The following is a 57,671-nucleotide window of genomic DNA, read 5'->3' on the forward strand; positions in this document are numbered from 1 at the left end:
CTTTACCCATCGGTTTACTTGACTATGTTCAACTCCATATTTTCTTTGAACGGCATTAGGAGCCATTCCCTGAGTAACTAGACCAATGTAAAACAACTTCTCTTTAATCGTATAGCGAGAACCTTTTTTGCCCATAGAAAAACTCCTCCTTAGGTAGGCAAGCTTTGATTATTTGCTTGTCTACCCAAAGAGGAGTATATCCCGCTATTTAAAGCGAACCGTGTTTTTTAACCCACTATTTAGCAATGTACGCGTACTTGTAGTTCCACTGAGTACCAGCAGTGTTGTGAATGATCCCCTTGACCTTCGGATTTTGCAAGTAGGAGTAAACCGTTTGGTAAAGCGGCGTAATCCCCTGATCCTGCATAATGGTCCGTTCAGCTTGCAACATGTCTTGCCAGCGGGCGTTAACGTTGTTGGCATCCTTATTTTGAGCCTTGTCAACTAACCCGTTATAAGTACTACTACTGTATTTTCCGTAGTTATAACCACTGTTACTGGTCATGATCTGCAAGTGTGAAATCGGATCGTTAAAGTCCGCGCCCCAACCACTAAGGTAAAGGTCGAAGTTACCAGCTTGAGCCCGACTCTGCGCAACCTTAGACGGAATGTTCGATAAATCCACCGTTAGCCCGCTAAGGTTCTTTTCGAGCGCTGATTTCAAATATTGTGAAATTGGCTTGTTTGGCTCATCGTTGGACGTTAGCAAATGCAGTGTCAACTTCTTTAATCCGGTTTCCTTTAAACCTTGTTGCCAGAGCTTTTTAGCTAACGCGGTATCATACGACGTGGAGTTTTTCACCGTTGATTCGTCCGCAAAGTCCTTACCCGTTTTCGGGTCGTTAGCCAAGTCTTGCGGAACAAACGTTTTAGACGTTGTCGACGCATCACCAATCACGTTTTTAACCAACGTTTTCCGGTTGATTGATAAGGAAATCGCCTGCCGAATCTTTTGGTTGTTCAACGCCTTTTTTACGGTCGCATTACTGTCCTTAAAGTTGTAGACCAAAAATGCGGTAATGGAGTACGGGTACGTCGTGTAATCGCTGTTGGACTTCATGTTTTTTACCTGTTCACTCGCTAACTGAGTCAGGTCCAGCTTCTTTTCCTGGAATAGGTTTAACGTCGTCGTGGTGCTTTCGTTAACCGTATAATTGATCTTTTGTAAATGCACGGCCTGCTTATCCCAGTACTGGTTGTTTTTAACAAACTGCCAACTGTTGTTGGTCCCAGTCCAACCCGTTAACTTAAACGGCCCGCTGTAAAGCATGTACTGGGCCTTAGTTGCGTACTTGCTCCCCCACTTTTTAACGGCCTTTTCACTAATCGGTCCGAAGAGTGGGTACGTCATTAATTTTTTGAAGTAACTGATGGGTTTATCCAGCGTCACAATAAAGGTGTGCTGACCAACCGCTTTAACCCCCAACGTACTTGGCGACTTTTTACCAGCAACGATGGCATCCGCGTTTTTAACGCCGGAAAATAGGTAGGCATACTGCGACTTAGTGGCTGGCGTCACCGTTCGTTTCCAAGAATAAACAAAGTCCTGGGCCGTGATTTTAGACCCGTCACTCCACTTGGCATCCCGAATCGTAAAGGTATAAGTTTTACCATCCTTGGAAACCTTAGTTGCCTTAGCTAATCCGGGTGTAATACTCCCGTTTTTACCCAACCGGTACAAACTTTCGAAGACGTTCCCGGTACTGCCGTAACCGGACATGTTGGAAATGTCAATGGAATCTAACGTGCTTGGGTAAGATAAATTCAAGACCTGATTGCTAGCGTACTTGCCGTTACCGGAATTTTGACTAGTTTGTTTTCCACAAGCCGCCAACACCGTTACTAACATTAAACTAAAAATAACCGTTAATACTGATCGCTTTTTCAATCTTCTTCGCCCCTTTTTTAACCTTTAAAATCATTACTTACCCCCACCGGAAACAAAAAACGCCTGCTTAGAATCTCGTCAGATTCCAAGCAGGCGTTTCAAAAATAACGTTTTGAGCTCAATGCCGTTAGATTTGATGCACTAGAGACGCTTGTAATTCAACGCAAATAACCATGTTGTTAGTTTCACAACATGGGCAGCACATCATCATTTGTTGGTTAGCTGACTTTTGCATGATTACGTCTCTCCGATTTCATAAGATGTGTTCAGTATAGATTTAGCTGCTTACTTTTGTCAAGTAAATTTACTACCTAAAATTTATTTAGTGCGTTTTGGCTAAAAAAATTGGTCACCCCATTTGGATGACCAACTTGTTAAGCGTCTTTTTGCAATTGTTCCGCAAACTGGTTAATTTTACGTAACCGGTGGTTGATACCGGACTTGGAAATGGGGCCACCCGGAACCAGGGTTCCCAGTTCCTTCAAGCTCACTTCACGGTGTTCTAAACGGGTGACCGCGACCTCCTGTAACTTCGGCGGCAGCTGCTTTAACCCCACCGTTGCGTCGATCAGCAAAATGTTTTCAATTTGTTTACTGGACGCGTTGGCGACTTTGTCCATGTTGGCATTTTCACAGTTCACCAGCCGGTTGACCGAATTACGCATATCGCGCATGATCCGAACGTCTTCAAACTTTAACATTCCGTTCGTCGCACCAATTAACGACAAGAAATCCGCAATTTTTTCGGCTTCCTTGATGTAGGTAATAAAGCCTCCGCGCCGGTCGGTTGTTCGGGAATTCAACCCGTACTTGTTCATCATTTCCGAAATCATCCGGTTATGCTCTTCGTACAGCGAATAAATTTCCAAATGGTACCGGGACGTCTCCGGGTTATTGACGGAACCACCGGCTAGAAAGGCCCCCCGTAAATACGAGCGAACCGCCGCGTCGTCCGTCAACACTTCGGTGGGTGCGACCTCCACAATCTGGTAATCCTTTAAAATCCCTAAATCGGCTAATACCATGTCCGTCCCGGTTTTTAACCGAACGATGTACAGGTTATTTTTATTCAACTTCATTTTTCGCCGGACGATCAGTTCACTCGCCACGTCGTAAAACTGTTTGAGTAACCGGTAGATACGCCGCGCGATGGCCGGGTTTTCGGTTTGAATATTCAAAATAAAATGGTGATTAGCCAGGCTAATCGTCCCATTCATTCGAATTAGTGCCATTAGTTCGGCCTTGGCATTCTCGCGATGGACAGTAAGGTTGGTCAGTTCTTTTTTAACTTCACTGGCGTATGACATTCGCGGTCCTCCTATCTTAAAATGTCGGAATGACCCACTAAATTCATCAGTTCCGCGACAACTTGATCACCATCGTGAAAGGCACCGTTATCCCGTAACTTTAAAAAGTTTGAGGAGATCACCTTACACTGCTGGTCCCGTAAGCCCCGAAAATCGTGGCTTACTTGGCGGGAAACTTCGTTAAATTTATGGAAATCCATGTAGTCTTCAGGGACCTTTTCAGTATTTACTAACACGGTGTTAATAAAGTTTTCCCCGAGGTGCCGGTTTAAGACCCGCACGTGGTCGGCGTCCGAAAAGTTATCCGTTTCGCCCTTTTGCGTCATGATATTGCAAATGTAAACGACCTCGGCGTCCGTTTGGCAGACCGCCTGGCCAATATTGTTGATCATCAGGTTCGGTAAAATACTGGTAAACAGACTCCCAGGGCCCAAAACGATTTGGTCCGCGTCCATAATGGCATCGATCACCGGTTGCACGGCGGTCGGTTCCTTACCATCGCGGTCGGTGACCCACACCTTGTCCAAGGATTTATGGGCTGCCGTAATTTCGGCTTCACCCACGAGTTCGGCTCCGTCCTTGAACTTGCCGTGTAACGTCAAGGCTTCGTTAGCCGCCGGGTAAACGTGACCATCGACTTGCATCATCTTCGACAGTTCTTGGACCGCGTCAAACACCCCGGACTTCATTTCCGTGAGGGCCGCAATGATCAGGTTACCAATCGCGTGACCGGCAAAGAACTGGTCATCCCCCTGAAAACGGTACTGGAAGATGTCCTTGTAAAGGTCTGGTAAATTCGACAACGCCACCATGACGTTCCGAATATCACCAGGCGGGACCACGTTGACGTAGTTGCGAATGATGCCGGACGAACCGCCATCGTCAGCGACCGTCACGATGGCGGTGATGTCAACGGCCTGCTTGCGCAACCCGTTCAGGACAACTGGTAAACCAGTTCCCCCGCCAATCACCACGATCTTTGGCCGCTGAGTTTTAAAGGTGTATTTTCTCATGAGCGATTAACCGTTTCCTTTCGTTTATCAATGTCGCGGTGGCTAATGTGGACCTTGTAATTCTTAGCCAGGGCTTTGCCAATGCGCTCCGCCAGTGCGACCGAACGGTGTTGACCGCCAGTACAACCAATGGCAATCGTCAGGCTCGTCTTACCCTCAGCTTCGTACCCGGGCATAATGCTCTCCAACATGCCTAAGAACTGCTGGTAAAATTGCTCGGTTGCGGGTTGCTGCATCACGTAATCAGCGACCGGTTTTTCCAAGCCGGTGTGCTTCTTCAACTCCGGCACGTAGTACGGGTTCGGTAAGAACCGGACGTCCATTACGATGTCGGCATCAATTGGTAAACCGTATTTAAACCCGAACGACAACACTTCAATGTGGAAGGTCTCGTCGGGGCTCGTTTCAAACTTATCAAAAATGGATTCGCGAAGTTCCCGCGGGGTCAACGTTGACGTGTTGATTACGAACGAAGCCCGGTCCTTTAAAGGTGCGAGTAGTTCGCGTTCTTTACGGACACCGTCCATGATCCGACCTTCCATCGCTAACGGATGGGAACGCCGGGTCTCCTTATAACGGGACACGAGTTCTTCGTTGGAAGCGTCTAGGAATAAGATCTTCGTCGAAACGAAGTCGGTATTATCCAAGTTAGCCAGCATATCCATAATTTCATCGTAAAAGGCCCGTGACCGTAAGTCGATCACCAGGGCGACCTTTTTGATTTTTCCGGATTCTTCAACCAATTCCGAAAATTTAGGCAATAAAGCCGGCGGCATGTTATCAATGCAAAAATAGCCGAGATCTTCAAAGCTCTGGACAGCAACGGTCTTTCCGGCCCCGCTCATCCCCGAGATAATCACTAATTGTAATGAATCTGCCATGTTTTTGCTCCCTCTAATCCATATTGTTGGTAGTATAGCATACCGGGCGTGTCATTTCTACTTTTCACCGCCGGTACGCCGAAAACAATGGGCCTAACCCGTACCTTTACGTACCGGCCGACCCACGTTTAAAAACATTAATTCAGTTAAGTAACGTTTTAGTTACGACGGGCAAAGGCAATCAAAATCGCGTTGATCCCGAACACGGCGAAGTAGAAGCTAACTAAGACGTTAAAGGTAAAGGCGGCGACAACGGGACTGAAAAGTAACATGAGACCCAGCACTAAACTGATAATGTCAAAAATCAGTGATAGCACGAAATAGCCGGTTCCAAAGACCCGCAAGTGGGAAACGACCGTCAAACGCTCGATCGAATCAATCAAGAACCAGAAGGCAAAGACGTAACCCAGGACTAAAATTCCGGTCGGTGCGTGGAATAGGAACAACAGCCCTACTAAAATATCGATAATGGCAAAAACGAGGGCAAAGTTCGCACGTAAACCGGTCTCCCGTCGCAGTTTGGTATACCCCGCAATCGTCGTCACCCCACTAATAATGGCCGCAATGGCAAAGAGAAAGACTAAGCTCAGTAACGCGGCCTTCGGTTGTTTCATCACAAAGTAGGCGGCAATCAGGAACACGATCCCAGTCATAAATTCGGTCCAATCAAATCCCCAACGATGATCGTCAAACATTAAGCAACATCTTCAATATACTATTTGACTCCATCATACCAGTTGATGAAAGAGTTTCCAATTTTTACCACATATTTAACCAGGCTTTAAAGATTCATCTTAATTTTTTCAGAAAAGAAAGGAGTGTCCCAACCGGAACACTCCTTGTATGCCTATCAATGGTCAAATTGATAACTTAATTTAGTCGTTCGTTACCGTTTGGTAAGTCGCAAGTTGTTGCTGGGCCCGCTTGAGCTCCAGCTTGATCTGGTCAAAACCAGTACCGCCCAGCGAGTGCCGCCGTTCTACGGCCACCTTAGCGTCCAAGTCATGGTACACGTCTTCTTGGATCAACGGCGAAATTTCTTGGTATTCACTTAACGGAATATCTTGTAACGGCCGGTTTTTCTTTAATCCGTCTAGGACCAGCTTGCCCACGATCGCATGGGCCTGACGGAACGGAATCCCCTTGTTGGCTAAGTAATCGGCTAACTCGGTGGCGTTTGAGAAATCGTTGGTGGTGGCGTGCGCCATTCGGTCTTCATTAACGGTCAGGGTCGCCAGCATGCCGGTAAACACGTGCAAACTCGTTAACACGGTCGTAACGGTATCAAAGGCGCCCTCCTTATCTTCTTGCAAGTCTTTATTGTAGGCTAGCGGGATGGCCTTCATCACGGTCAGTAGTCCCATGAGGTTCCCGTAGACCCGACCAGACTTTCCCCGAATCAACTCAGCCATGTCCGGATTCTTCTTCTGGGGCATGATTGAACTTCCAGTTGAGAACTGGTCGCTTAAACTAATGTACTTAAATTCATAACTACTCCAACTAACAATTTCCTCACAAAAACGCGATAGGTGCATCATTAAAATCGAAGCGTTACTCAAAAATTCTAATACGAAGTCCCGGTCCGACACGGCGTCCAGGCTATTGTGATAAACCTGGCTAAAACCCAGCAGCTTAGCACTGTACTCCCGGTCAATTGGGAAAGTCGTTCCGGCCAAGGCCGCGGCTCCCAACGGCGAGATGTCGGTGTGCTGCATGTTGAATTCAAACCGTTCCATGTCCCGCTTGAACATCTGGTAATAGGCCAGCAAATAGTGCGCGTAAGAAATCGGTTGGGCGTGTTGTAAGTGCGTGTAACCCGGCATCACCGTTTCCACGTTTTCACTGGCCTTGTCAACTAGCACCTCTTCGAGAGCGTGCAGCCGGTCTAAAATTTTTGGTAACTGGTGCTTCATGTACAAATGAAAATCCGTTGCGACTTGGTCGTTCCGTGAACGGGCGGTGTGCAATTTACCAGCCACCGGCCCAATTTCTTCCGTTAACAACGATTCAATGTTCATGTGAATATCTTCATTGACGGTTGAAAATTCGAGTTCGCCCTTCTTTAGCCGCGCGTCCAACGTTTCCAAACCGGCCACGATCTTATCCACGTCTTCGGCGGGTAAAATACCGGTCTTTTTTAACATCTTAACGTGCGCTAACGAACCGGCAATGTCTTCGGCGGCCAGCAACTGGTCAAAGCCGATTGACGCCCCAAAATCATCCACGTACTTGGCGCCGGTTTCCGTGAACCGGCCACCCCATAACTTTTTCGTACTCATTAGGCGTGTTCCTTATTGGCCTTCGCTTCGGCCTGAACCTTCGCTTGCACCTGCGCGTTAACCTGGGTTGGTAAGCCCCATAGTTTGATAAAACCAACGGCGGCCTGTTGATCAAACGAATCGGCAGCCGTGTACGTTGCTAAGTCCTTATCGTACAAGGAGTTTGGTGATTTCCGACCTTCAGTGATAACGTTTCCTTTGAAGAGTTGTACCCGCACTACGCCGTTCACGACTTGCTGGGTCTGCTTCAAAAAGGCAACCATGGCTTCCATTAACGGTGAGAACCAAAGGCCGTTATAAATCGTATCGGATAACTTTTGTTCAATGATTGGCTTAAAGTGCGCTAATTCACGCTCAAAAGTCAAATCTTCAAGGTCCTTGTGCGCCTTCAGCAAAACGGTAGCCGCCGGTGCTTCGTAAACTTCCCGGGATTTGATCCCGACTAACCGGTTTTCGATGTGGTCGATCCGGCCAATACCGTGTTGACCCGCAATTTTATCCAACTTAATAATTAGGTCGGCCAAGTTCATGGTTTCACCGTCCAAAGCTACCGGTACCCCGGCTTCGAAGGTGATTTCTAAAGTCGTTGGGGTGTCGGGCGTATCGGCTAAGGCGTTTGTCCGGTCAAACGCGTCGGCTGGTGCACCTTCCCAAGGGTCTTCCAAAATTCCACATTCGTTGGCCCGGCCCCACAGGTTTTCATCAATTGAATACGGGCTGTCCAAGTTAATGGGAACCGGAATGTTATGGTCCTTAGCGTAGTCGATTTCCTCTTCCCGTGACCAGTGCCAGTCACGAACGGGCGCTTCAATCTTGATGTCCGGTGCCAACGCGTGAATGGCAACTTCAAACCGAACTTGGTCGTTCCCCTTACCGGTACAACCGTGCGCGATTGCTACGGCGTGTTCCTTTTTAGCGAGGGTAACCAGCTTTTTAGCAATCAATGGTCGCGACAACGCGGAAACTAACGGGTATTCCCCTTCGTATAATGTGTGGCCTTGTAACGCAATTAAGGCGTATTCTTCGGCAAATTCCTGCTTGGCATCGATCATGTATGACGCCACGGCACCGAGTTTAAGGGCCTTAGCTTTAATGGCATCCATGTCTTTACCTTCGCCAACGTCGATTCCGCAAGCTACAACGTCGTAGCCCTTATCTTTTAACCAGCTAATGGCAACGGACGTGTCCAAACCACCAGAATAGGCGAGAATAATTTTATCATTTTGTTTGACCATTGATAGGACCTCCATAAAATTTTGCTTTCGTATTTCTCAATGACAGTATCGTACCACCGGTTTTAATATTATGCAACGAATTATCAAAAATATTCGATATTTACGGAATATTCACGTTTAACACGAATTTTTATGCATTTATTCAGTAAATTATGTATTTTGTGCCTATTTTCATTTTCAATAATGCAAAAAACCGTTCACCCCGTCTTACTACGGATGAACGGTTTGCGTTAAACGTGACGATTGTGATCCTTAATCACCAATCGCAACCAGTAAATAAATAACCCCAGGGTCAATGCAATTGAAATTAGGGCGTACCCTCCCAACGGTGCGTGGAGTACCTTTTGCCAGATGAAAAATAAGCTAACGGCAAACATTATTAGCGTTAAATCTAACACAATCAACCGCCGTGCCGGCACGTTTCTCACCGCCCTTTCATCACCTATCTAACCCAATGATAACCGGCACCACGCAAAAAGCCAACCACCTTCAAACGGGTAGTTGGCTTAATTTAAAGTTTATGAACGGATTATTCAACGACCTTACGGACAAACGGATCGGATGAAATACCTTGTGAAAGGATCAATTTTGCCCATTCCTTAGCGGAAAACAGGGAGTGATCCTTGTAGTTCCCACAACTGTCGATCGTTGTTCCTTGAACGTCTTCCCACTTAGCGGGACCCGCGATAAATTCTAACGAGGACTTCAAAGCCTTAGCAACTTCGACGGTGTCGTGTTCACCCCAAGTAATCAAATGAAAACCAGTCCGGCAACCAAACGGTGAACAGTCGATTACGCCGTCCATCCGGTCACGCAATAAACCGGCCAACATGTGTTCAATCGTATGCAAACCCGCCGTATCGATGGCGGACTTGTTAGGTTGAACTAACCGTAAATCAAAATTCGTGATGGCATCGCCCTTAGGACCATGTTCCACCGTAATTTTACGAACGTAAGGTGCTAAAACTTTGGTATGATCTAACGTAAAACTTTCTACTTTAGCCATTAAAAAACACTCCTCTAGTTAAAATTACATTACATGCTAAGTGTAGCACACTCCGTCAATTATTTGGCAGTTGCCTTGGCTTCCCGGGCCCGGTCCCGTTCCAAGACTGGTTTCAAATACTGGCCCGTATAACTAGCCGCCACGTTAGCGACTTCCTCCGGCGTACCGGTCGCAACGATGGTCCCACCACCGTCCCCGCCTTCGGGTCCGAGGTCGATCAAATAGTCGGCGGACTTCACAACGTCGAGGTTGTGTTCAATAATCAACACGGTGTTACCTGCGTCTACTAACCGGTTTAAGACACCGATCAAGCGCCGGATATCCTCACTATGCAACCCGGTTGTCGGTTCGTCCAGAATGTAAAAGTTCTTACCCGACTGCTGCTTATGCAGTTCGGACGCTAACTTCATCCGCTGCGCTTCCCCACCAGATAAGGTCGTTGCGGACTGACCAAGTTTTACGTAGCCGAGGCCCACGTCAACCAGCGTTTGCAACTTGCGCCGAATCTTAGGAATCGGTTCAAAGAACGCTAGCGCTTCGGAGGCCGTCATTTGTAAAACGTCGGCAATGTTCTTACCCTTGTATTCAACTTCCAAGGTTTCAGAATTATACTGCTTGCCGTGACAAACTTCGCAGGGCACGAATACGTCCGGCAAAAAGTTCATTTCAATCTTCAAAATCCCGTCACCGTGGCAGGCCTCACAACGGCCACCCTTGATGTTGAAACTAAAGCGGCCCTTTTGGTAACCCCGTAGTTTGGCCTCGTTCGTTTGGGCGAAGAGGTCACGAATGTTATCGAAGACCCCCGTGTAGGTCGCCGGGTTACTTCGCGGTGTCCGGCCAATCGGACTTTGATCAATGTTCACCAGTCGTTCAATGTTTTTAACCCCACTGATGCTCTTGTACTTACCAGGTTTTTCGGAATTGTGATTCAACTTTTGTGCTAACGCCCGTTTCAATACGTCGTTAACGAGTGTGGACTTCCCGGAACCGGAAACCCCGGTCACCACGACAAACTTGCCAAGCGGAAAATCAACGTCAATGTTCTTTAAATTATTTTCAGCGGCACCGGTCACCCGGATTTTTTTACCGTTACCCGTGCGCCGTTTATCGGGCACCGGAATAAACCGTTTACCAGATAAATACTGGCCGGTCAGCGATTTACGGGAACGGGCGACCTGTTTAGGTGTTCCGGCGGCCATTACTTCCCCACCGTTTTCACCGGCACCCGGGCCGATGTCAATAATGTAGTCGGCGGCTCGCATGGTATCTTCGTCGTGTTCAACCACGATGAGGGTGTTCCCCAGGTCACGCATCTTTTTCAAAGAACTGATCAAACGGTCGTTATCCCGTTGATGTAACCCAATCGACGGTTCGTCCAGAATGTAGAGCACACCGGATAAATTCGAACCAATTTGAGTTGCCAACCGAATTCGCTGGGCTTCCCCACCGGATAACGTCCGGGCCGACCGACTAAGCGTCAGGTAAGCTAAGCCCACGTTACGCAGGAAGGACAGCCGGTCCTTGATCTCCTTTAAAATCGGTTGGGCAATAACGAGGTCCTTTTCCGATAATTGCAGATCCTTGAAAAAGTCGATTTCCTTACCGATTGCCAAGTCCGAAACGGTCCCGATGTGTTCACCACCGACCTTTACTGAGAGGGCCTTGCGGTTCAAACGGAAGCCGTGACAGGTTTGGCAAGTCAGTTCGGTCATGTACTTGCGCATCACGTCGCGGGTAAAATCACTACTCGTTTCGTGGTAACGCCGGTCCACGTTGTTAATGACCCCTTCAAAAACGGCATCCACGTCCCGAACTCCGCCAAAATCGTTCTGGTAGTGGAAGTGGAACGTTTTGCCATTAGAACCGTATAAAACAGTCTGTTGGTCGGCCTTCGACAAGTTTTCGTACGGTACGTCTAGGGGAATGTCGAGTTGTTCACAAGCCTGCTTCAACATCTCCGGGTAGTACTGGGAACTGATGGGGTTCCAAGGTGCCAGCGCCCCTTCCGCCAACGTCAACGTTTTATCGGGAACGACCAAATCTTCGTCAACTTCCAGCTTAACACCCAAACCTTCACAGTCCGGGCAGGCCCCTTGGGGTGCGTTGAATGAGAACAACCGCGGTTCCAGTTCTCCCACCGTAAAGCCACAAATTGGGCAGGCGTAATGTTCAGAAAACAAAATGGGGTCCCCGCCAATCACGTCGGCAATCGCGTAACCACCACTTAACCGTAAAGCGGCTTCAAACGAATCAAATAAGCGGGACCGGTCCCCCGGTTTGACCACGATGCGGTCGATAACGATTTCAATCGTATGCTGTTTATTTTTATTTAGTTCAAATTCTTCACTAATATCGTGAATTTCACCGTCGACCCGGACCCGCACAAAGCCTTCCCGTTTGATCTTCTCGAAGACTTTTTTGTGTTCGCCCTTCTTCTGACGGACGATTGGCGACAAAATTTGAAGTTTGGTCCGTTCTGGTAGCTTCTGAACCCGGTCCACCATTTGTTCAACGGTTTGACTCGCAATTGGGGTGCCGTCGTTGGGACAGATGGGTTGCCCGACTCGCGCCCACAGTAGTCGTAAGTAGTCGTTGATTTCCGTCACGGTTCCAACCGTTGACCGCGGGTTCTTGGAAGTCGTCTTTTGGTCAATGGAAATCGCCGGGCTCAACCCGTCGATCGAGTCCACGTCGGGCTTTTGCATCTGCCCTAAAAATTGCCGGGCGTACGCCGACAGACTTTCCACGTACCGCCGCTGGCCTTCAGCGTACAACGTATCAAACGCTAACGAACTCTTACCAGACCCGGATAACCCGGTGATCACGACTAATTTATTACGGGGAATCGTGACGTCAATGTTCTTTAAGTTATGGGCACGGGCACCGTGAATGACAATCTTATCATTTGCCAAAAAAAGACCTCCTAGCTGATCTGTGCTTTCAATTCCATGACCGTATCACGCAGGGTTGCGGCTTGTTCAAAGTCGAGTTTCTTAGCGGCGGTCTTCATCTGTTCTTCAAGTTTGCTGATCATATCAAGTTGTTGTTCGTGGGTCATATCGTCAAAGTCGGTTTCCAAGAAATCGTCCTTCTTGCCAGTGTCTTCCGCTTGTTTCGTGGAAGCAATCAGTTCTGGGATGGCCTTCTTAATGGTCTTTGGCGTGATATGATGATCCTCATTATACTGCATTTGAATCTTCCGCCGGCGCGCGGTTTCGTCAATCGCCGCCTGCATTGAATCGGTCGTGGTATCCGCGTACATGATCACCGCCCCGTGTTCGTTACGGGCCGCCCGACCAATGGTTTGGATTAACGACCGTTCGTTACGGAGGAAGCCTTCCTTGTCGGCATCCAAAATGGCTACCAGTGAAACTTCGGGAACGTCAATTCCTTCCCGTAGGAGGTTGATGCCGACCAACACGTCGAATTTACCTAGCCGTAAATCCCGAATGATCTTGGTCCGTTCCAAAGTTTTAATATCACTATGCAAGTACCGAACTTTAATTCCCAAATCCTTCATGTAATCGGTCAAATCTTCCGCCATCTTCTTGGTCAGCGTCGTGACAAAGACCCGTTCGTTACGCTCAATCCGTTTATTAATTTCCCCCACAAGGTCATCAATTTGTCCCATGATTGGCCGGACCTCAATGGTTGGATCCAATAACCCGGTCGGTCGGATAATTTGTTGCACAACGTGCTTCGTCCGGTCCATTTCGTAAGGCCCAGGCGTTGCCGACATGTAAACGACCTGATTAATGTGCTGTTCAACCTCTTCCAGTTTCAGTGGCCGGTTATCCAGGGCACTCGGCAACCGGAACCCGTAATCGACTAACATTTGTTTCCGCGCCCGGTCACCGTTATACATCCCGCGGACCTGGGGCATCGTGACGTGGGATTCATCAACGACCATCAGGAAATCTTTCGGGAAGAAGTCGAGTAAGGTGTACGGCGGTTCCCCCGGTTTACGACCATCCATGAACCGTGAGTAGTTTTCAATTCCGCTGGTGTACCCCATTTCCTTTAACATTTCAATGTCGTAAGTCGTCCGCTGCTTTAACCGTTGAGCTTCCAACAACTTACCGTCCGCCGTTAATTCTTTCAACCGGTCGTCCAACTCATTTTGAATACCGTTAATGGCGTGTTCCATAATGTCATCGTTGGTCATAAAGTGGGTCGCCGGGAAAATCGCCACGTGATCGCGGTCACCAACGACTTCTCCGGTCAACGCATCAATCTCACGAATCCGGTCAATTTCGTCTCCAAAAAATTCGACCCGGAGCGCGTGGTCGTCCCGTGACGCTGGGAAAATTTCCACGACGTCCCCGTGTACCCGGAAACGGCCCCGTTGAAAGTCAATGTCGTTGCGATCGAACTGAATATCCACCAACTTACGTAATAAGTCGTTACGGTCGATCTGCATCCCGACCCGCAGCGAAACCACGTGGTCCTTGTACTCGTGCGGATCCCCTAAACCAAAGATACTCGAAACGGACGCCACCACGATAACGTCGTTGCGTTCAAGTAACGAACTGGTAGCGGAGTGCCGCAACTTATCAATTTCATCATTGATAGCAGAATCCTTCTCAATGTACGTGTCACTCGACGGGACGTAGGCTTCCGGCTGATAATAATCATAATAACTGACAAAGTATTCCACCGCGTTATTCGGGAAAAACTTCTTAAATTCACCGTATAACTGCCCCGCCAACGTCTTGTTGTGGGAAAGGATCAACGTGGGCTTATTCACTTGGGCAATGACGTTAGAAATGGTAAACGTCTTCCCAGTCCCGGTCGCCCCCATCAAAATCTGTTCCTTTTCCCCCGCTTCGATACCAGCCGTCAATTTTTGAATGGCCTGGGGTTGATCACCAGTTGGTTGATAGTCAGAAACTAGGTCAAACTTATTGTTATCTACGCGATCAATCAAACGTGACTCCTCCTTTGAATTGTTGCTTATTTTTTATTTACCGACTCGTTTAACGGCCACCACCCATTTTGATGGTGCCCGTTAATCCTTCAAGAACGGGGTACTAACGCTGCTGATAGCCCCCGTCTAAACTTGACAACTCTAAAAAAGATAGGTCGCTCGAAGCTCCCTATCTCTTCAAAACCGCTATTAATTCTAGCACATCGAACATACTTTCGCCATTAATCGGATTGCTGAGTTGGCCGCAAAATTTGCTTCGTCAGCGCCTGTAAATGATCCTGATTAGTGAACGGCTCCGCCAACATTTCCGGTAAAACGGCCTTCAAAAAGTATTGCACACTGGCCATCCTTTTAAAGGACACGATCGTCTTTAAGCTTTCCCGGTAAATGTCGGTAAAAACCACTTCCGGATTGCCCTTTTGAATTTCGCCAAACGACTCGTACAACAAGTCAATTTTATCCGCGACCGATAAAATTTGGCCTTCCAACGTATCGTCCTTTCCTTCGGATAACCGGCGCGAATAGGCCGCTTGAAACTCCGCGGGAATCTCGTTATGAACAAAGTTCTGCGATAACTCGTGTTCCACGTCCGCCAGCATGGTTCGCAACGTCGGGGTGGCGTACTTGACCGGGGTCTTGATGTCCCCGATAAAGCGCTCGTTATAGTCGTGGTTAAGGGCCTTCTCGTACAGGGCCCGCCAATTGACCGTTTGACCGGCATTTTCTTCCACGTCACCTAGGAATTGGGCGGTCTCCGCCACTTTAAACGAGTGGGCCGCCACGGAATGGTTCTGATATTTAAAGAACCCCGGTGCCCGCTGAATCGTCTCCAAGTTGCTTAAACTTTGTAAATACTGATGCATTCCCATCGTCAGCCACCATCCTTTAACCGTTAGTTTGGCCTAAGTGTAACAAAGCCGATTTACCGAAGCAAATAAAAAACGGGCCGTTTCAACAACGCACCCGCAATAACTTTTTAAACTGATTTAATTTTAGTTTTCCGACCCGGCAAACGCAGCGCAAACGCCATGACGTAGGACACGATCAAAAAGACGGCCACCACTAGGTACGGGTAATGGTAATTCATATCTAATAACATCCCCGACATAATCGGCCCCACGATGTTGCCCACACTCGTGAGCGACATGTTTAACCCGTTGATCAGCCCCTGGTTCGACTCGCTGGCCTTAGTCAGTAACGTGGTAATTGCCGGACGCAACAAGTCAAAGGCGGAAAAGATAACTAGCGTCGCGACCATCACTTCTAATTTGGAGTGGGCCTGCGTGATCCAGATGGTACATAACGCTGCGGCCGCAAAGCAGACCCGAATGACCCGCTGTTCGCCAAAGCGTTGCACGAAGGTGTCAAACAACGCCACTTGTAAAAACAGGGAGATCAGACCGTTTAACGTCAACACCAGCGCAATGTTGTTTAAACTAAAATGGAAAACTTCGTTGACGTAAATACTATAAATACTTTCAAACCCCTGTAGTCCAAACGAGGAAACCAGGATCATGGTAAACAGGATAATAATCGGTAGGGTCCAAAATGCCCGTGACATTGGGTGGTGCTGGGTTGCCGTAGACTCAGCACTCGTCCCCCGGTCGGGATCAATTTCTTTATCCGCCGGTAACAGGATAACCAGCACAATTGCGCTCAGCAAGCCCAAACTCCCGGCCACCCAGAACGGGGTCTTGTAGCTAATACCGGCGAGAATGCCCCCAATACCGGGGCCTAAAATCAGGCCCCCACTAAAGGCGGCTGATAACCACCCGATTACCCGGGCCCGCTGGCGCTTAGTCGTAATATCCGACGCCAACGCCATGGCGGTGGGAACCACCATGGCGGCCGATAAGCCCCCAACGATCCGCGAAACGTTAAAGACCCACAGCTGATTAGTCAGTGCAAACAAGAATTCCGAGACCATGTATAAAATTAAGCCCACCGTTAAAACCGGCTTGCGACCGATGCGGTCCGAGACTCGTCCGATAATTGGTGAAGCCACGAACTGGGCCAGCGCGAACAGTGCGTTCATCACACCCATGTCGGTTGCCGTTAAGTGGAGCTCATTTTTAATAAACGGCATGACGGGAATCACCAAACTAATTCCCAAACAGACTAAAAATTCACTGAAGACTAAGATAAAAATGGCACGTTTCGTTTGCCGATTCATGGCTTCACCTCGTTATAATTTTATTTATGCAACGCTCTCCATCATATCAAGGGCGGTTGCCAAAAGCTAGTTTAATGTTTGGCGCTGATAGCGGATTCGTTTTGTCAGCAAACTAACACTAAATTGGTTACAATGAAGGCACTACAGCGCTAGGGAGGCCGCACAATGCAAACTGAATTAATGGGTTTTACCAACGTTCAAAAACTCGATCCGACAATTATCGTGGATTTACGCTACGCAACGACTAATAACTTCACCCACCAAGTAGTTTACGATTTTACAACTGCCATCGTTCGGACTGGTACTGCTCAAAAACTCGCCCGCGCGAGTGAACTCGTTCGTTCACACGGCTACCGGTTAAAAATTTGGGACGCTTACCGACCAGTCAGTGCCCAAAAACGGTTGTTCGAGGTATACCCCGACCCCGAATTCGTGGCCAAACCCGACCCTAACTTTAGTCATCAAAAAGGGGTGACCCTTGACCTGACGCTAACCGACATGGCGGGTAAGGAATGTCCCATGCCAACCGCCTTTGATGATTTTAGCGCGGCAGCGCACCGTGACGCACCCCGCAAGTCGTTAGCAGACCACTACTATCAAATCTTGGATGACGCCATGACGGCAGCCGGCTTTGTCGGCTACGAAAACGAATGGTGGGATTACCGTGACGCGGCGATGGACCAGTACGGGCCGCTGGCGGCTGATCCCAACGATTATGCTTAAAATGACAAAAGTGGTGCTGCCGAGATGATTATCCCGGCAGCACCACTTTTTAGTTGGGAGTTCAATGACCCCTATTCTTTAATGAAGGCTTGGATGGCCGCTTCAAACTTCGCTAATTTATCGTTAGCTTCATCCAAGGTTTGACCGAGCGTCCCAATGTAGAACTTGATCTTAGGTTCGGTCCCGGATGGTCGAATCGCAATCCAGGTACCATCGGTCAGCTTGTACTTCAACACGTTGGCTTCTGGCAACGCGATTGGGGCGGTGTGACCGTCCGCAAAGGTTTCCGTTTGACTCTGGAAGTCTTCGGTTGACGCAACGGCGTAACCAGCAAAGTCACTCGGCGCTTCTTCACGGAACTTCGTCATCAAGTCCGCAATCTTTTCACTACCACCGACACCGTCAAATTCTTCGGAAGTCGTCTTTTCACGGAAATAACCGTATTCAGCGAAGAGTTCTTGTAACCCGTCGTAGAGGTTCTTTCCTTTTTGTTTGTAGTAAGCCGCAACTTCGGCTAACAGTACCGTGGTTTGAATGGCATCCTTATCATGCACGAACGGCTTGATCAGGTAACCGTAACTTTCTTCAAAACCAAACATGTAGGTGTGTTCACCGGTAGCTTCGAAGTGTTCGATTTGTTCCGCAATGTACTTGAACCCGGTCAAGACGTTGACCATCGTCACTCCGTAAGATTCCGCAATCTTCGTTGCAAACTCGGACGAAACGATTGATTTAACCGCCGCCGCGTTTGCTGGTAAGGTCCCGGCGTCCTTATTGGCTTGTAAAATGTAGTGTAATAAGACGGCCGCAATTTGGTTCCCCGTTAACAGAACGTATTCACCATTCGGTTGGCGGACCGCCGTTCCTAACCGGTCGGCGTCGGGATCAACCGCGATCAAGACGTCGGCGTCTTCCTTTTTCCCTAAGTCGATCGCCATTTTAAAAGCTTCAGGGAATTCAGGGTTCGGGAACTTCACCGTTGAAAATTCAGGATCGGCAACGGCCTGTTCTTTAACTACGCTGAAGTTCTTAAAACCGGCGTTCTTTAAGGCCTTTTCGCCTAACATCCGACCGGTCCCGTGTAACGGCGTGAAGACCAGTTTCATGTCCTTACCAACTTCATCGACTAATTTTTGATTGATCGTTACTTCTTTGACCTTAGCTAAGTAGGCTTGATCCACGTCATCACCAATAATGGTTTCGGTGTGATCCGCCAATAACTGGTCTTCATCCGCAACGCCAATGGCAAACAAGTCGGCCGCTTTACGGATGTACGACGTGATTAAATCTGATTCCTTTGGTGGCATTTGACCGCCATCTTCACCGTAGATCTTATAACCGTTATACTGCTTCGGGTTATGACTAGCGGTAATCATGATACCGGCGTAGGTGTGCAAGTGGCGCACCGTAAAGGATAATTCTGGGGTTGGCCGGAGACTTTCAAAAACGAACGACTTGATACCGTGCAACCCTAAGACCCGGGCCGATTCGTGGGCAAAATCCTTCGAATGGTGCCGGGAATCAAAACTAATCGCCACGCCGCGTTCCTTGGCATCGGCGGGCAGGGTATCCATAAACCGTGCCAACCCTTCCGTTGCTTGCCGAACCGTGTAAATATTCATCCGGTTAATACCGGGGCCCAGAACCCCGCGCATCCCGGCCGTACCGAATTCCATTGGTTGATAAAAAGCATCTTCCAAGGTCGCGTCATCGCCGGCCATGGCCGTCAATTCTTGTTTTAAACTTGATTCGAGTGTCGCTTGGTTTTTCCAGGTGTTATAAGTATCTTGCCAACTCAAAGAGACCATCCCCAATTCTAATAATTGTTAGTGCTTACAAACACCAGTATACAACATTGCACCCCCTAACAAAGTAAAATTTACTAAGAATATTGCCTAGACGGGCTTTTCTTAATAAAAATCTGCTGAAGATAACGTTACTATCCCCACTTTTATAAGGTTCAATTCGTTCGGTCACCATCTTAACTTGGTATAATTATGTTTATAAGGAGGCTACTATGACTTTTTACTCATACGGGTATTTAACCCACCAAAATAGCAATCATATCCTAATTCAGTTGGCAGTAATCAGTATCATTATTGTCATCATTGCGTTCTTAAGCTGGCTCTGGTACCGCCACAAAACCGATTTAAAGTACCGCGATTTGTTTATCATCATGGTACTCGTACTTTTATTATTAATTGGTGTTCAGTTTAACGAGTGGCAGACCCTGCAATCCAGTTTCACCCAAAAATCACAGGTGACCCAAATCATGCAACGGGTCGCTAAGGAAAAGGGGGTCGCTAAAACGGCCGTCTGGTCCAATACTAGTACCGTCAGCAGCGGGATGTTGATCAAGGTCCAGCGGCAAATTTATAACGTGACCGTCAACACCGACGGCAACAGTTACACGTTAACGCCAGCTACCCCAATTCAACAACCCCTTAATTACGTGAAAGAAGGCCAATAATGTTTTCTTACTGGGACGTTACCATTAAACTTGCTTTAGGTTTATTAACCATTATTTTACAAATTAACTTATCCGGTAAAAGTAACCTTGCACCGATCAGCGCCCTCGACCAGGTTCAAAACTACGTGCTTGGGGCGATCGTTGGTGGCATGATTTACAGTACGAGCGTCACCGTTTTGCAATACATTTTAGTTCTCCTGATCTGGACGATCCTCGTACTCGTGTTACGGTTCTTGACCCACCATAACCGTTACGTTAAAAGCTTGATTGACGGTAAACCACAGCTATTGATCAAGAATGGTGAATTGATGGTCACCACCGCCCTGCGCAACGGCATGAGTGCTAACGACCTCGCATTTCGGTTACGGACGGAAGGCATTACCGATATTCGCTACGTTAAGCGGGCTTTTCTGGAACAAAACGGCCAACTAACGATCACCCAGGTGGGCGATGACACCATTAAGTACCCACTCATCGTCGACGGCCAAGTCAACTTAGACGCCCTCGAAACGAGCGAACACGACCGCCAGTGGTTGGACGACCAGTTAGCTGCCCAACACTACCAGGTCAGCGATATTTACTTGGCGACCTACACGAACCGCCAGTTGATGTTATTCCCATACCAGCGTTAGTTCGTAAAAAAGCGTTCAGAATGTGAAAATTCTGAACGCTTTTTTATAGTTTAATTTAGTTTTTAACTTGATCGCCTAACGCGGTGATGTAGTTGTAGACGCCCTGACCAGCCGTCCCACCTTCACCAACGGCGGTTGCCACTTGACGCAAGTCCTTCTTACGAACGTCACCCACCGCGAAGATCCCGGGAACCTTGGTTTCCATGTGATCGTTCGTGATGATCCAGCCGTTTTCGTCAGTAATGCCGAGGTTACCAAACGGTTTGGTGATTGGGTTGATTCCCACGTAAATGAAGACCCCGTCAACGGCAATTTCACTGTCTTCGCCGGTCTTATTATTGTTTACCTTAACCGCAGTGACCTTCTTGTCGTCACCAACAATTTCAGTGACGTTGCTGTTCCAAACAAATTCCATTTTCGGGTTAGCAAACGCCCGGTCTTGTAAAATCTGTTGGGCCCGTAGTTGGTCCCGCCGGTGAATCACCGTTACTTTTGAAGCAAGCTGTGTTAAATAACTTCCCTCTTCAATGGCAGAGTCACCACCACCGATCACGACCACGTGCTTGTTCTTAAAGAACGCCCCGTCGCAGACCGCGCAGTACGAAACTCCGCGACCACCGTACGTGTCTTCGCCGGGCACCCCGAGTTTACGGTATTCAGAACCGGTCCCAATGACAATTGCCTTAGTTTCAAAAGTATCGCTATCAGTCTTAACGACCTTGACAGCGCCCTGGTCTTCAACCGATTCAACACTCCCATACGCGTACTCGGCCCCAAACTGGGTCGCCGAGTCGTACATGTCCTTAGCAAGGTCCGGCCCCAAAACTGATTTGAAGCCCGGATAATTTTCAATTGCGGCGGTATTATTCATTTGGCCGCCATAGATCCCACGATCTAACAGCAGTACGGATAAATTGGCCCGTGAAGCGTAGAGGGCGGCGGTCATCCCGGCCGGCCCCGCACCAATAATAATCACGTCGTAACTTTTTGCCATTTTTAAAGACCCCTTCCACTTAAAATACTATGTGGCTTAATATACCCCCAAAAATTACATTTGTCGACTATGTTGTTTGTACACACCCGAAAAGTTAGTTTAGCGGGCTACGTCGTATTCCGTTTCCTTGATGCCCTTATTCATAAAATCATAAGGACTCTTCATTTTATCAGGATCCCAGCCAGCAATCCCGACCACTAACAAAATTTCTAAAGAATTCAAACTGACAGACTGTTTTAAGTTTTTATCAAAACTCGTTTTAATGCGGTCGGCGGCAATTTGCGCACCCGGGGTATCGGAAAACAATAGGATCGCCCAGGTCGGATTTTCCTGATTGAGCGAATACGTAATGTCATTATCCCGGGTCGCCGCGGTAATGGTATCCGACGTTAACCGCAGTAAATCCCGGTACTGTTGCTCGCTCATCATCCGCCGAATTTCATTATAGTAACGGATTCGAATAATGACGGTCGTCACCGGTAATTGGAAACGCCGGTTAGTTTCAATAAACACCCGGGCGTCCTGAATGTAAGCCACGGTCGTCCGTAAACTGGTTTGTTCGTCGAAGGCGCCCCGTTTCATAATATCTGCACGCAACTTGGCGTTTGACGACTGTAACGCGGTTTGGCGGCGGGTCATTCCGTAAAACGTGGCCGAAAGGAGTAGTGGCATGATGAGCCAAAACACCATGATCATTGGGATGTTTGCGTGGTGGGTGGTATTGATGTAGATCATCACAACCGCTTGAATAAACGTAAAGGCCAAGTTAGCCGTTAAGCCCGCCACCGCGCCAAAAAAATACGTCATCAAAATTAAAATAATGGTTACACCTAAATAGATCGTGTTTAACGTTAAGTTAGGTGTCAACGCCATTAAGACGGCGGTCACACTAAATAATCCCAGAAAAAGAAGTAAATAAACGTCCGCAAAAATCGAGGTGCGCTGATCATCATTCACGATGCTTCTTCCCCCCTTGTTCCGTTAAACCACTCTTTCGTAAAATCAAAAAGCCGGCTAGTGCAATAATAATGATAACTAAAACGGCGATGCCTAAATAGATGACTAACTTAGAATTACGTTGAACGGCCGTTTTAACACTGACCCCGTCATCCACCGTCTTATGTTTTTTAAACCGGTAATCGTAATGATTGTTATCATGGTCCACAACGATGGCGTCGCCCTTATACTGCGCAATATTGCGCTGAAAATTAATTTGGGTGGACGCCCGGTACACGTCACTACTTTTAGCAGCCGTCACGACCAGTAACCCTGAACGTTCATTATAGGGTGACCGCAGTAACTGTGCCGTACCAATATTTTGGCCGTACTGCTTTTCAATGCTCAGCTTTTCGTTTGAAACAAATCCCCGAAACGCTTGATCGTATTTAAAATACAACTTGGGGTTAAGCTGGCGAATAAAGGCGTTCTGCGCGGGCGTCCCGAAGACGATCACGTTACTATTTTTAAGAACGTTTGCGCCCGGCTTTTGTGTATAAAATTTAATCTGGCCCGTATTGCTCTGAGCATAACTCCCCACCAGGTTAAAAATATTCGTTAACGTCTTAAAATCATCGTTAGTCAACGTGCGTGGCCGGACCACCGCAATTTGGTTAAACGTCGCGTTCTTTAAAAACAAATTGGGATAATTCGTAAATAGCAGGTCCGCCACCGGCTTAGACTTGATGTAAGCTTTTGAAGTTGATTCAACGACCGCCCACGGGGTCTGCGCGTTGTCCGAACTACTCTGATCAAACGTTTCCAGGTCAAAGGCGACCCGAATCGTGAAACTGTGCCCGAGTGCCTTGCCCTTCGGTAAACTAACGGTCAGACTATCACCGTCCGCATTTGCTGCTTGGAGGCGCTTGCTGCCTAAGGGGGTCCCGTTGACGGCGACCGTTACCAGCGACCGCTTAAAATTCAAATTTTTAGCGTACCGAAAATGGATCCGAATTTGGGAACCGTCCGCATTAGTCCGGTCTACCGGTAAGCTAACAAAATACGTGCTAGATTGATGTTTGGCACCGGTTAAATAATCATCCTTAGTCGTTAACTGGGTACTGCCGTCGTACTGTAACTCCGACGTGAACGTCCGGGTTTGAGCCGTGACGTACTTCGTAGCCGCCGTCGTTTCCTGCATTAATTCTTGGTTTGCAAGAAAGCGACTCGCTTTTTGCAGTAACTTTCCTGACAACGCGGTCACGATCAAGTAGTGTTTTTGGCCCTTACGGTACGTTTTGAGCACCGCCCGGTTATGTAATTTCGACCGGTTTACCTGCCGCTTAAACTGGGCGGGCAAGTGCGCGTAACGTCCCAGTACGACTTGGTACGCGGCTGATTTAGTCACCGCTTGGTTAAACGTCGTTACCGGGATTTGGGAACTTTCCGTCGTAATCGTCCGGGACTCACCCGCTAACGCGTACATGCCCGCTGTTAGCTCATCGTTAGCCGCGGCTTGCGGTAACGTGATGATTGAATTCTGGTAAGCAATCGTGTCCGTTCCCGAAAAGTGCGCGTAAAACGATTTAATGGCCGTTGTCGGTGGTTGTAACTGGTACTCAAAGTTGGCATTAGCGCCACTGTAAATGGTCAGCCAATTGGCGGGCGTTTGGGCCAACTGATAACTCGTTTTATTTTTACGGTTTAAGATTTGCCCACTAACGGTTAACTGGTTTTCCCCCTGCAACAACCGTAAGGGAACTTTAACGGCCTTCGTTTGTAGCCCGGTTTTAGATTCAGGCCGAAACGAATAGAACTTCGTCCCGTTCAGCGATAACGTGATGTCCGAGGTCGCCCGGTTGGCTAATTGTGAAATTTGAAAGTTAAAATTAATGGTGACCTTTTTGACCCGCCAATAGTCCATCTTGATAAAGTACATGTTAGCTTCGACCGAATTTCCCGACAAAGTTGTGGTCGTGTTCTGAAACGGTTGCGTGTACGTTTTTAAGTTTTGGACGGCCCGCTTAGACTTTTGCTTTGTCGTCCGCGTTGTTTTTACTTTTTTGGCCTGAACAACGGTTGGCTGATTAACGAAGCCAGCGCCCAACATTAATAAACTCCCCAGTGTTAGGCCGAGTAGCCACTTACTGATACCGTTTCGTTTTGTACCATTTTGCTTGTTGATGAAAAACCTGCTCACGAATATACCCCACCATTCCATGCGTCGCCACTGCAAGCCACATTTGACTATAAACTAAATACATAAAGATAATGATCATTAGATTTGCAAATGTCATCTCGCCCTTCTCCGTTGTAATGGTCACAAACGTGCTGATCACGAAGGCCAGGATGGCCATCACCCATAAAGTATTACTAAATCCAACTAGGTCGGAGTGGGCAATTCCCGCAACCGACAAAACAAACATGGTGTCGGATAAGATCAACGACGTCATTAACAAAAAATAAATGGACAGAAAATACAATAAATCAAAACGAATCGGCCGGCCTGATTTAGTAAACAACAGGCGGGCGTTTTTTAGGATGACGTAAATATTGCCTTTAACCCAGCGGGTCCGCTGGTGGAACCATACGTCCAGCGTTTGGGGTTCCTGTTCCCAAGTCACCGCTAGCGGTTGAAAGCGAATCCGGTACCCCATGCGGTAGACCCGAAAACTAATCTCCGTATCCTCCGCCAACGCCTTAACGTCCCAGCCGCCGATCTGTTCCAAAATGTCTCTGCGAATGACGTAATTAGTCCCCGGAATCGTACACAATTTAAACAACTTTTCCCGACCAGCCTGCGCCATCCACTGAAAAGACAACGTTTCGATGTTAATAAAGCGCGTCAGCAGGGTCGCGTTTTTATTCCGGGTACGAAACTTACCAATCACCGCCGCCAGCTGCTTATCACTCAGTAGTTCGGCAACCAGGTAACGCAGGGCACTCCGCTGGGGGGTGTTATCCGCGTCGTAAATTGAGATCAATGAACCCCGCGCCCGCTTTAAACCAATGTTTAACGCGTTAGATTTTCCCTTGCCACCCGTCACCTTATCGGTATTGATAACTTCCAGGTTCCGGTGTGGGTAAAGTTGTTGAACCTCCGCTAATAATTCCGCGGAATTATCATCCGAATTATCGTTGATTACAATAATTTCATAACGATCGTGCGGATAATCAAAATTTAATAACGACTGTAACGTTTTAACGATCACCACGCCCTCGTTATGCGCGGGCACCATGATTGAAACAAACGGGACTTTGGCCGGTAATTGTGGTTTGGGACGCTTCACTTTTTGTAAATAGTTGACGTAGCCCGCAATCGTTAGCACGATGTTTACGACCAAAATGCCCCAAATTGAAAGGACCGCCAAAAACAAAAAATAATCTAACACTGTCATAATCGGGTTTCCCCCTCATCCCTTACGTTTAAACATATTCAAATAAACTTTACGACCTACAAAAATAAATAATCCAAACACGGCAAACGTCCCCAAGAAAAAGATCAGTAGGACGTTCCCCTGAACTTTAAAGAAGCGGTTCATCCAACTCTCCTCAGGTTTAACCGCCGCCAAGGTCTTTTCTTGTACCGGCTGATCCGGAACCTGCGTCCGCGCACCGTTCAAAAAATACGTTCCGTACTGGTAGCCAATCGTTGCCGTTCCACTAACAATGTTGGTTGACTTCATTTGAGTGGCGGGATTTAACCACTGATAATGCATGCGGTTCACCCGGTGCTCAAAGTCTTTTAAGCTCGTTTCACTATTGGGCATCGTGAACGTTAGGGCGGTTGGAATAGCGAACCGGCGGCCCATTTTCGAAAGGTCAGTTCCCGAACTAACGGTGCCAAACGAGCTCGCCGCAACGCCGTAAATACTATTTTTAAAAACGGTCGCTTCGTTATCCTGCTTGGCGTAAGTCAGGGTTGCGGGATTGGGTAACCATAAAATTTGATTAGCCTTTTTTAACGCGTAGTTTCGGTAAACGCGGTCCTGGTTCCAAAAAGCCGGGGTGCTAATTCCCACCGGATACACTTGGTTTTGAGCAAATTGAATCAAATAATTATTCATTAAATCATCCAGGGTATGGCCACTACTTGCCGTAACACCACCGACAACTGGCGTCTTAAGAAAAATAACGCCGCCCCGATTTTCAATTAGCCTCAGGACCTTGGCAAAGCGTTGATACGCCTTAAAATTAGCGTTGGTTCCCACCGTCGTCGTACTAACGGCGAACGGAATCCCCCGCCGATAAAGTGTCAAACTTAGCTTGTTTAATAACACTAAATTCGAATACGGCGTGACCTTCGTGATCGTCAGTAGCGGGTCGTAAGTTTTGGTGTGACCAAAAAGGGTGGCCATCGTCTGCATTGCCAGCGTTAAACTGTATCCCCCAGTGGAGAAGTAGGGTAAGTACCCCTGACGACCAACAACGGTGCCGTACGGGTACGCCCGTTTTTGCGCGGTCTGTGGTTGTAAATAGCCCACCGTACGAGCCTTAGTAGGTAACTTAGTCAGGGCCGTCATCGTTTCACTAAAGGGTAATAACTGGTGAACCGTACGTTGCTTGTTGCGCAGCGTCAACTGCTGATGGTACAGTTTCACCGGCGTGACCCCCATACTTTGGGCCTCCTGCTTAGTTAAATTGGGACCAATGTGGAGTTTAATGCCCTTAAAGCGCGCCCGGTCACGACTAAAAGCCCGGTTATTTAAAGCCGTTTGGGGCCAATTGATCAGCGTGACCACGCCCTGATACTTGGCCAGCTGTCCCGAACGGTAATTCTCAGCTGCTTCGGTTTTAACCTGCACGTGTAACCCCGTTAGGATCCGTTGTACCGCCGCAACCTTAGTTTGGTCGTTATTAGCAACGTTTTGGGAATCGTAAACTAGAAGCACCCGCTCAACTGGTTGCGCTGCTTGAACTCGCCCCGGTACGGCCAGTCCCATCAACAAGACTAATCCCACAAATAGCCATCTGAATAAAGCGCGATGATTTTTCATGACGCATCAGCTCCTTGACGGTACGCGTGCCATAACCGGTGGTTCAAGACGTCCGAAATAAACAGTAAAAAAATCAAATCAATGCTGACCGGTACCATGAATAGGTGTTTAGCAAGGTCCGCGTCACCGTCACCAATGATTGAAATAACCGGTACAAAAATAAAAATAGTTAAGTAACCCGCAACTAAAAAGAAGCGGAGGATCCCTTCAAACTCGTGATTCTTTAAATCGTTGTAAAAGCCCACGGCGTAGGTCATCAACAGGGCCATCGCCAATAAGCAGTTAAACGCAAACTTTTGCGGGAAAAAGGCCCCCGCCACTTGACTATAAAGCGTGAAAAACGTGACCTGCTTACCCGGCGGTGCGCCGGAGGCCTTGGTGTAATCGCCCACCGCTTTAACCTGGGTGATCATGACGTCGGCTGCCGCTAGATCTAATAAGCGTCCGAACTGTTTTAAGTGTGTCGCGTAGTACTTAACGACCCACGCGAACCCTAACTTAGTAAGCAAATTCTTTTTGACGTAGGGCCCCGAAGCCTGAATCGTGGCGAACTGTTTGGCGTAATAGTCTTGATTTTGCATTAAGGCGTACTGCTCATCAACGCCGCCCTCAGCCAGCGCTTTACTGGGATCGTCAGTCTGAGTTAACACCCCGTGCGAAAAGGTTTGGTAAGAGTTGATGTCCACGAATTCCTTACCAATCAGCTTATAGGTCAGGCCCCCCGTGATTAAAACTACCGCCATGCCAACGAACAAGTACGGCCGCTGCGCTTTAAAGTTAGGGAGAAATAGTAGCCCCAGCGTGACCACCACAAAACTGAGGGCCAGCGGGGCGTTTTGGGATTTATTGGCAATTAACAACAGCGTGCTCACTAAGTATATTAAGATCAACGGCCAGCGTCGTTGGTAGCGTTGCCGTGCCAATAAAAGAATTGACGAAAACGAATATAACGTCAGGCCCAACATTTGGGGCTCCGCAAAGAATGAGTTGAAATATAAGGTAAACGACGCGTCCCCAAATACCAAAACGACTAATCCGGCAATCACGTAGTTCCGGAACCGTTTAGCCGGGTACGTTAACGCGTCGGTCAACATGTAGATACCGCCTAAGTACAACCCGTAGTTAACGACACCCATAAACCGAATATCAAAAACCGAACGACTGTAAAATAACTTGTTTAATCCAATGGCTAATTTGACGAAAAGGGGTTGTGACGAAAAGTTGACGGAGTGGTACTCGTTAAAATATTTCATCAACCCAAACTTCTGGGTCACGTAACCGAAGTAGTTATAGTCCGTACCTAGTAATTTATAGATCCCGTTGCTGTACATCGCCCGGTAATAATCGCCGTTATCCGCTAACCCGTTAATTGGCGGCACAAAGATCAGGTAGCCTGCCAATCCCGCGCAAATTAAAACGGCTAACAACGGGGGCGGCATTAATTTTTGAAAAATTTGTCCGGCCCTTCGTAATCGCCGTTTCCAGATAATCACATCAATGCCCCCATCAATTTAACGCTGCGTTTAACGCCGTCAAGTTGTCATACGAATAAACCTGTTTGGTCTTGGCACTCCCAATACCACCATCAATCACCGAATCCGCCTGGTTAACTTGTAACCGCCAAACGTTTTGCATTGCTTGGTGATAATGTTGCCGATCACGGAGCGTCGCAAAGATTGCCGCCGCTAACGCGTAATTAGCCGCCGATTCGCCCTGAACACTGACCGTCCCCGTTGTGGTATAACCATTTTCTAAATTATGTTGTTGCAGGCGTTGCACCAACCACCGACGGCTAGTCGTCCTCAATTGCCCCACCTCTGCTAAATGCAGTAGCGTTTCTAACGCTTCGGAGGTGTTCAAGTCGTGGTCGCTGTACTGACTCGTCGTCCACTGATAGCTCACGGCGTATAGGGGGAAAACGTCGCCTAAGTAGCCCCCCTTAACGGCAATCAGCTGTTTACGGTAAGCCGCGCGGCCCTTGGCAGTTTCGCATTCAAAGTACTTTAACGTCCGTAGATCAAAGTACGCTAAGTTGCCCGTCGTCGGTGCTTTATGGGCTTGCATGTCGTAATAATTGACTAAGTGCCCATCTTTGATACTGGTATTAACTAACGTTTGGTACCGTAACGTGGCCTCCTTACGGTAATAAGCCGTATGGTGGGCTTGATCATAAGCTAACAGGGCCCGAATGATCCGCAGATCATCCAGCGTTGCGTTGACCCGGGACCGTTTGCGGGTACGCGGGTCGTACCGGTAACTAAACTGGCCGTGATCGTCAAACGTCTTTTTAGTTGCGGCGTAAAAGCTCCGAAAGGCCGCCCACTGGTGAGTCGTCGCGAGGTACTGTAACCACATCCCCGCTGATTCGCTGAGCATTTCGTGCCCCGTTGCGTTCGCCTGTGTCCGTTTCTCAGTGTCTAAGTAGTTGGTATATAAGCCCTGCTTAGTCAGTAAGCCCCGCCGAATAAATTTAACTAAGTGCCGCGTTTTTTGCTGGTCCGCCGACGTTGCGTACGTCGTGGTCGCGATAAAATCACGTGGTGCCTTGGTTGGCGCTTTGACCTGGACCTGTTTTTGGCACCCCGCTAAAAAAAGCACCGGCAACAACCATAAAAGCCACCATTTCCGTTGCATGCTTATCACCTAATTACTGTAAACTCTGATCATTTTGCTTGGCCCAGTCCCCGAAGGCCGTGATGCGGGTCTTGGTGTTACCGGCTTGCCGTTCCTGCTCAATTGCCTGTTGGGCAACTAAATTTAAATAATTAAACGGGTCGTCAAAGTTCGGTGAAAAGAGCATGTCCACGAACGCCAAATCATCAATCGTGTTACCGTTTTGGATTGCGATTGAGACCGCGTTCGCCGACTGCGAAATCTCGTGTTTACTCCAGAACTGAGCCCCCAAGATTTTACGATTTTCGGGATTATAAATCAGTTCAATCGTCAACGCGGCCGTTGTCGGCATGTAAGCCGGACGCCAAGTCCCGTCAAACGTTACCCGTTTGGCCGGGATATGGTTATTCTTAGCCTCTTCAAGGGTCAACCCCGTCGTTGCCATCGTGTGGTTAAATAACTGCATGGCCGACGTTGCTTGGGTTCCCATGTACCGCTGGTGATTGCCAAAAACGTTCACGCCGGCAATCGCACCCTGACGAACCGCGTTCGTTGCCAACGGGGTGTAGGCCGAACGACCAGTCGGGTTAAAGTTGACCACGCAAGAATCACCGGCCGCGTAGATGTCTGGATCAGACGTTTGAACGTAATCGTTGATCACAATAGCGCCGTGTTTGTCCGTCTTGACCTGACCGCGCAATAATTCTGTATTCGGAACAAACCCGGTCCCGACGATCGCCAAATCGGCCGTAAAGTCGCCCTGGTTCGTTTCAATGACCAATTCACCGTCTTCGTTACTAGTAAAGGCGCTGACCCGGTGATTCAACAGCACGTTGACACCATGATCTTTTAGCACGTCCACGACCCGCTCAGACATATCGTGACTGATGTAGTGGTTCAAGATTTGATCATGCGCTTGAAACAGGGTGACTTCGTGCTCCGTATTAGCATAACTTTCCGACAGTTCGGTCCCAATGTACCCAGCCCCAATGATGGCGATGCGGCGGTTATCTTTAGCCGTCTTATAAATTTCCTGGGCCTGACTATAGGTTTTGCACAGGAGGACTTTCGACTCATCAATCCCAAAAATGGGCGGAACCGCCACGCTAGAACCGGTCGTCATGATCAGCTTGTCGTACGTATCGTGAAAAACTTTCCCCGTTTGCATATCAACAACTTGCATACTCTTCTGCTTCGCATCAATGCTTAGGACGTTGTGTTTCGTCTTGACGGTGGCCCCTAACGCTTGCAGATCCGCTGGGGAAGAGTAAAACATGTCCTCCAACCGGTTGACCTTGCCGCCTAAGTACAAATAAATCCCACAGGATAAAAATGAAATATTATCATCGCGTTCGTAAATCGTCACGTCCGCTTCAGGATGATCTTTCAGAATTTGAGCAGCCGCGGCCGTCCCCGCGTGCGTACAACCTACAATAATAATTTTCAAAATTCATTTCCCCAATCACGCTATATTTTAATTTGTATAAACTCATTATAAACATTTTCCCGGGTTATTGATACCTTTGTCACAATTACGTCCCCCGTTCATTGTTAACGATTACCAAGTTTGAAGTTCATATCATTCCCCTCCCCCGTTTTTTGGTATACTATGGGCTTTGGGTGTATTAACACTTTCTAGTCATAATTAAAGGAGTTGGCCCTATGTACCGCTATTTTATTCAGCCCCAATTAGATAAATTCAATAATTCATTGATTGGCTATGAAATGTTGATTCGCTACCGGGAAACGCCCCAAGACCGTTGGACGTTACCCGCTAGCTTTGAGAACATTCCCATCGACGTTCAGGTCAACCTGCTTAAAGCCACGGCGAGTGAACTGGCTTTAAAAATTGGTTCGGTCTCAATCAATTTTAACCGCAAGCAGTTTTTAAACGACTGCATTGCGAGCGCCGTCATCGACGCGCAAAAGAAGCTCTTCCCCGTTAAGGTGGTCGTGGAAGTCACCGAGGAAGCCGGTGAAGACCAGTATTCATTAGCGGCTATCGAACAGCAAATTGCTAAGTACAAGGCTAACGGTCTGCAATTTAGCTTGGATGACGTTGGCACGGGGATCAACGTTTACGACCACATTCAACCGTTGCTCGATTCCGCTGAGGAAATCAAGTTCGCGATGCAAAACTTCCGGGCCGAGAAACGGGAAGCCGAAATTCCAAAAGAGTTGGCGTTTTGGTGGCAAGTGGCGCAGGAACACGACATGCGCTTAATTCTCGAAGGCGTTGAAAATGAGCAGGAAGACCAAATGGCCGACGAACTCAACATTCCACTTCGCCAGGGCTACTATTACGGTAAACCGCACCTTTTTAAGCTCAACGCGGACCGTTAAGCACCACCATGCAACGCAAAAAACGGTACCCGGAAAATAACCCGGGTACCGTTTTTTGCGTCCACCATTTATTGGCAGAGCACGTATTACTTAGTATTCTTTTTAGTTGTTTTTGGAGCGGCCGCACTGCCATCTTCCTTGGCCAACTGTGCGCCTAAATCTTTGATGTAGGCCCGTAAATCATCCTTAACATCGGGATGGGTCAACCCGTATTCAATGGTGGTCTTCAAGTAACCAAACTTGTAACCAACGTCGTGCCGGGTTCCCTTGAATTCGTGCGCAAACACCCGCTGCGTCTTGTTCAAGGTATCGATGGCGTCCGTTAATTGGATTTCATCGCCCTTACCAGGTTTTTGATGTTCCAGCACATCAAAAATTTCTGGTGTTAATAAGTACCGACCAATGATTGCTAAATCACTTGGTGCGTCTTCGGGACTTGGCTTTTCAACGAAGTTATTCACGTTGTATAAACCGGGTTCCTTTTCACTTTCAGGATTAATTACCCCGTACTTCGAAACGTCTTCGTGAGGAACCTTCATAACGGCCAACGTTGAAGCGTGGGTCTTATCATAGCTGTTCATTAACTGCTTCGTTAACGGAACTTTATCTTCCATCAAGTCATCACCAAGCATAACAACGAATGGTTCGTCCCCAACGAAGGCCTTCGCTGTTAAAACGGCATCCCCGAGGCCGCGTGGGTGTGATTGACGGATAAAGTACAAGTTGATGTCAGTCGTTTCTTGAACGAGTTTTAACATTTCTTCCTTGTGCTTAGCACGTAAGTTATCTTCGAGTTCGGGATTTGAATCGTAGTAATCTTCAATACTCCGCTTGCTCTTACCAGTTACAATAACAATATCTTCAATTCCGGATTTGCGTGCTTCGTCGACGATGAACTGAATCGTTGGCTTGTCGACGATTGGTAACATTTCCTTCGGCATTGCTTTCGTAGCTGGCAAGAAACGGGTTCCCAAACCAGCCGCAGGAATAACGGCTTTTCTAACTTTTGACATGTGATAATCCTCCTAAAATAGTGAAATATTTACCTGAAAGACCTACTCTACTGGAGCTCAGGTTTCCCCTCGCGCCGCATTAATTGTGGAATGACCTGCTTAATGTCGGCACCATTATATAATACATCATAAATGGCTTCAGTAATCGGCATTTCAATATTTTGTTGCTGAGCTAATTCGTAAGCGGCCTTCGTAGACGGAATTCCTTCGATAACCATACCCATAGTATCGATAACCGTCTTCAAATCTTGACCAGCTCCTAGTTCGTTACCCGCGCGCCAATTCCGTGAGTGGACACTCGTCGCCGTAACGATCAAGTCGCCGACTCCGGACAAACCGATAAAGGTCAGTGGTTGGGCACCTAAGGCCACCCCTAAGCGACTAATTTCAGCGAGCCCCCGGGTCATTAAAGCGGCCTTAGCGTCATCACCGTAGCCTAAACCGTGCAACGCACCGGCACCTAGCGCAATGATGTTTTTCAAAGCGGCACCCAGTTCAACCCCGATAACGTCATTATTCGTGTAAATCCGGAAGTAGTCGTTCATGAATAACTGTTGAACAAACTTAGCCGCTTGTTCACTTTCACTAGCCGCGGTGATTAACGTAATATCCCGTTTTGCGACTTCTTCAGCGTGACTCGGCCCGGACAAGACCACGATGGCCTGGCGTAAATCGGCTGGAATTTCTTCGGCTAAGACTTGTGACAACCGTTTGTGGGTGTCCAGTTCCAGCCCCTTGCTGGCGTGGATAATAATTGGCTTTTGGTGGGTCTGTTCCAACACCGCGGCCACCTGTTGGGCCACGCTGCGAATGGCCTTAGTTGGGACTACGAACAGAATGGCAGCGACGCCGTCTAGGGCTGCTGCCAAATCAGTATACGCCGTGAGTGATTCTGAATAGTGAAAATCCGGAACGTAGTGTTGATTCGTATGGTGGTCGTTTAATTCCGCAACCTGTGCCGCGGAGTTTGACCATAGCCGTACGTCGTTTCCGTTTTCGTCCAATAAGTTTGCTAAGATACTGCCCCAAGAGCCCGCACCTAAAACCGCAATTTTTTCTGTCATTCGAATAACCCTCTAATCTACTATTTTTCTGTAACGATTTTTTGCCCAGAACCGTCTAAGTACCAGCGGTTGTTGCTTAAATGACGTCGCCGCCAAATAATCAGACCAATACTACCAATAAACAGAACAACTGATAACGCTTGTGAAACCCGAATTACATTGAATAACATCAACGAATCCGTGCGCATACCTTCGGTGAAAAACCGGCCAAACGAGTACCAAGCAACGTAGGTCAAGAATACTTCACCCTGCTTATACCAACCGGTGTGGTGCCGGGTCGCCATTAATACGACAAACCCCAATAGGTCCCAAACGGATTCGTATAAGAAGGTCGGTTGCCGGTACGCGCCGTTAATGTTCATCTGCTGAATCAACCAGCCGGGTAGGTGTAAACTTTGCAAAAAGCTCAGGCTGGTTACCCGGCCAAAGGCTTCCTGGTTCATAAAGTTCCCCCACCGACCAATCCCTTGGCCCATGATCACGGTCGGTGCCGCGACGTCTAACATTAGCCAAACCGGGACGAACCGGGACCGACAGAATAAGACGACCACGATACCGGCCCCAATGAGGCCCCCGTAAATGGCAATTCCGCCGTCCCAAATACGAATAATTTCGCCGGGATTTTGACTGTAGTACGACCACTGAAACGCAACGTAGTAAAGTCGTGCGGCAATCAAGGTAAATGGTAAGGCCCACAAAATCATGTCATAAATATCGTCGGGACGGATCCCGCGTTTTTGACCTTCACGTACTGCTAACGCAACCGCAATCACTACGGCACTCGCAATAATTACCCCATACCAGTGAACTTCAATGGGCCCCAATCTTAAAGCAATTGGGTTGAGCGCCCCTAAAACGGTTTTCACGCTATTGCCATCTCCTTATTGCTTGTGAGAATCGTGCGCGGAATTTTCTTTGATCAGTGAGTTTAAGTTATCGTCAAAGACTTTAGTGGCATCGTAGCCCATACTCTCGGCCCGGAAGTTCATCGCAGCCGCTTCAATAATAATGGCTAAGTTCCGCCCAGTCTTAACCGGAATGGAAATTTCGGGAACTTCCACGTCAAAGAATTTCCGGGACTGTTCTCCATTCCCTAGTCTATCAAATTGCTTATCGGGCGTCCAATTCTCTAAGTGAACAATTAAGTCGATGTCGGTGTCCTGCCGAACCGCGCCGGCTCCAAACAGGTTCATCACGTCAATGATACCGATTCCCCGAATTTCTAATAAGTGGTTCAAGATCTTCGGCGCTTCCCCAACTAAGGTTTGTTCGTCTTGTTGATAAACGTCGACCCGGTCATCAGCAATCAAGCGGTGCCCCCGTTTAACCAGTTCCAGCGCCGTTTCACTCTTACCCACACCGGAGTCCCCGGTAATCAGGACCCCCAAGCCGTAAATATCAACTAAAACACCGTGAACCGACTGGCGTTCCGCCAGTTTACCTTCCAAGTAGTTCGTCATGTTACTTAAAATCCGTGACGACGTCATCTTAGTACCAAGAATCGGTACCCCGTTTTCTTTCCCCGCCTGTACCAGTTCATTAGGAACCGGTAGGCCGGTCGAAATGACGAACGCCGGCGTCGTTAATTGACACATCTTACGAAAAATCATTAGCCGCTCATCGTGACTCATGTTTTTCGAATAAGCGGTTTCAGTTTTACCTAATAATTGAACCCGTTCGCGCGGGTAGTAATTGAAGTAGCCGGTTAACGCCAGACCCGGCCGTGAAATATCACTAGTGGTAATGTCCTTATCAGCCAATAATTCGGCTCCGTGATAGACGTCTAAGCGCGTATTCTTCACCAAATCAGCAACGGTTACACTTCCTGCCAAGTTAATCCCTCCTAAGTCATCGTTCAGTCATTAAAAAAAGTGCGGTCGGCATTGTCCAGTAATGCTATTGCACTACTTTTTCAAGCCTCCACACTTTTGACTGAAAACGGATCATTCCTATCTTCTAATCTTAGCACTTTAAAGCGCTTTAATCACCATTGACTCCACTGTTCGCGAAAAAATTCGAGACGATCACGTTAGCGAGTGACATCAAAATTGAAACTAACACGGCCATCCCGAAACTCGAGAAACCAAAGTTAGCCTTGCCAACCACGTACGACGTCATCTGTAACATGAACCCGTTAATTACAATACTAAACAACCCCAACGTAATCAGGGTAATTGGCAGTGACAGCAACACGAGTACTGGCTTGACCGCCGCGTTTAGTATGGCCAGTACGAAACTAGCCAACAGGGCGATCCAAACGTTAGCCACGTGAAAGCTCGACTGGAAAAATCCCGCGATGGCGATAAATAAGACCGTATTAATTAAAATTCGTTTCCAAAAACCCACTTTACTATCACTCCATTAATCGTGGTGCCGCGGTTCATCTTCCTCGTGGACGTTATGAATTTCTTTCCGCCCCTGTGGTTGTGGCCGCGCGGTACCGTTCCCCTGACTAGTCCGACGCATCTGTTCAAAGAAGCCGCCATTTTCTGGCCTACTTGGCATGATGGTCATTAACACTAAGTAGAGTAAGATACCAAAACCGTGTGAAGCTAAGGTCAATAGGACAAATAGAACCCGCAAAACGTTGGCGTTCCAATTTAGATATTCCGCAATGCCACCGAGTACCCCGGCCACGACGCGGTTATTTGATTTAGTTAATTTCCGATTAGTATTAGATTTCATTTTAGACACCTCAATAACTTTAGTCTAATTATATCTTACTAATACTAAAAGCCGGTTGCAAACTAGATGAACCGGCTTTAGAGATTATTTATGATTAACTAAACTAAATTTGAACTCTCGGGATTTAATTCAATGATCTCGCCGGTATTCAAGTAGACGATCCATTCCCCAATGTTAGTCACTAACGCCCCAATCCGCATCAGGGAGCTGGCAACCTTCAAATAATCAGTCGAACCACTGACCGTTTCGGGGTGGCGTTCCATTTTAGAAATTCCCTTGGCATTGATCTTATCGTACATTTCACCGACCTTAGCATCCCGCGCAGCGACCTTGCGAGCAGCTAAGTCATCGCTTTTAACATAGGCCGATAACATTTCTTCGACCATTGAACGCACCCGGTTCCCCATTTCGGAAAGTGCGGCTTCAATTTCGGGCACCCGCACGTGGCCCTTGACCCGGATAGTCGCGTGCGCAATGTTACGTGCGTGGTCCGCCATGCGTTCCAGCTCCGAAACGGCCTTCAAAATCGTCACAATTTCACGTAAATCAGACGTAACGGGTTGGTAAAGTGCAATCATTTCAAATGATTTTTGTTCCAATTCCACTTCGCGCTGATTAATTTTAGCATCGTTATCGATAATTTCTTGAGCCAATTCCCGGTCATGATCGATAAAAGCTTTGACCGCTTTTTCAATCGTTTCGCTAACCATCATTCCCATTTCGGTGAAGTTAGCATCAATATCATTTAACTCGTCGTCAAATAGTCGTCGCATGGTTTTTCCTCCTAACCAAATCGTCCTGAAATATAGTCATTGGTTTCTTGTTTAACCGGATTCATGAAAATCTGCTTCGTATCGTTAACTTCAATCAATTCACCATTTAAGAAGAACGCGGTCCGATCAGAGATTCGTGAAGCCTGCTGCATATTATGCGTAACAGTTATGATAGTGTAATCGTGACGTAAATTCAATAGCGTCGTTTCAATCATGTGACTAGAAACCGGGTCCAGGGCGCTGGTTGCTTCATCCAGTAGAATGATATCTGGTTCGACCGCTAATACCCGCGCGATGCAGACCCGTTGCTGTTGGCCACCGGACAGGGCGAGCGCGTTCACGTGTAGGCGATCTTTCACTTCGTCCCAAATTGCAGCCTGCTTTAAGCTCTTTTCAACCGCTGCGTCCAGTTTTTCTTTATCGCGGACCCCGGCCAAGCGCAGCCCGTAGACCACGTTTTCATAAATTGAAAACGGAAACGGGTTGGGCTGTTGAAACACCATGCCGATTTCTTTACGTAATTGAACGGTATCCGTCGTGGGCGCATAAATGTTAGTGTTGTTAAATTCAACGTCCCCGGTAATCGTTACGCCGGGAATTAAATCGTTCATTCGGTTCAAACACCTTAGGAACGTCGACTTACCACAACCAGAGGGCCCAATTAACGCGGTAATTCCCTTTTCTTGAAAATCAATGTTAATTCCCTTAAGGGCTTCCTTTTTACCGTAAAACAAGTGTAAATTTTCTGCTTTTAAAATTGTGCTCATGGCGGCCCTCCTATCCAAAGTTCCCCGAAATGTAATCGTTCGTTAAATCAACCTGCGGATTCGTAAAGATATCGCCGGTTTCCGCATATTCAAGTACTTTACCTAAGTTGAAAAACGCGGTGTAGTCACTGATTCGAGAAGCCTGTTGCATGTTGTGCGTCACGATGATAATCGTATAGTTTTGCTTCAGTTCCAGTAACGTATCCTCAATTTGACTCGTTGATACGGGGTCAAGCGCACTCGCGGGTTCGTCCAACAATAAAATATCGGGTTTAATGGCAATGGCCCGGGCAATGCATAACCGCTGCTGCTGACCACCCGACAAAGCTAAGGCACTCTTGTTTAAATCGTCCTTAACTTGGTCCCACATGGCGGCTTGGCGTAACGACCGTTCGACGATCTCATCCAAATCCTGTTTTTTATTCACACCCCGTTGCCGTAACGCGAACGCAATGTTTTCGTAGATCGACTTTGCAAACGGATTGGGACGTTGAAACACCATGCCAATGTGCCGGCGCATTTCGTAAACGTCGATATCGTTACTATTGATATCCAGCCCCCGGTACATAATTTTTCCTTTAACGGTTGCAATCCGGTCATTCATCCGGTTTAGGGACCGTAAGTAGGTCGACTTACCAGAGCCGGACGGACCAATTAACGCGCTAATTTTGTAGCGTTCAAACTGTAAATCACCTTCCGAAATAGCTTCCGACTTACCGTAAAAAACGTGTAAATCTTCCGTTGAAAGCGCAATTTCATGGTCTTTAGGATCAAATTTTAAAATATTGCGTTGATCCGTTGTCATTGAATTATCTGCCATCAAAAAGGCCTCCTTTATTCAGCGGTTAAATGTTTATACAGACGCTTGCCAAGCCAGCGAGCTAAGAAGTTAAAGAGCAATACCGCAATGATCAGTACGGCGGACGCCCCGGCAGACACGTCCTTGGCATCCGGCATGATGCCTTCGGAATTAATCTTCCAAATATGCACGGCCAGCGTTTCGGCGGGACGCATTGGACTTAACGGACTGCTAATATCAAACGGGTTCCAGTCGCTGAAGTTCAGGGCCGGCGCACTTTGACCCGCAGTGTAGATCAACGCCGCGGCTTCCCCAAAGATTCGCCCGGCACTTAAAACGACACCGGTAATGATACTTGGTAACGCGGCTGGTACCACGATTTTTGTGACCGTTTCCCAGCGTGATAGTCCTAACGCGTAGCCAGCTTCACGCTGGTTATCTGAAATATTAGCTAAGGCTTCTTCAATACTCCGGGTTAGGATCGGCAAGTTAAAGACCGTTAACGCGAAGGCCCCGGAAATAATCGAGAACCCCAATTTAAATTGGACTACGAAGAACAGGTAACCAAATAAGCCAACTACCACGGAGGGCAATGAACTTAAAATTTCAATGGTCGTCCGAATTAGACCGGTCACCGTATTTTGCGGCGCGTACTCGTTCAAGTAAATTCCGGCGCCTAGTGAAATCGGTAAAGAGATCAATAGGGCTAAAAACAACAGGTAGAAGGAGTTAAATAACTGGATACCGATCCCCCCACCCGCTTCAAAGGCTAAGGCCGGGGACGTTAAGAAGTGCCAAGAAATTTGCGGTACCCCTTCAATGAGAATGAACCCCAGTAATGCTACCAAGATGATAACCACTAAGGCCGCGACTCCGTACAGGACCCCGGTCGCGATTTTATCAATGCGTTTAGCGTTCATTGCTTAATTTCCCCTTTCGTCCAATATACCGGATAGCTAAGTTGAAGACCAAGGACATTAGCAACAGAATCATCGCTAGTGACCAGAGGGCGTTATTTTGTAACGAGCCCATAACCGTGTTCCCAATCCCCATGGTCAAAATACTGGTCAACGTGGAAGCCGGAGAAACTAGATTTTGTGGTAAGAGGGTGGCATTCCCAATCACCATTTGAACGGCTAAGGCTTCCCCAAAAGCCCGGGCCATCCCAAACACAATGGCGGTTAGCATTCCCGGAATCGCCGCCCGTAAAACAACTTTATAAATCGTCTGCCAGCGGGTCGCACCTAACGCTAAGGACGCTTCCCGATAATAACGGGGCACGGCGTTTAACGCGTCGGCACTCATTGAAGTCACGGTCGGTAAGATCATTACGAACAGGACAAACGTCCCGGATAAGATGCCGTAACCACTACCCCCAAACGTATGCCGCACAAATGGGACCACGACTTGTAAACCGATAAAACCATAGACAACTGACGGAATCCCAACTAATAATTCCGTTACGGGCCGTAAAATCTTAGCTCCGCGTCGGGGTGAGATTTCGGTCATGAAGACCGCGGTTCCAATGGCAAACGGTGTCGCAATCAAAGCGGACAAGATCGTAATTAAAAACGACCCGACGATCATCGGCAGCGCCCCCACGGCTGGTTGACCATTGGTACCGGTCGTTCCCGGGTTCCACTGCGTTCCGCTTAAGAACTGCCATAAATTGACGTGATTTTGAAAGAAGGTTGCCAGCCCCCGTGACGCCACAAAGTAAAAAATCAAAAAGACGACCCCAACAATTAACGCGAGACAAATCAGGCTAATGATTTTACCCCGGCGCTCAATTTTACTGGCAATTGACTTTTTTAATAAGCTTTCTCGAATTTTATCCATGCGCTCCCCCTCATTTCATTGGCGAAATTTTACCGGTCGCACTCCGCTGTACTTGCATATCATGGACCGAAATATAACCTAACTGTTTGACTAATTTTTTTTGAACAGCGGTTGATAAAATGTAATTGATAAATTGTTCCGTTAACTGGTTGGGCTTTTTACCCGTGTACAAATGTTCATAAGACCAGATGCGCCAGCGGTTATTACGAACGTTGGCTTTGGTAGGCCGAACACCGTCAACGTTAACGGCTTGAACGGTCTTATCGAAGTATGAAAACGCAACGTAACTGATGGCGCCCGGAGTACTAGCAACGATTGACCGTGCTAGGCCCGATGAATCTTGTTCCTGTGAATCCGCACTCTGGTGGCCCTTTAACGCGTAACTTTCAAACGTCTTGCGCGTTCCGGAGCCCTGAGCCCGATTAATTAGTGTGATTGGGAGGTTTTTACCCCCAACTTCACGCCAATTAGTGACTTTACCCGTAAAAATCTGAATGAGTTGTTGTTGTGTCAGGTTAGTTACCCCAACGTTTTTGTTGACGATGGGGGCAATGCCGACCACCGCAACCCGGTGGTCCCTGAGTTTGCTCGCATCGATTCCCGACTGTTCTTCTGCAAAAATGTCCGAGTTACCAATGGCTACCGCGCCCGATTGAATTTGACTGAGGCCGGTACCCGACCCACCGCCTTGCACATTAATAAAAATACCCGTCCGTGTGGAACTGTACTGTTCACCCGCAGCTTCGACTAATGGCTGTAAAGCGGTGGAACCAACTGCGGTGATTGACTCGCCGGCGTCCGTCCGTACTCGGTGGGTGTAACCGAACCCGACGAGGACACCAATCAAGATCAGTCCTAGTAATTGGATGACCCGACTTTTTTTCATAACAAAATACCTCCTACCCATTGCTCAAAATCTATAATACAAAGTTTGTGTAAATGCTTGATATGCGTTTTGTAAAGATTGTGTAAATGTCAAAATATTTTGATTTATTCACTTGCCAAACGTATAAAAATAGCCGTTTATGGGGAAAATTTCACCTCCATAAACGGCTATCATCAAGCTTATTCAATTATTGGTAGGGTCACGGTCATGGTTGTCCCGACGCCACGTTGACTAGCCACAGTAACGTCGCCGTGCATGGCCGTTACTAGTTCCTTAACAATGGCTAGTCCCAACCCCGTACCGCTCACGACTTGCTGTGAGCGTGACGGACTGGCCCGGTAAAAGCGTTCAAAAATTCGTTGTTGGTCCTCAGCACTGATGCCGATCCCCGTATCCGCGACGATCAACGACCAGTGTTTTTCAGTTGACTTGACCGTGACCGTGATGCGACCACCCTCGCGGTTATACTTAATGGCATTCGTTAACAAGTTTTTAATTACCTGGCTCAACTTGCGCGCATCAACGACGGCCTTAAAATCCGCGGCAACTTGGTTAACAACCGTCAGCCGCTGGCGCGCAACGGCTTGTTGGTCGACGGCTAATTCCTGTTCGATCAGCGGTCGGATCGTCACCGTCGTTTGCGCCAACTTAGTCGTACTTTGTGCCCGGATCCGGGATAACGACAACACGTCCTGAATTAGGTCGATCAACCGCTGGCTTTCATCCGCGATAATTTTTAAAAATTGATCCAGCGTGGCCGGATCATCCTTAGCCCCGCTTAATAACGTCTCCGTAAAACCCGCAATCGCGGTAATCGGCGTTTTAAGCTCGTGACTGGCATTACTAACAAAGTCATCCTGCATCTGTTCGATCATGTAAACTTCAGTAATGTCGTACAGCATCAGTACAATCTGGTAATGAGAACGACTATTCTGAATATAAACCGTAGTTGCTTCCACGACTTGGGTATTAGGGGCCGGCGTCAGGGTGATTGACGCCCGTTGATTCTTGCGGGTCGTAATCGTGTCCTCAATTAGTTTCGTCAGAGCGTACAACTGAATATCTTTCGTGTACGCGTGGGCGACCGTATTAATTGATTCTTGCAAAAGCTCACTCATTGCTGGATTTGAAAGCTGGACCTGCCGGTGATGATCGATCACCATTACCCCCACGGGCAAGTAACGCATGATCATCATCAGTTCCTTTTCTTGCAATTCCGCGCGGCGAGTCTGGTTCCGCTGGTAACTTTCCAGCTGATTGACCGCCTGTGACAAGCTATACAACGGGTCTGACTGGGGCAATAAAATGTGGGGTGGAAACTGCTGACTACTCATCTGCCGCAACTTGGCTTCCATCCGGTCAATCGTTTTTTGCCGCTCACGTTGCTGGAACCACACAATACTAGTCTCAACCACCGCGATAAGCACTAATACCAAAATAAGCCCACCGACAAGGCCGGTCGACCAATTAATTGGTGAAAAATGTTGTACCACCAAGAGGACCATTAACAATATCAAAACGTTTTCTAACGTTAACAGGCGGACCGACTGTTGCCACCGGTTATGCATGCTCATCACCCACGAATTCATAACCGAATCCGCGGACCGTTCGAATTAAGCGGGGATTTTTGGGATCCAGTTCAATTTTTTCACGTAAATGGGAAATGTGAATATCCACAATCCGCGTTTCACTAGCATAATCGTAACCCCAAACGTGGTTCAAAATGGCATCACGACTGAGCACCCGTCCTTCCCGCTCAACAAAGTAAACTAATAGTTCAAATTCCTTAGGGGTTAGACTAATGCTTTTACCGTTGCGGGTGACCCGGTACTTATTCTGATCAATCTGTAAATTCCCCACCGTCATGATGGCCCGGTTGACCGGGGCCGTAGCGGAAACTGGGGCTGGTTCAGTTGGTACCGCCCGCCGAATCACGGCCTTGATCCGTGCCAAAACTTCCCGGGGTGAAAATGGTTTGGTAATGTAATCGTCAGCTCCCAGTTCCAACCCAAAAACCTTATCAAATTCATCGCTTTTGGCCGTCACGATAATAATCGGTGTGCGGACCTTTTCTTGCCGTAATCGTTTCGTGACTTCCATTCCATCTAATTTAGGTAACATTAAGTCTAATAAAATACAAGTAAATGATTGTTCCAATCCCAATGACAACGCGGCCGCACCATCCGTCGCCGTCACTACTTCATACCCAGCTTGTTTTAAGTTGTATGATAACAACGTTACGATGGCTGGTTCATCGTCTACAACTAAAATCTTATCCATGGTCATTAATCCTCCTGATCAGTGAATAATACTATCCCTAACTCGTGTGGGGCGCCGTTATAAATCGCCGTCTCAGTAATAATCAATTCTTGTTGTAAATTACGTACTTTTAAGTGAACATAGGTTGGACTATCCAACAGGGCCGCGTAAAACTGACTTTCAGTATGCACCGCTTTACGGTTACATTCCAAAATAACGTCACCCAACCCCAAATTCAATTTATCCGCCGGGGTATGACGACGTAATCCAATCACGCGCACCCCCTGATCCGTATCGGAAAATCGGAAGCCCTGGTGCTGATCATGGTAGCGGTGCTGGATTAAAATTCCCCAAGTTAAAACCACCATTCCGCCCATCAAAATCAGCAACCACTGGGGACTTAACGCCGCCAAGCGTGCCCCAACGGCCAATACTAATGCCACCACAGCTACGACACCATAGCGTTTTGCCAACCGGTGCCAAGCCGTTTTAGGTAATTGTTTATAAACTTGTACACTGGCTCCCAATAGTAACGGCAATAATATGATACTAAAGGAGCGCTGACCCACCATAAAGACTGGCCACCAACTAAAGGTTGCGTGCAACCAGTCTCCTGGAACTAACACGGCCACGGGTAAGACCAAAAACTGTTGCCAACGGTACCGTACGATCCGTTTACCACGCTGATCCGGTCGCAGTTGGGGAGAATCCCCCTGGTGATCATGCCAGCGCAATAGCGCGGCGGTCACGGCCAAAATCATGGCAACCAGCACTAACGCGTTAATTAGTAGCCCACCGCTCATACTAGTCGTCGTTACCCCGTATCGCTGCAACGCTCCCCCAACCATGGTCAACTGGGGACTGTACAGCCAATAAATCAACCAGCTTAGCCCGAAGACCGTCACGGGTAGTACGGCAAACGGAACGATGATCAAACTGATTACCGCGATCAATTCATAAATCACGACCCAGACGGGAGCCACGACGATGCCAAGTCCCAAACTAATCACGCTAGTCACCAGTCCGAACAACACCCCGTCAATTAAAAAGTGGCGCACCTCGACAAACTGCGCGTTGATCGCACTACGAAAATGATGGCGTTCGTAGTTGACCCGATTGCGCGCGGTCATATAGCTGCGAAGCAGCCCCAGCCAAACTAACGGCTGCATAAAAAATAACTCTAAGACTTTCAATACTTGCATGCGCGTGACTCCTAACGTTAAACTCTGAAATTAGTATAGCATTTTTAGCGGGCCAGACCAATATTGTTTACACCGGCCAAAGCCCGATATCAACGCATTAATAACAGTATATCATTTGTAAAATATTCAAAAAAAGACCGTTACGCTCGAACCAACGAGTGCAACGGTCTTTCATCAAAATTATTGAGGATTCTTTTGTGCCAATTTCCACTGCAAGTACGCGTCAATGAACGGGTCCAAATCACCGTCCATCACGGCCTGACCATCGTGACTTTCATAGTTCGTCCGGTGATCTTTGACCATCGTATACGGATGAAAAACGTAGGAGCGAATTTGCGACCCCCAACCAATATCCATTTGTTCACCCTGAATGGCCGCGCGTTGTTTGGCCTTCTTCTCTTCTTCACGTTCGTAAAGTTTTGCGCGTAACATGTTCAACGCGGTTTGGCGGTTTTGTAATTGTGACCGTTGGGCCTGACTAGCGACCACAATCCCCGTTGGAACGTGGGTAATTCGAACAGCGGACGACGTTTTATTAACGTGTTGACCCCCGGCGCCACTCGCCCGGTAAACGTCAACTTTTAAGTCCTCCGGCCGAATATCCACGTCCACCGTATCATCTAGTTCGGGCATTACGTCCACACTTGCAAAGGACGTATGCCGCCGTCCCGCCGCGTCAAACGGTGAAATTCGGACTAACCGGTGAACACCCTTTTCTGAACGCAAATAACCGTACGCGTTATGACCACTGATCAGCAACGTGACGCTCTTGATTCCCGCCTCATCGCCAGCTTGGTAATCCACGGTTTCAACGCCAAAATGGTGACTGGCTGCCCAGCGAGTGTACATTCGTAAAAGCATTGCCCCCCAGTCTTGTGATTCGGTTCCACCAGCTCCGGGATGAATTTCTAAAATGGCGTTGTTTCGGTCATAGGGTCCGTCGAGTAGTAGGTTTAACCGGTAGCGCTGCAAGTCGTGTTCGGCCTTAGTAAAATCCCGTTCAAACTCCGCTTGCATATCGGCATCCGGTTCCTCATTCAGCAACTCGTACGCCACCGCTAAGTCACCAACTTCATCGGCAAGCTGTTTGTAGGCGTCGTACTTACCCTTCAACACGTTATTATCATCAATGACTTTTTGTGCGGCGGCCTGATCATCCCAAAAACCGGGTTCGGCCATCCGTGCTTCATTTTCTTGGATGCTTTCGTTCAGGGCATCTAAGTCAAAGTGACCCCCTAAAGTCGGCGACAGCACTTTGCATTTCTTCAATTAGATGTTTATATTCACTTAATTCCACAAAGAACCCTTCTTTCAACTTATTTAAATAATAGAATTTATTGGCAAAACGAGCCCGGGACCGCAGTCTCAGACTCGTTAGGATTATCTGTATATATTACCGCTGAATATTCTGACGAATTTCAGACTTCATAAAGAGCCGGGTCGTATCATAGTCGATATCGGCAACCATCTCTTCAAACATTTGGTAACCATCCCGTTGGTATTCAACTAACGGGTTCAACTGACCGTAACCCCGTAAACCAATTGACTGTCGCAATTGGTCCATAGCGTCGATGTGATCGGTCCAGTGAGAATCAACCACCCGCAGCACAACCACTTTTTCGAATTCCAACATTTGACCAGCGTCATATAACTGTTTAGCCTTATCCGCATAAACTTTGTCGACCCGGTCCATCAAGTATTTTTCAACTTCATCGGCAGACTTGCCTTTAATGTCAGCTTCCGTGATGGAGTCTTCCTTCACCATGGCCGCCTGTGCAAAGTCCACAATGGCCGCGTAGTCGTAATTCTTCGGGTCCTGCATATGCAGTTGAACGGTTCGTTCGACAGTCCGCTTAATCATCGGCATAATGACCGATTTCAGTGACTTGTCTTCCATGATGACTTGTTGGCGTTCGCCATAGATAACTTCCCGTTGTGCCCGCATAACGTCATCGTATTGCAAAACGTTCTTCCTAGAATCGTAGTTATTCCCTTCAACCCGCTTTTGTGCTGATTCAACTTGGCGCGTGATCATTCGGGATTGAATAACCGCGTCATCGTCTTCAACGTTCATCCGCTGCAAGAAGTTCTTGATCCGTTCGGAACCGAACCGGAGCATCAAATCATCTTCAAGGGATAGGTAAAATTGGGACATACCAGGGTCACCTTGACGCCCCGAACGGCCCCGCAATTGATTATCGATCCGTCGTGATTCGTGTCGTTCCGTCCCAATTACGGCTAAACCGCCCAATTCTTTAACACCCGGTCCGAGCTTAATATCGGTCCCACGACCAGCCATGTTGGTGGCAATCGTCACGGCGCCCCGCTGACCAGCGTTGGCAACGATATCGGCTTCCTTGGCGTGATTTTTCGCGTTCAAAACCACGTGGGGTACGCCGGCTTCGTCCAAACGGTGTGACAAGTATTCGGACGTTTCAACGGCAACCGTCCCAATCAACATCGGTTGGCCCTTTTCGTGTAACGCCTGAATCTCTTTAACGACCGCGTTAAATTTACTCCGCAAGGTTGGGTAAAGTAAGTCGGAACGGTCATCACGAATCATCGGCCGGTTAGTCGGAATCGTAATAACTTCCATGTTGTAAATTTCACGGAATTCTTCCTGTTCCGTCTTGGCCGTCCCAGTCATCCCGGAAAGTTTTTTATACATCCGGAATAGGTTTTGGTACGTGATGTTCGCCATCGTTTTGGTCTCTTCTTGGATCTCAACGTGTTCCTTAGCTTCAATCGCTTGGTGCAACCCATCGGAGAACCGCCGACCATCCATGATCCGTCCGGTAAAGGAGTCAACGATCAGTGCTTGACCATCCTGAATCACGTAATCCTTATCCTTGAGCATGATGTAGTTAGCCCGTAAAGCTTCGTCTAAGTAGTGGTTCAACGCGGTATTATCCGTATCATAAAGGTTATCTAAGCCAAAATACTTTTCGGCCTTACGAATCCCTTCGTCCAATAACGCAACCGTTTTAGATTCTAGGTCAACTTTGTAATCTTCATCCTTAGTTAACGTTTTAGCAAAGCGGTCCGCCCGTTTATACATCCCGGTCGTCCCCTCGGATTGACCAGAAATAATCAACGGCGTCCGCGCTTCATCAATTAAAATGGAGTCAACTTCATCAATGATGGCAAAGTTCAGTGGTCGTTGAACCATGTCCTCACGGTAAACCACCATGTTGTCCCGCAAGTAATCAAACCCAATTTCACCGTTGGTTGAATAAGTAATGTCGGCGTTGTAGGCCGCCCGCTTTTCTTCCGGTGACTTTTCAGCGCCGTTGATCCCAACGCTCATGCCTAGCCAGTTGTAAAGCTCGCCCATTTCAGTCGCATCACGGGCTGATAAGTATTCGTTGACGGTAACCACGTGAACCCCTTTACCAGAAATGGCGTTCAGGTAAACCGGCATCGTGGCCGTTAAGGTTTTCCCTTCACCGGTTTTCATTTCAGCAATGTCGCCTTGGTGTAACACGATCCCCCCGAGGATCTGAACGTGGAATGGGTAGAGCCCCAGCACCCGTTTAGCACCTTCACGCGCCGTCGCAAATGCTTCCGGTAACAAATCGTCTAGCGATTCGCCCTCCTTATACCGTTCCCGAAATTCCGGGGTCTTAGCTTGTAAGTCAGCATCGCTTAATTTGGCGTATTCGTCAGCATAAGCTTCAACTTTATTGGCAATCTTATCGAGACGCCGAATAATCCGCTTGTCACTTTCGACCCAGCGTTTTAAAATGTTGGCCATTTACGTATCCTCTCCAAATAATCATGATTAAGTATCGTTCTTAGTTAGTCTATTTCAAAATAAAATACCATCTGTCATTTTAACATTTTTTACGGGTAATGAAAACCGCACGCTACCGATGTAACCGATAACGCGCGGTTTATTTAAAAAAGAAGGAACCGGCCACCTTCATGACCCGTTCCTTCGTTAATAATCTTAAATTATTGTTCGTCGCCGGTTTCAATCAAACCGTAACGACCATCGTTACGCCGATAGACGATGTTGATCGCATCCGTTTCCGCGTCTTCATAGATAAAGAAATCATGGCCCAGCATATCCATTTGTAGGATTGCTTCTTCATTATCCATTGGCTTTAAGGCCAAACGCTTCGTACGTACAACGTCTAACTTATCGTCCTGATCATTGTCTGCTGCTGCAGCAACGGTTTCATCGGTTGCCGCAAAATCAATCGCTTTATAGCCCTTTTCACGGGACTTGCGGTTAACTTTGGTCTTATACTTGCGGATCTGGCGTTCCAACTTGTCAGTAACCAAATCAACACTAGCATACATATCAGGAGAAGTTTCTTCTGCCCGGAGAACTAAATATGGAAGTGGAATCGTAACTTCGACTTTAGCAGTCTTGTCTGGGTGGATCTTCAAGTTGACATGGGCAATTGAGTCAACACTGTTGTCAAAGTACTTTTGTAACTTGCCCACCCGTTTTTGAACATAGTCCCGAATTGCTTGGGTCACTTCGATATTTTCACCGCGAATATTAAAATTTAGCATAGATCTTCTCTCCCTTCACACACATTGCTGTGTACCCAAAGGGGTCAAAGGACCACTCTTTAACCCCTTTGCTTAGTTTCATTATAATAGAAAGCGCTATAATAAACAATCCAAATGCCATTTTTCATCAGAATTAGCGGGCTAAGGTCAGCCCCGTCACGGACTTGGCACCGCTTTCTAAAAGCAGGTCGGCCGCGTGGCGAATCGTGCGGCCGGTTGTATAAATATCATCGATCACCACGACCCGTTTTCCCTGAATTTGTTCCGCCGCAAGTGCCAGCATAAACGGCTGCGGGGTCCGTAACCGGTCTTGACGAACCTTTTTTGACTGGGGAACGCCCTTTTCCCGCGCTAGGGTTTGTAGCCCGCGCGGTTGATTTAAACCGTCGCTCAGCCAACCGCTCACCTGATTGAATCCCCGTGATAACAGCGTACTCGGCGTGACCGGAATTATCAGTACGAGGTCACCATTTAATTGGTGTAAGGCCGTTTGCATGGTCCCTTCAAAGACCCGCCGTAACCGGTAATCCCCGTGAAACTTATATTGCTGAAAGTAGGCACGCATGGCATCATTGTAAGTAAATAACGCAACGTTGTGAAACGGTCGTTCCGCTGGCCAACGCTGGCAGTCAGGACAAAGTCTGGGAACGGTCTGATCCCGACCACAGCCGGGGCAAGCCGTTCGCCGCTCAATGCGTTTAAACCGTTGCCAGCAAACCGCACAAACGACCGGACGGGTAAATGGTCGCCAACTCAATAACCACGGCAGGCTAAATTTACTTTGAATCAATCGTTGACACAACAGGCATTGCATCCCGTAACCGCCGTCCCTTCCGGTTGACTAAACGAATTTGACGTTGCGCGCGTTTAATTGTACGTGCGTGACTAGCAGCTAAGAACCAAACGAGGCCGGTCGGACGTTCACGACTCCGACCGACCCGCCCAGCGATTTGAACTAACGCCGCCGTTGAAAACAGCGGGTCGTCCGCACCTAAAACGATCACGTCAATTCCCGGGAACGTTACTCCCCGTTCCAAAATCGTCGTCGTAATTAAAAACTGGACCCGCTGATCACGCATTTGTTGCACTTTCGCCAACCGGTCGGGGTCCGTCGCGTGTACGGTCAGGCCTCGTAAGGCTGGCAATGCCCGCTGAATGGCGGCCTGAACTGCCGCTAACTGGGCAACCTGTGGGACAAATAACAAAAACCGTTGCTGAGTCTGCTGATAACGAGCGAGCTGCCGGCGTAACCGGTTCGGCAGTTGCCCCCGTTTAATCACCTGCCACCAGTGGGGCTGGAGGGTCACTTTGATCATTGGTAGTAGGTGTTGGTGAAAGCGTAGGGGTAAGTAACTGATCTCCAAATCTCCCCGGCGAACCTGCCGTAATAACTCTTGACTAGGCGTCGCGGTTAAGTACAATAACGCACCGTGCGGTTTAACGGCCTGATTAACGGCGTAGTATAGCCGCGGGTTGGCCGCAAATGGGAAGGCGTCCACCTCATCAATGATCAAAACGTCAAACGCGTGCCGAAACCGTAACAACTGGTGGGTCGTGCAAATTGTCAACTGACAGTACCGGTACGGTGCGGGATTGCGGCCGTGTAACAAAGCAATCTCGGCATCCACAAACGCGGCTTGTAAGCGCGGTGCGAGTTCTAGGCAGACGTCCACTCTGGGAGACGCCAACGCACACCGCAGCCCCCGTTGCAACGCCCAGGTTAATCCCGGAAATAGCATTTCCGTTTTACCCGCGCCGGTCACGGCCCACAGTAGGTGTCGGTGCCGGTGTTCAAAATTTTCTCGGACCCGTTGCGCACAGGTCCGTTGCTGGACCGTTAATTGTCCCTGCCAACTACACGTTGGACGCTGTGGAAAGTCATTGGGTTCTGGAATATGATAAAGTGAAGTTAGCGTACTGTTGCGCCCTAAATTCAAACAGGCGTAACAGTAATACTGGTTGTTAGGGAGTTGGGCTTCCCGTGGATTCAAGAATTCCCCACACCGCATACATTGGATACGCGTCCCGCTGACTTGAATCCCGGTAATTTTTTGCACATCAGCGGGTAACGTCGCGGCTTCGCGCGGCGTTAAACACAACTGGCGACCATATAATTCTGATTTTTTCATACTCGTAACACCCCCCTTACTCACTAAGTTCGTATAAAAATAATTGGGGCTTGAAAGGAAACGATAATTTTGACAAAAACTTATTACACGATTCCCCGTGACGTGACCAGTGAACAAACCATCAAAAAATCCCGGTTTATTGCCCACCTTTTTCGCATCAGCGATGAGGCCGATGCCCAGGCCAAAATCAACCAAGTTCGGGCTGAAAATCCGAAGGCTAATCACAACTGCTTTGCCTACGTATTAGGTGCCGACGATCACGTCCAACGGATGAGTGACGACGGCGAGCCCGTTGGGACCGCCGGCTCACCCATCCTTGAAGTTTTGAAAACCAATGAGATCCACGACGTCCTAGCTGTCGTAACACGCTACTTTGGTGGTATCAAGTTAGGGGCCGGTGGACTTATTCGGGCTTACAGCGGCTCACCGGCGCAGGCCATCGAAACCGTGGGCAAAGTGCAACGGATCAAACAAACCCGGTTAGCCGTCACCATTGACTACCATAACGTTGACGCGCTGACTTACTACTTGAACCAACAACACTTAACTATTCTCAACACTGAATACGGTGTCAACGTCACGGTGACGATTGCCGTTGACACTGCTAGCCTAACAAGTACTAAAACCGCTCTGACAAACTTACTAAGTGGCCAAGCCAGTTTCAAAAATCAGGGGGAACAGTTCAATGAAGTTCCCATTACTCCCCAGCACAATGCTTAAACGCCAAAAAGCGGCCGGAAATTTCCGACCGCTTTTTCAGCTAACACGTTATTTTAAGTTAGTAATGGCGCCTGATTGACCCCGATCAACTTTCATTGAAGTTAATGGAATATAGCCTAATTTCTTGACTAAACTTCCTTGAACGCCCTTAGAAGTCATGTAAGTTAAGAAGTCCTTAACGGCCCCGGTTGGTTGACCCTTGGTATACATGTGTTCGTATGCCCAGATCTTCCACTTGTTGTTAGCCACGTTACTTTCAGTTGGTTTCACGTTATCAATTGAGAGTGCTTGTAAGTTGCTCTTAATGTACGAGAACGCTAAATAACTAATGGCGCCGGGTGTCGTGCCAACAATTTTTTGCACGGTCCCGTTAGAATCTTGTTCCTGACTGGTTGCAACCTTAGCGTTACCAAGGCCCCACTTTTCAAAGGTTGCCCGGGTCCCACTACCTTGTGCCCGGTTAACGACGGTGATTTTTTCGTTCTTCCCACCGACTTCTTTCCAGTTCGTAATTTTACCTTGGAAAATTTTAACGAGTTGATCCTTAGAGATATTGGTTACACCAGCGTCCTTATTGACCACTGGTGCCATCCCGACAACGGCCACCTTATGATCAACGAGCCCCTTAGCGTCCAAGCCCTTTTGCTCCTGAGCAAATAAGTCGGAGTTACCAATGTTAACAGAGCCCTTGGCGACTTGACTAAGTCCAGCACCAGAACCACCACCTTGAACGTTAATCGTTACCTTGGCGTGTTCGTTTTGATAAGCTTGACCAGCCTGTTCTACTAATGGTTGTAACGCGGTTGAACCGGTGGCCACGATCTTAGTCGTTTTCGAAGCATCACTACTACTGCTACTAGTATTCTTGGTACTCGTTGCGGAACTGTTCCCACAACCGGCTAATAACATGGTCATCGTTACGGCCAACGCCCCAAGTGTCACTGCTTTTCTCATAATCGAAACTCCCCTTCTCCATTTAACTATCATCATGAAACAATCAACGCCGTCCAAACAAGTTAGCAGGTCTGGGTAGGAAGTGCTGGTTAGTGATGCGAGCATGATCACCACTTGTTCAGAAACATTCATTGATTGCTTTTGGAACATTCTTTATACTACCGACCGTGTGTAAATTAAGAATGATGATTATGTAAATCCCTTGTATATTTTCAGTAAAGGCTAACTTTTTAAACCGAACGATTCACCAACTAAAAAGGGGCCCGCCAACCTTTGATGGTCAGCGGGCCTGTAACAATTCATTTAACTATTTTAGTGACTCGTTTTGGAGGTAAAACGCGCAACCGTGCGTTTGATCCAATCTAACAACGGCTGGCGGTTGTCTCCCGCTAACCCGATGGCCTCCACGAACAGTTCTAGTCCAAATAGCAACCCAATGGTTAGCAGGACCGAACCCCAAATGGAAGAAATTGGGTATAGTAACGAAATAAACGAAAAAATTAACGCGATGCCGTAAATAACCATGACCGTTTGGCGGTGGGTCAACCCTAACTGCATCAAGCGGTGGTGTAAATGGTGTTTATCCGCCTGTGAAATGGGTTTTTTGTTTAAGATCCGGCGAATCATGGCGTACACCGTGTCGGTAATTGGCACACCCAAAATCATTACCGGAATTCCAACGGAAATCAACGTCACGTTTTTAAGACCAAACAGGGAAAAGACCGCGGTCATAAAACCAATAAACAGCGACCCCGTATCACCCAAATAAATGCGGGCGGGAAAAAAGTTATACGGTAAAAAGCCGAGCATGGCCGCCACTAACGTAAAGATTAGTAAGGAAACAAACGTATTGGCATTTAGGAAGAACAACCCAATGATCCCCATCGTACTGAGCGCAATGATGGAAACCCCGGTCGCCAGCCCGTCTAACCCGTCGATCAAGTTGACCGCGTTGGTAATTGCTAAGATCCAAATCAACGTAACGGGTAAGCTTAACCATTGGAAATGAACTAAGCCAATGAACGGAAACGTAAAGGTGGTCATTCGAATCCCACCGATGAAGTAAACTTCTAGCGCTGCGAGCGTAATGCCTAAGATTTTTTGCCGGGGTTTTAATTCGTAAATATCATCAATGATCCCGGTGCTTAAAATAATCAGCTCACCACCAAGCAACGCGAAAAATAGTCGACTTGGGAACTGGTGCATCAGGTACAACACGGTCGTGCCAAGCGTATAGGCGAGAAAAATCGCCATCCCCCCCATAGTCGGCATGGGCACTTTATTGACCCGTCGCCGATTGGGCTTATCGACCGCTCCAATTCTAAACGCAAGTTTCCGCACAAACGGGGTCAAGATCGCGGAGAACATCATGGTCGCCATGAGGCAAACTAAGATTTCAAATCTAATCATTTGTGCGCAACTCCCTTCTCATCTATTACGATAATTATACAAATCTCAGTCCCCATTGACAACTCGGTTCAAGGAAACTTAGCAAAGGCAACACATTTCAGTCACACTTTTTTGTAAAAAAGCGTGCCACCGTCCATGGTGACACGCCTTAATTTAACTATTCTTTTAAATGGTAATTATAAGTTGAAACGATAATATTTTCCCGTGAATTTAATACCGCCCGTAAACGCAGACTCGTCTGGTTATGCAGAATGTTCTGCCAAGGTTTCTTCGGCACAAATTGTGGAACTAGCACGGTCGTTGAGAAGTTACGTTCCGCGGCCCGCTTAGCAATCACGTCACAAAAACGCAAGGTTGGCGTTGCAATTGACCGGTATGATGAATGAATATCCACGAAACGCACGTCCGGGAAGGTCGATTTAAATTCAGCCGCCGTTTTATGCTCTTTTTCGGGATTTTCGTCAAAGGAAACGTGCATGGCAATCACGTAGTCCCCAATGGAGCGGGCATAGTTGACCGCCTGGGCCGTCACCCGCGTCACGTTTGAAACCAAGACGATCACCGTCGCACCATCGTAGTCGTGGAGTTCCGCCTTTTCTTTCGCAATCACCCGCAGCTGTGCGGCCACCCGAATGTAGTGGACGTGAATACGGTAGAACATGTAAAGCAAAAGCGGCATCACAACTAAGTAAGGCCAAACGTTGCCAAAGTGGAGTGCAAACAAGGAAACCACTAGGCCAAGTGAAATTAGCGCGCCAAGTAAGTTAACGGTCGCCTTCATCCACCACCAAGCGCCCCGCTCGCGGAACCAGTGAATGATCATCCCGGACTGGGATAACGTAAACGGCACAAACACCCCAACCGCGTATAACGGAATCAACAGCGTCGTTTTTCCGTGGAAAATAAAGATCAGCGCAATGGCGCCAACGGCCAGCGAGATGATCCCGTTCGAGTAGCCCAGCCGGTCCCCACGATCCATGTAAGCGTGGGGTAAAAACTTATCCTTAGCGAGGTTATACGCCAAGATTGGAAACGCTGAGAACCCGGTATTGGCTGCCACCGCTAAGATTAACGCCGTAGCGAGTTGCAGCAAGTAATAGAACAAACCGTGGCCAAAGACGGCGGTCGCAATTTGTGATAACACCGTGTTGTCAGCCTGGGGCTTAATGCCCAAGTAATAACTTAAATAGGTGATTCCTGCAAAGAACGCGGCTAACACAATCGACATAATTGCCAGCGTATTAGCGGCGTTTTTACGTTTAGGCCGTTTAAAGTTTGGCACCGCGTTACTAATGGCTTCAACCCCGGTCAGTGAAGACGACCCGGAAGAAAAGGCCCGTAAAAACAGTACCAACGTCATCCCCTGCACCGGTGCACCAACTGCCGCCGACGCGTGGTACGTCAAATTACCACTGGCAATGTTAACGACTCCCCATAGGATCATTCCGATAATCATGATAATGAAGAAATAAACCGGAAAAGTTAAAAATGAAGCGGATTCCCGCATTCCCCGTAAATTTAACGCCATGATGGCAATCACGATCAGTACGGCAATCAACACTTGGTAGTTAGTCAACGCCGGAACGGCCGAAGTAATCGCTTCGGTCCCGGAAGTCACGGAAACCGCCACGGTCAACATGTAGTCAACGAGTAGTGAGCCACCAGCAACTAACCCCGCCGGCCGACCCCAGTTCGTACTGGCAACCACGTAGGCCCCGCCACCAGACGGGTACGCCTTGATAATTTGGCGGTACGACATGGTAATGGCAAATAAGAGCACCAACACTAACGCCGCAGCGTAGAGTTGATACATCAAGGCGGCCGCTGAAAGTGTAATTAAGACGGTCGTGATTTGTTCAGTACCATAGGCAACTGATGACAACGCATCCGAAGACAGCAGCGCCAGGGCCTTGAACTTAGTGAGCGCCTGCCCACCCTCATCCATGGTTTTTAACGGTTTCCCGATTAACAACCGTTTTAAATAACGCCACATGATAATAACTCCTTTATTTCAAAAATAATTATTCCCAAGTAAGCTAAGTCAAAGTAGATTTTACTACTTTAAATTAGTAAATACTACACGTTAAAATGGCATTCAATTAAATTCTCAACCAATTTTTTCGTCAACGATTGATTCTAACGCTCAGTGTCCCGCAAATCAACACCTCATTTTAAATTAATCTAGGGTGCTTGGCACAAAAAAACACCCACTCAATCGAGTGGGTGT

General features: G+C 47.9%; 49 protein-coding genes and 1 pseudogene. 5 read left to right on the top strand and 45 right to left on the bottom strand.

Annotation, left to right across the window (positions count from 1 at the left end; translation table 11 throughout):
• The 13 genes and pseudogenes from D1831_RS14580 to D1831_RS00065 form a co-directional block, all read right to left on the bottom strand.
• Positions 1-135: pseudogene (locus tag D1831_RS14580) on the bottom strand (helix-turn-helix domain-containing protein); the annotation flags it as partial.
• 100 nt (positions 136-235) lie between these two features.
• Positions 236-1,888: a peptide ABC transporter substrate-binding protein gene (locus D1831_RS00010; protein ID WP_125070439.1), complete on the bottom strand. Its 1,653-nt coding sequence runs from the start codon at positions 1,886-1,888 to the stop codon at positions 236-238.
• A 374-nt stretch (positions 1,889-2,262) separates the two neighbouring features.
• A complete protein-coding gene (whiA, locus tag D1831_RS00015; RefSeq protein ID WP_125070441.1) occupies positions 2,263-3,195 on the bottom strand; it encodes a DNA-binding protein WhiA in 933 nt (310 codons plus the stop codon).
• Between the two features lie 11 nt (positions 3,196-3,206).
• On the bottom strand, positions 3,207-4,208 hold the full coding sequence (locus tag D1831_RS00020) for a gluconeogenesis factor YvcK family protein (RefSeq protein ID WP_125070443.1): 1,002 nt from the start codon (positions 4,206-4,208) through the stop codon (positions 3,207-3,209).
• Positions 4,205-5,089, bottom strand: a complete 885-nt coding sequence (gene rapZ / locus D1831_RS00025; protein ID WP_125070444.1) for an RNase adapter RapZ — start codon at positions 5,087-5,089, stop codon at positions 4,205-4,207. The genes D1831_RS00020 and rapZ overlap by 4 nt, the downstream gene beginning before the upstream one ends.
• Positions 5,090-5,247: 158 nt before the next feature.
• Positions 5,248-5,784, bottom strand: a complete 537-nt coding sequence (locus D1831_RS00030) for an HdeD family acid-resistance protein (protein ID WP_125070446.1) — start codon at positions 5,782-5,784, stop codon at positions 5,248-5,250.
• 180 nt (positions 5,785-5,964) lie between these two features.
• Complete coding sequence (argH, locus tag D1831_RS00035) at positions 5,965-7,368, bottom strand: argininosuccinate lyase (RefSeq protein WP_125070447.1); 1,404 nt, start codon at positions 7,366-7,368, stop codon at positions 5,965-5,967.
• Positions 7,368-8,603 carry an argininosuccinate synthase gene (locus D1831_RS00040; protein WP_125070448.1) on the bottom strand — a complete coding sequence of 412 codons (1,236 nt, stop codon included), beginning with the start codon at positions 8,601-8,603 and terminating at the stop codon, positions 7,368-7,370. Before D1831_RS00040 ends, argH begins: the two co-directional genes overlap by 1 nt.
• 529 nt (positions 8,604-9,132) lie before the next feature.
• The gene (locus tag D1831_RS00045) at positions 9,133-9,609 is read right to left on the bottom strand and encodes an S-ribosylhomocysteine lyase (protein WP_125070449.1); all 477 of its coding nucleotides are present in this window, start codon (positions 9,607-9,609) and stop codon (positions 9,133-9,135) included.
• Between the two features lie 59 nt (positions 9,610-9,668).
• Positions 9,669-12,524 (bottom strand): excinuclease ABC subunit UvrA, encoded by a 2,856-nt coding sequence (gene uvrA / locus D1831_RS00050; protein ID WP_125070451.1) that lies wholly within the window; start codon positions 12,522-12,524, stop codon positions 9,669-9,671.
• 11 nt (positions 12,525-12,535) lie between these two features.
• Positions 12,536-14,539, bottom strand: a complete 2,004-nt coding sequence (gene uvrB / locus D1831_RS00055; protein WP_125070453.1) for an excinuclease ABC subunit UvrB — start codon at positions 14,537-14,539, stop codon at positions 12,536-12,538.
• Positions 14,540-14,760: 221 nt separating this feature from the next.
• On the bottom strand, positions 14,761-15,408 hold the full coding sequence (locus D1831_RS00060) for an HD domain-containing protein (protein ID WP_125070454.1): 648 nt from the start codon (positions 15,406-15,408) through the stop codon (positions 14,761-14,763).
• Positions 15,409-15,515: 107 nt separating this feature from the next.
• Positions 15,516-16,712, bottom strand: a complete 1,197-nt coding sequence (locus D1831_RS00065) for an MFS transporter (protein ID WP_125070456.1) — start codon at positions 16,710-16,712, stop codon at positions 15,516-15,518.
• A gap of 165 nt (positions 16,713-16,877) precedes the next feature.
• On the opposite strand from D1831_RS00065, the gene D1831_RS00070 reads away from it, so the two are divergent.
• Positions 16,878-17,435 (top strand): M15 family metallopeptidase, encoded by a 558-nt coding sequence (locus D1831_RS00070; protein WP_125070458.1) that lies wholly within the window; start codon positions 16,878-16,880, stop codon positions 17,433-17,435.
• A 71-nt stretch (positions 17,436-17,506) separates the two neighbouring features.
• Here the strand turns inward: D1831_RS00070 and D1831_RS00075 are convergent, their stop codons facing one another.
• Entirely contained in the window at positions 17,507-19,234 is a 1,728-nt protein-coding gene (locus tag D1831_RS00075; protein ID WP_125070460.1) for a phospho-sugar mutase, read from the bottom strand.
• 218 nt (positions 19,235-19,452) lie between these two features.
• Here D1831_RS00075 and D1831_RS00080 point away from each other — a divergent pair, with 218 nt between their 5' ends.
• Together D1831_RS00080 and D1831_RS00085 are read left to right on the top strand one after the other, a co-directional pair.
• A complete protein-coding gene (locus tag D1831_RS00080) occupies positions 19,453-19,905 on the top strand; it encodes a DUF3290 domain-containing protein (RefSeq protein ID WP_125070462.1) in 453 nt (150 codons plus the stop codon).
• The gene (locus D1831_RS00085) at positions 19,905-20,537 is read left to right on the top strand and encodes a DUF421 domain-containing protein (RefSeq protein WP_125070465.1); all 633 of its coding nucleotides are present in this window, start codon (positions 19,905-19,907) and stop codon (positions 20,535-20,537) included. Before D1831_RS00080 ends, D1831_RS00085 begins: the two co-directional genes overlap by 1 nt.
• 55 nt (positions 20,538-20,592) lie before the next feature.
• Here the strand turns inward: D1831_RS00085 and trxB are convergent, their stop codons facing one another.
• The 8 genes from trxB to D1831_RS00125 form a co-directional block, all read right to left on the bottom strand.
• The gene (trxB, locus tag D1831_RS00090; RefSeq protein WP_125070467.1) at positions 20,593-21,531 is read right to left on the bottom strand and encodes a thioredoxin-disulfide reductase; all 939 of its coding nucleotides are present in this window, start codon (positions 21,529-21,531) and stop codon (positions 20,593-20,595) included.
• 99 nt (positions 21,532-21,630) lie between these two features.
• A complete protein-coding gene (locus tag D1831_RS00095) occupies positions 21,631-22,488 on the bottom strand; it encodes a GGDEF domain-containing protein (protein ID WP_125070469.1) in 858 nt (285 codons plus the stop codon).
• The gene (locus tag D1831_RS00100) at positions 22,481-24,688 is read right to left on the bottom strand and encodes a cellulose biosynthesis cyclic di-GMP-binding regulatory protein BcsB (RefSeq protein WP_125070470.1); all 2,208 of its coding nucleotides are present in this window, start codon (positions 24,686-24,688) and stop codon (positions 22,481-22,483) included. Before D1831_RS00100 ends, D1831_RS00095 begins: the two co-directional genes overlap by 8 nt.
• A complete protein-coding gene (locus D1831_RS00105) occupies positions 24,612-25,865 on the bottom strand; it encodes a glycosyltransferase family 2 protein (RefSeq protein ID WP_125070472.1) in 1,254 nt (417 codons plus the stop codon). Before D1831_RS00105 ends, D1831_RS00100 begins: the two co-directional genes overlap by 77 nt.
• A 15-nt stretch (positions 25,866-25,880) precedes the next feature.
• Positions 25,881-27,464: a hypothetical protein gene (locus D1831_RS00110; protein WP_125070474.1), complete on the bottom strand. Its 1,584-nt coding sequence runs from the start codon at positions 27,462-27,464 to the stop codon at positions 25,881-25,883.
• Positions 27,461-28,903, bottom strand: a complete 1,443-nt coding sequence (wsfD, locus tag D1831_RS00115) for a glycan biosynthesis hexose transferase WsfD (RefSeq protein ID WP_404819873.1) — start codon at positions 28,901-28,903, stop codon at positions 27,461-27,463. The genes D1831_RS00110 and wsfD overlap by 4 nt, the downstream gene beginning before the upstream one ends.
• Positions 28,904-28,970: 67 nt before the next feature.
• Complete coding sequence (locus D1831_RS00120) at positions 28,971-30,098, bottom strand: glycosyl hydrolase family 8 (RefSeq protein WP_125070478.1); 1,128 nt, start codon at positions 30,096-30,098, stop codon at positions 28,971-28,973.
• Positions 30,099-30,111: 13 nt separating this feature from the next.
• Positions 30,112-31,524 (bottom strand): FAD-dependent oxidoreductase, encoded by a 1,413-nt coding sequence (locus D1831_RS00125; protein ID WP_125070480.1) that lies wholly within the window; start codon positions 31,522-31,524, stop codon positions 30,112-30,114.
• A 215-nt stretch (positions 31,525-31,739) separates the two neighbouring features.
• On the opposite strand from D1831_RS00125, the gene D1831_RS00130 reads away from it, so the two are divergent.
• Positions 31,740-32,420 (top strand): EAL domain-containing protein, encoded by a 681-nt coding sequence (locus tag D1831_RS00130; protein WP_125070482.1) that lies wholly within the window; start codon positions 31,740-31,742, stop codon positions 32,418-32,420.
• An 86-nt stretch (positions 32,421-32,506) separates the two neighbouring features.
• Here the strand turns inward: D1831_RS00130 and galU are convergent, their stop codons facing one another.
• The 20 genes from galU to D1831_RS00230 all read right to left on the bottom strand — a co-directional run bounded on the left by galU (position 32,507) and on the right by D1831_RS00230 (position 52,360).
• Positions 32,507-33,433, bottom strand: coding sequence for a UTP--glucose-1-phosphate uridylyltransferase GalU (gene galU, locus D1831_RS00135; RefSeq protein WP_125070484.1), 927 nt, complete (start codon positions 33,431-33,433; stop codon positions 32,507-32,509).
• A 47-nt stretch (positions 33,434-33,480) separates the two neighbouring features.
• The gene (locus D1831_RS00140) at positions 33,481-34,497 is read right to left on the bottom strand and encodes an NAD(P)H-dependent glycerol-3-phosphate dehydrogenase (protein ID WP_125070486.1); all 1,017 of its coding nucleotides are present in this window, start codon (positions 34,495-34,497) and stop codon (positions 33,481-33,483) included.
• Between the two features lie 20 nt (positions 34,498-34,517).
• Positions 34,518-35,363: a prolipoprotein diacylglyceryl transferase gene (lgt, locus tag D1831_RS00145; RefSeq protein WP_125070488.1), complete on the bottom strand. Its 846-nt coding sequence runs from the start codon at positions 35,361-35,363 to the stop codon at positions 34,518-34,520.
• Between the two features lie 15 nt (positions 35,364-35,378).
• Positions 35,379-36,335: an HPr(Ser) kinase/phosphatase gene (gene hprK, locus D1831_RS00150; RefSeq protein ID WP_404819874.1), complete on the bottom strand. Its 957-nt coding sequence runs from the start codon at positions 36,333-36,335 to the stop codon at positions 35,379-35,381.
• A 142-nt stretch (positions 36,336-36,477) separates the two neighbouring features.
• Positions 36,478-36,843: a phage holin family protein gene (locus tag D1831_RS00155; protein ID WP_125070492.1), complete on the bottom strand. Its 366-nt coding sequence runs from the start codon at positions 36,841-36,843 to the stop codon at positions 36,478-36,480.
• A 15-nt stretch (positions 36,844-36,858) separates the two neighbouring features.
• Positions 36,859-37,182, bottom strand: coding sequence for a PspC domain-containing protein (locus D1831_RS00160; RefSeq protein WP_125070494.1), 324 nt, complete (start codon positions 37,180-37,182; stop codon positions 36,859-36,861).
• Between the two features lie 98 nt (positions 37,183-37,280).
• Positions 37,281-37,955, bottom strand: a complete 675-nt coding sequence (phoU, locus tag D1831_RS00165) for a phosphate signaling complex protein PhoU (RefSeq protein ID WP_125070496.1) — start codon at positions 37,953-37,955, stop codon at positions 37,281-37,283.
• A gap of 11 nt (positions 37,956-37,966) precedes the next feature.
• A complete protein-coding gene (gene pstB / locus D1831_RS00170; RefSeq protein ID WP_125070498.1) occupies positions 37,967-38,722 on the bottom strand; it encodes a phosphate ABC transporter ATP-binding protein PstB in 756 nt (251 codons plus the stop codon).
• Positions 38,723-38,732: 10 nt separating this feature from the next.
• Positions 38,733-39,542 carry a phosphate ABC transporter ATP-binding protein PstB gene (gene pstB, locus D1831_RS00175; RefSeq protein WP_125070500.1) on the bottom strand — a complete coding sequence of 270 codons (810 nt, stop codon included), beginning with the start codon at positions 39,540-39,542 and terminating at the stop codon, positions 38,733-38,735.
• A 14-nt stretch (positions 39,543-39,556) separates the two neighbouring features.
• Positions 39,557-40,441, bottom strand: a complete 885-nt coding sequence (gene pstA / locus D1831_RS00180) for a phosphate ABC transporter permease PstA (protein WP_125070502.1) — start codon at positions 40,439-40,441, stop codon at positions 39,557-39,559.
• Positions 40,431-41,360, bottom strand: a complete 930-nt coding sequence (pstC, locus tag D1831_RS00185; RefSeq protein ID WP_125070504.1) for a phosphate ABC transporter permease subunit PstC — start codon at positions 41,358-41,360, stop codon at positions 40,431-40,433. Before pstC ends, pstA begins: the two co-directional genes overlap by 11 nt.
• 10 nt (positions 41,361-41,370) lie before the next feature.
• Positions 41,371-42,246 (bottom strand): phosphate ABC transporter substrate-binding protein PstS family protein, encoded by an 876-nt coding sequence (locus tag D1831_RS00190; RefSeq protein ID WP_125070506.1) that lies wholly within the window; start codon positions 42,244-42,246, stop codon positions 41,371-41,373.
• A gap of 179 nt (positions 42,247-42,425) precedes the next feature.
• On the bottom strand, positions 42,426-43,814 hold the full coding sequence (pnpS, locus tag D1831_RS00195) for a two-component system histidine kinase PnpS (protein WP_125070508.1): 1,389 nt from the start codon (positions 43,812-43,814) through the stop codon (positions 42,426-42,428).
• The gene (locus tag D1831_RS00200) at positions 43,807-44,532 is read right to left on the bottom strand and encodes a response regulator transcription factor (protein ID WP_125070510.1); all 726 of its coding nucleotides are present in this window, start codon (positions 44,530-44,532) and stop codon (positions 43,807-43,809) included. Before D1831_RS00200 ends, pnpS begins: the two co-directional genes overlap by 8 nt.
• Entirely contained in the window at positions 44,532-45,707 is a 1,176-nt protein-coding gene (locus D1831_RS00205; RefSeq protein ID WP_125070512.1) for a PDZ domain-containing protein, read from the bottom strand. The genes D1831_RS00200 and D1831_RS00205 overlap by 1 nt, the downstream gene beginning before the upstream one ends.
• A gap of 180 nt (positions 45,708-45,887) precedes the next feature.
• Positions 45,888-47,004, bottom strand: a protein-coding gene (prfB, locus tag D1831_RS00210; protein ID WP_125070514.1) for a peptide chain release factor 2 whose coding sequence is annotated in 2 segments (ribosomal slippage) — positions 45,888-46,931 and positions 46,933-47,004 — 1,116 coding nt in all. Because the reading frame shifts where the segments join, the coding sequence is not laid out codon by codon here.
• A 96-nt stretch (positions 47,005-47,100) separates the two neighbouring features.
• Positions 47,101-49,461 carry a preprotein translocase subunit SecA gene (gene secA, locus D1831_RS00215; RefSeq protein WP_125070516.1) on the bottom strand — a complete coding sequence of 787 codons (2,361 nt, stop codon included), beginning with the start codon at positions 49,459-49,461 and terminating at the stop codon, positions 47,101-47,103.
• A gap of 200 nt (positions 49,462-49,661) precedes the next feature.
• Complete coding sequence (gene hpf / locus D1831_RS00220; protein ID WP_125070518.1) at positions 49,662-50,231, bottom strand: ribosome hibernation-promoting factor, HPF/YfiA family; 570 nt, start codon at positions 50,229-50,231, stop codon at positions 49,662-49,664.
• A gap of 133 nt (positions 50,232-50,364) precedes the next feature.
• Positions 50,365-51,033, bottom strand: coding sequence for a ComF family protein (locus D1831_RS00225; RefSeq protein ID WP_225422734.1), 669 nt, complete (start codon positions 51,031-51,033; stop codon positions 50,365-50,367).
• Positions 51,008-52,360, bottom strand: a complete 1,353-nt coding sequence (locus D1831_RS00230) for a DEAD/DEAH box helicase (protein WP_125070522.1) — start codon at positions 52,358-52,360, stop codon at positions 51,008-51,010. The genes D1831_RS00225 and D1831_RS00230 overlap by 26 nt, the downstream gene beginning before the upstream one ends.
• A 69-nt stretch (positions 52,361-52,429) precedes the next feature.
• On the opposite strand from D1831_RS00230, the gene D1831_RS00235 reads away from it, so the two are divergent.
• A complete protein-coding gene (locus D1831_RS00235; protein ID WP_125070523.1) occupies positions 52,430-53,080 on the top strand; it encodes a YigZ family protein in 651 nt (216 codons plus the stop codon).
• Positions 53,081-53,128: 48 nt separating this feature from the next.
• On the opposite strand, the gene D1831_RS00240 is transcribed toward D1831_RS00235, so the two are convergent.
• The 3 genes from D1831_RS00240 to D1831_RS00250 all read right to left on the bottom strand — a co-directional run bounded on the left by D1831_RS00240 (position 53,129) and on the right by D1831_RS00250 (position 57,437).
• Positions 53,129-54,034, bottom strand: coding sequence for a phosphate ABC transporter substrate-binding protein (locus tag D1831_RS00240; RefSeq protein WP_125070525.1), 906 nt, complete (start codon positions 54,032-54,034; stop codon positions 53,129-53,131).
• A gap of 312 nt (positions 54,035-54,346) precedes the next feature.
• Positions 54,347-55,444, bottom strand: a complete 1,098-nt coding sequence (locus tag D1831_RS00245) for a glycosyltransferase family 4 protein (RefSeq protein WP_125070527.1) — start codon at positions 55,442-55,444, stop codon at positions 54,347-54,349.
• Between the two features lie 157 nt (positions 55,445-55,601).
• The gene (locus D1831_RS00250) at positions 55,602-57,437 is read right to left on the bottom strand and encodes an APC family permease (protein ID WP_125070529.1); all 1,836 of its coding nucleotides are present in this window, start codon (positions 57,435-57,437) and stop codon (positions 55,602-55,604) included.
• Positions 57,438-57,671 lie beyond the last annotated feature (234 nt).

Source organism: Lactiplantibacillus garii (assembly GCF_003885105.1).
In the GTDB taxonomy this organism is placed as follows: domain Bacteria; phylum Bacillota; class Bacilli; order Lactobacillales; family Lactobacillaceae; genus Lactiplantibacillus; species Lactiplantibacillus garii.

Excerpts from the sequence above, each read along its gene's own strand:
- D1831_RS00140 (WP_125070486.1), bottom strand. The coding sequence starts at position 34,497 with ATGACAGAAAAAATTGCGGTTTTAGGTGCGGGCTCTTGGGGCAGTATC.
- D1831_RS00245 (WP_125070527.1), bottom strand. The coding sequence starts at position 55,444 with ATGATTAGATTTGAAATCTTAGTTTGCCTCATGGCGACCATGATGTTC.
- D1831_RS00030 (WP_125070446.1), bottom strand. The coding sequence starts at position 5,784 with ATGTTTGACGATCATCGTTGGGGATTTGATTGGACCGAATTTATGACT.
- D1831_RS00080 (WP_125070462.1), top strand. The coding sequence starts at position 19,453 with ATGACTTTTTACTCATACGGGTATTTAACCCACCAAAATAGCAATCAT.
- pstB (WP_125070498.1), bottom strand. The coding sequence starts at position 38,722 with ATGAGCACAATTTTAAAAGCAGAAAATTTACACTTGTTTTACGGTAAA.
- D1831_RS00200 (WP_125070510.1), bottom strand. The coding sequence starts at position 44,532 with ATGACCATGGATAAGATTTTAGTTGTAGACGATGAACCAGCCATCGTA.
- trxB (WP_125070467.1), bottom strand. The coding sequence starts at position 21,531 with ATGGCAAAAAGTTACGACGTGATTATTATTGGTGCGGGGCCGGCCGGG.
- wsfD (WP_404819873.1), bottom strand. The coding sequence starts at position 28,903 with ATGCCGCCCCCGTTGTTAGCCGTTTTAATTTGCGCGGGATTGGCAGGC.
- D1831_RS00160 (WP_125070494.1), bottom strand. The coding sequence starts at position 37,182 with ATGAAATCTAATACTAATCGGAAATTAACTAAATCAAATAACCGCGTC.
- D1831_RS00065 (WP_125070456.1), bottom strand. The coding sequence starts at position 16,712 with ATGAATCGGCAAACGAAACGTGCCATTTTTATCTTAGTCTTCAGTGAA.
- D1831_RS00190 (WP_125070506.1), bottom strand. The coding sequence starts at position 42,246 with ATGAAAAAAAGTCGGGTCATCCAATTACTAGGACTGATCTTGATTGGT.
- pnpS (WP_125070508.1), bottom strand. The coding sequence starts at position 43,814 with ATGCATAACCGGTGGCAACAGTCGGTCCGCCTGTTAACGTTAGAAAAC.
- D1831_RS00130 (WP_125070482.1), top strand. The coding sequence starts at position 31,740 with ATGTACCGCTATTTTATTCAGCCCCAATTAGATAAATTCAATAATTCA.
- D1831_RS00085 (WP_125070465.1), top strand. The coding sequence starts at position 19,905 with ATGTTTTCTTACTGGGACGTTACCATTAAACTTGCTTTAGGTTTATTA.
- D1831_RS00045 (WP_125070449.1), bottom strand. The coding sequence starts at position 9,609 with ATGGCTAAAGTAGAAAGTTTTACGTTAGATCATACCAAAGTTTTAGCA.
- D1831_RS00070 (WP_125070458.1), top strand. The coding sequence starts at position 16,878 with ATGCAAACTGAATTAATGGGTTTTACCAACGTTCAAAAACTCGATCCG.
- D1831_RS00060 (WP_125070454.1), bottom strand. The coding sequence starts at position 15,408 with ATGGGAATGCATCAGTATTTACAAAGTTTAAGCAACTTGGAGACGATT.
- D1831_RS00230 (WP_125070522.1), bottom strand. The coding sequence starts at position 52,360 with ATGAAAAAATCAGAATTATATGGTCGCCAGTTGTGTTTAACGCCGCGC.
- D1831_RS00040 (WP_125070448.1), bottom strand. The coding sequence starts at position 8,603 with ATGGTCAAACAAAATGATAAAATTATTCTCGCCTATTCTGGTGGTTTG.
- galU (WP_125070484.1), bottom strand. The coding sequence starts at position 33,433 with ATGTCAAAAGTTAGAAAAGCCGTTATTCCTGCGGCTGGTTTGGGAACC.
- D1831_RS00110 (WP_125070474.1), bottom strand. The coding sequence starts at position 27,464 with ATGAAAAATCATCGCGCTTTATTCAGATGGCTATTTGTGGGATTAGTC.
- rapZ (WP_125070444.1), bottom strand. The coding sequence starts at position 5,089 with ATGGCAGATTCATTACAATTAGTGATTATCTCGGGGATGAGCGGGGCC.
- pstA (WP_125070502.1), bottom strand. The coding sequence starts at position 40,441 with ATGAACGCTAAACGCATTGATAAAATCGCGACCGGGGTCCTGTACGGA.
- secA (WP_125070516.1), bottom strand. The coding sequence starts at position 49,461 with ATGGCCAACATTTTAAAACGCTGGGTCGAAAGTGACAAGCGGATTATT.
- D1831_RS00250 (WP_125070529.1), bottom strand. The coding sequence starts at position 57,437 with ATGTGGCGTTATTTAAAACGGTTGTTAATCGGGAAACCGTTAAAAACC.
- phoU (WP_125070496.1), bottom strand. The coding sequence starts at position 37,955 with ATGCGACGACTATTTGACGACGAGTTAAATGATATTGATGCTAACTTC.
- whiA (WP_125070441.1), bottom strand. The coding sequence starts at position 3,195 with ATGTCATACGCCAGTGAAGTTAAAAAAGAACTGACCAACCTTACTGTC.
- D1831_RS00120 (WP_125070478.1), bottom strand. The coding sequence starts at position 30,098 with ATGCAACGGAAATGGTGGCTTTTATGGTTGTTGCCGGTGCTTTTTTTA.
- hpf (WP_125070518.1), bottom strand. The coding sequence starts at position 50,231 with ATGCTAAATTTTAATATTCGCGGTGAAAATATCGAAGTGACCCAAGCA.
- D1831_RS00205 (WP_125070512.1), bottom strand. The coding sequence starts at position 45,707 with ATGCAAGTATTGAAAGTCTTAGAGTTATTTTTTATGCAGCCGTTAGTT.
- pstC (WP_125070504.1), bottom strand. The coding sequence starts at position 41,360 with ATGGATAAAATTCGAGAAAGCTTATTAAAAAAGTCAATTGCCAGTAAA.
- D1831_RS00240 (WP_125070525.1), bottom strand. The coding sequence starts at position 54,034 with ATGAGAAAAGCAGTGACACTTGGGGCGTTGGCCGTAACGATGACCATG.
- D1831_RS00100 (WP_125070470.1), bottom strand. The coding sequence starts at position 24,688 with ATGGAATGGTGGGGTATATTCGTGAGCAGGTTTTTCATCAACAAGCAA.
- pstB (WP_125070500.1), bottom strand. The coding sequence starts at position 39,542 with ATGGCAGATAATTCAATGACAACGGATCAACGCAATATTTTAAAATTT.
- argH (WP_125070447.1), bottom strand. The coding sequence starts at position 7,368 with ATGAGTACGAAAAAGTTATGGGGTGGCCGGTTCACGGAAACCGGCGCC.
- D1831_RS00020 (WP_125070443.1), bottom strand. The coding sequence starts at position 4,208 with ATGAGAAAATACACCTTTAAAACTCAGCGGCCAAAGATCGTGGTGATT.
- D1831_RS00105 (WP_125070472.1), bottom strand. The coding sequence starts at position 25,865 with ATGACAGTGTTAGATTATTTTTTGTTTTTGGCGGTCCTTTCAATTTGG.